The sequence below is a fragment of the Cupriavidus sp. FW306-01-F10A genome, assembly GCF_058782785.1.
Genome location: NZ_JBYSYA010000038.1, coordinates 1 through 41954, shown reverse-complemented (window position 1 = coordinate 41954; position 41954 = coordinate 1). Strand labels below are relative to the sequence as shown.

Here is a 41954-nt window from a genome sequence, read left to right as displayed (position 1 = left end):
TCACGCCCGGCAGCAGCTTGACCCCGCGCTGCACCGCGTGCGCGACGATCTTCATGGTCACGGCGACGCTGACATTGATCACGCCCGGCACTTGCCGCACCGCAGCAACCACCAGCTTGCGGATCGGATCGAACTGGCTCTTCGCGGGGTAGCCGAGTTCGACTTCCAGCGAGACATCGCCGCCGTCGACGCGGATATTCCTGGCCGAGCGGGTGGACACCAGGTCCTTGCCCGTATTGGGATCGATGACGGTGCGCAGGGCTTCGGTGACCTGCTCAGTGCTGACGCTCAAGACAAACTCCGCTTCGATGATTTGGGGGATTGGCGCATGATGGCCTGCGCCTAATGTATCAAAGTATGCAGCACCGGCCATGAACGCCGGAAATCCGCGCGCAATACCCTGCATTGGGTGTGGGATTACAGACATTTACAAATCTCACAAGCTTGCACTTGTGCGCGCGCCGCCATATCCATATTGTAGTGCGGTTGGACGGCCCGGTACGCCGGCATCGCAGGCGGTTGCCCGCACCGGCCGGGCCCGACGCGTACAAAGGGTTACCTGCCGCTAGCCTTGGCGTTACCATCGCGATGCGGTACCAAGAACATTTACGGGAACATCAGAAGGAGAAAGCATGAAGATCAAGCTCGTTACTGTCTCGCTCGCCGCTGCCACGCTGCTGGCCGCAGGTTGCGCCACTGAACAGCAGACCCATACGGCAGTCGGCACCGGCGTGGGCGCCGCGGTCGGCGCCGGGCTTGGCAACCTGATCGGCGGCAATACCACCGGCACGCTGGTGGGCGCGGCAGTGGGCGGTGCCATCGGCGGCGCAACCGGCTACAACTGGAACGCCATCCGCGGCAAGCTGAACAAGGACACCGCGGGCACGGGCACCCAGATCACCGAGCAGCCGGATGGCACGCTCAAGGTCAACATCCCCAGCCAGGTTACCTTCGATACCGACAGCGCCACCATCAAGCCGTCGTTCCGCTCGGTGCTCGACCAAGTCGCGCAGACCCTGGGCCAGCACCAGGACGTGAGCGCCAACGTGGTGGGCCATACCGACAGCACCGGCAACCCCAGCTACAACATGCAGCTGTCGCAGCGCCGCGCCCAGAGCGTGGCCGGCTACCTGGGTGATCGCGGCGTCGCACGCAACCGCCTGACGGCCGAAGGGCGCGGGCAATCCCAGCCAGTTGCGGACAACGGCTCGGAGGCCGGACGGGCACAAAATCGCCGCGTCGAAATTTTTTTGAAACCAATTCAAGGATGACCTAGTCATAGAAACAGGTGCCGCTTGCCACCGTTGCTGGCTCGCGATGGGTGGCTGACCTCCCGGGCGGTACCTGATTTCTCCTCCTTTTCCGTTGTGGAAAGCTGCGCCGGCTCTGACCGGCGCTTTTTTTTGGCCGAACGGATCCGCCGGCTTCGTCATTCCGCCATGCGGAACCGGCGCGCAGGCGCTGGCCAGTTGCTAAAATAGCCCCTTCCCGGCACGCGCCTCCCCTCCTGGCTGGCGCCGTCCCCTGATACTTCCCCGCTCCTGACCGGCTCCTGTTTATGACCGCACGTCGCATCCTCGTCACATCCGCCCTGCCTTATGCCAACGGCCAGATCCATATCGGCCACCTGGTGGAATACATCCAGACCGATATCTGGGTGCGTTTCCAGCGCATGATGGGCAACGAGGTCTACTACGTCGGCGCCGACGACACCCACGGCACGCCGGTCATGCTGCGCGCAGAGAAGGAAGGCATCACGCCCAAGGCACTGATCGACCGCGTCTGGACCGAGCACAAGCGCGACTTCGACAGCTTCCTGGTGTCGTTCGACAACTACTACAGCACCGACGCGGAAGAAAACCGCGAGCTGTGCGAAAAGATCTACCTGGCCCTGAAGGCCGAGGACCTGATCGCCGAGCGCGAGGTCGAGCAGTTCTTCGACCCGGTCAAGAACATGTTCCTGCCGGACCGCTTCATCAAGGGCGAGTGCCCCAAGTGCGGCGCCAAGGACCAGTACGGCGACTCCTGCGAGGTCTGCGGCACCACCTACGTGCCGACCGACCTGAAGAACCCGTATTCGGTGGTGTCCGGCGCCACGCCGGTGCGCAAGTCGTCGGCCCATTACTTCTTCAAGCTGTCCGATCCGCGCTGCGAGACCTTCCTGCGCGAATGGGTGGCCGACCTGGCCCAGCCCGAAGCCGCCAACAAGATGCAGGAATGGCTGGGCGCCGCGGGCGAGGCCTCGACCCTGTCCGACTGGGACATCTCGCGCGATGCGCCCTACTTCGGCTTCGAGATCCCCGGCGCGCCCGGCAAGTATTTCTACGTGTGGCTGGACGCCCCGATCGGCTACTACGCCAGCTTCCAGAACCTGGCCGCGAAGAAGGGCATCGACTTCGACGCCTGGGTCGGCCCGCATTCCACCGCCGAGCAGTACCACTTCATCGGCAAGGACATCCTGTACTTCCACACGCTGTTCTGGCCGGCGATGCTGCGCTTCTCGGGCTACCGCACCCCGACCAATGTGTTCGCCCACGGCTTCCTGACCGTGGACGGCGCCAAGATGAGCAAGTCGCGCGGCACCTTCATCACCGCGCAGAGCTATGTCGACACCGGCATGAACCCGGAATGGCTGCGCTACTACTTCGCCGCCAAACTCAACGCGAGCATGGAAGACCTCGACCTGAACCTCGATGACTTCATTGCGCGCGTGAACAGCGACCTGATCGGCAAGTACGTCAATATCGCCAGCCGCGCCGCGGGCTTCCTGGTCAAGCGCTTCGAAGGCAAGGTCGACGAAGCCGCGCTGGCCCACCCGCTGCTCGAGCAGCTGCGCCAGGCCGCACCGCAGGTCGCACACCTCTACGAAACCCGCGAGTACAGCAAGGCGTTGCGCCTGGTGATGGAGCTGACCGATGCGGTCAACGCCTTCGTCGACACCGAGAAGCCGTGGGAACTGGCCAAGGACGAAAACAAGCGCGCGGCGCTGCATGCGGCATGCTCGGTCTCGCTGGAAGCCTTCCGCCTGCTGACGGTCTACCTGAAGCCGGTGGTGCCGAACGTGGCTGCCGGCGTTGAGCGCTTCCTGAACGTCGAGCCGCTGGACTGGCGTGCCATCGACAAGCAGCTGTCGGCTGCCAGCCCGGTGCAGGCCTACCAGCACCTGATGACGCGCGTCGATGCCAAGCAGGTCGATGCGCTGCTGGCTGCCAACCGCGAATCGCTGCAGGCAACCGCGGCGCCGGCCGCCGCGGGCGCGGCGATCGAGCCGATCGCCGACACCATCACCATCGACGACTTCGCCAAGGTGGACCTGCGCGTCGCGAAGATTGTCGAATGCCAGAAGGTGGAAGGTTCGAACAAGCTGCTGCAGCTGACGCTGGATCTGGGCGAAGGCCGCACCCGCAACGTGTTCTCCGGCATCCAGTCGGCCTACACGCCGGAGCAGCTGGTCGGCAAGCTGACCGTGGTGGTGGCCAACCTGGCCCCGCGCAAGATGAAGTTCGGCGTGTCCGAAGGCATGGTGCTGGCTGCGTCTGCGGCGGATGAGAAGGCCGCGCCGGGCCTGTATATCCTGGAACCGCACGAGGGCGCGGTGCCGGGCATGCGCATCGGCTGAAGCAGGGCACTCATCGCCGTTCCCCTCTCCCGCTGTCGGGAGAGGGCGGCAAATCCGCGGTAACGCCATGTTCCGCGCGTTCCATCGGTTGCGATCCAAGGCCAGCCAGGCCTCTGGATCGACCCGCCACACCGCCCGAGATTCTGCAATGCAGAACAGAACGGGCAGCCCTTCCCCCTCCCCCTTGCTCCCGCGCTATGCACGCGCGGCATGTCATACATGGTTCCGGCGCATCGCGCTTGTGACCCCTGGACGAGCCGCGTAGATTCCACCTCGCAGAATCACAAACCAAAAAACAGAAGCCGGCCACGCAACGCTGCTTGCGCGATGCCGCTTCGCATGGAAGGGGACATTTGTGAAGAAGCTCCTGATCGCCAATCGTGGCGAGATCGCGTTGCGCGTGCAACGCGCCGCACGAGACCTTGGCATCGCCACCGTGGCGGTCTATGCCACCGACGACGATGCCAGCCGGCACCGCCTGCTGGCCGACGAAGCTGTTGCGCTGCAGGGCCAGGGGGCCGCTGCCTATCTCGACATTCCCGCCATCATCAGCGCAGCGCGCGCTACCGGCTGCGACGCCATCCACCCTGGCTATGGCTTTCTCAGCGAGCGCGCCGACTTTGCCAGCGCTTGCGCAGCCGCGGAGATCGTCTTTGTCGGCCCCGAGCCCGAGCAGCTGGCCCTGTTCGGCGACAAGGGCCGCGCGCTGGCGCTGGCCGCGCGCTGCGGCGTACCGGTGATGCCCGCCACCGCGGGCGGCGCCACGCTCGATGCGGTGACCGCATTCTTCGACGAACAGGACGGCGCCGGCGTGGTGCTCAAGGCGGTGGGCGGCGGCGGCGGGCGTGGCATGCGCGTGGTGCGCGAGCGCGACGCGCTGCCCGAAGCCTATGCGCGCTGCCGCTCCGAAGCACGCTCGGCCTTCGGCATCGATGCCATCTACGCCGAACGGCTGGTGGCCCGCGCGCGCCATATCGAAGTGCAGATCGCCGGCGACGGCCACCATGTGATCGCACTGGGCGAGCGTGACTGCACGCTGCAACGCCGTTTCCAGAAAGTGGTCGAGATCGCGCCCAGCCCGGCGCTCGATCCGGCGCTGCGCCAGCGCATTGTCGATGCCGCCTGCACGCTCGCGCGCGAAGCGCGCTACCGCAGCCTGGGCACGTTTGAATTCCTGGTCGAAGAGCCCGAGGACGGTGCGCGCCGCGATGGCGCGGCCCTGCCCTTTGTCTTTATCGAAGCCAACCCGCGCCTGCAGGTCGAGCACACCGTCACCGAGCAGGTCACCGGCATGGACCTGGTGGCCGTGCAGCTGGGGCTGGCCGAAGGCCGGCGCCTGGCGGAACTGGGGCTGGACCCGCAGCACCCGCCGCGCGTGCGCGGCTATGCCATCCAGGTGCGCGTGAATGCCGAGGCCACCGATGCGCAAGGGCTGGCACGCCCGGCACAGGGGCGGCTGGAGCGCTTCGATCCGCCCACCGGGCCGGACGTGCGCGTCGACACCCACGGCTATACCGGCTATGCACCGTCCGCGCATTACGACACGCTGCTGGCCAAGCTGATCGTCACCTCGGCCAGCGACAACTTCGCTGACGCAGTGCGGCGCCTGCAGCGCGCGCTCGGGGAATTCAATATCGGCGGCATCGCCACCAACCTCGACCTGCTGCGGGCGCTGGCCGAGCGCGACGACTTTGCCAGCCAGCACGTGCATACGCGCTATATGGAAGCCGCGCTGCCCGCCCTGCTGGAACGCGCCGCGCAGATTGCGGCGCACGACGCGGCGCGGCAGGCCCTCGCAGGAGGCAGCGCCCCCAGGGTGGCGGCACCTTCCAGCACGGCAAGCTTCGAGGAGCAACTGGGCGAGGGCCTGTGCGCGGTGCGCGCGCCTATGAACGGACGCGTGATCGAACTGGCGCGCGAGAACGACCTGGTCAAGGCTGGCCAGACCGTGGCCGTGCTCGATGCGATGAAGATGGAACATGCCATCGTGGCCGAGCACGCGGGCCGCGTGATCGACCTGCGCACCGCTTCCGGCGAGCAAGTCGCCGAGGGCCAGGTCATGCTGGTGCTGGAGCCTGCCGACGCTGGCGCCCATGCCGACGGCGAGGCCGAGCACACCGACCCGTCAGCGATCCGCGCCGACCTGCAGCGCGTGCTCGACCGCCATGCCTTCCTGTACGACGCGGCCCGCCCCGAGGCCGTGGCACGCCGCCATGCGCGCGGCCAGCGCACCGCGCGCGAGAACGTCGACGACCTGTGCGATGCCGGCAGCTTCCGCGAATACGGCGGCCTGGCGCTGGCGGCACAGGCCAGCCGGCGCAGCGAGGCCGACCTGATCGCCAACACCCCTGCCGACGGGCTGATCACCGGCACCGGCGCCGTCAACGGCAGCCTGTTCGCACCGGAGCGCGCGCGCTGCGCGGTGCTGGCCTACGACGCCACCGTGCTGGCCGGCACCCAGGGCAAGCGCAACCATATCAAGACCGACCGCATCCTGGAGGTGGCGCTGCGGAACCGGCTGCCGACGGTGATCTTTGCCGAAGGCGGCGGCGGCCGCCCGGGCGACATTGACTTCCCCACCGTGGCCGGCCTGTACCAGCCTTCGTTCGCCGCCTTCGCCGAGCTGAGCGGCGAAGTGCCGGTGGTGGGCATCGCCTCCGGGCGCTGCTTTGCCGGCAATGCCGCGCTGCTGGGCTGTTGCGACCTGATCATCGCCACGCGCAACGCCAACATCGGCATGGCCGGCCCGGCCATGATCGAAGGCGGCGGCCTGGGCGTGTTCCGCCCCGAGGATATCGGCCCGGCCACGGTGCAGTACCACAACGGCGTGGTCGACCTGCTGGTCGACGATGAGGCCGACGCGGTGGCCGCGGCCAGGCATTACCTGTCAATGTTCCAGGGCCGTGTCGACGACTGGCAGGCGCCTGACGCGCTGGCGCTGCGCCAGGTGGTGCCGGAAAACCGCCTGCGTGTCTACGACACGCGCGCCGCCATCGCCGGCCTGGCCGACGCGGGCAGCGTGCTGGAACTGCGCGCCGGCTTCGGCACCGGCATCCACACCGCGCTGGCGCGCATCGAAGGCCGGCCCGTGGGCATTCTCGCCAACAACCCGCGCCACCTCGGCGGCGCCATCGATGCCGACGCCGCCGACAAGGCCGCGCGCTTCATGCAGGTGTGCAATGCGCACGGGCTGCCGATCGTATCGCTGATCGACACTCCGGGCTTCATGGTGGGCCCGGAGGTCGAGGCCCGCGCCCAGGTGCGCCATGTGTCGCGCATGTTCGTCGCCGGCGCCAAGCTGCGCGTGCCGTTCCTGGCGGTGGTGCTGCGCAAGGGCTACGGCCTGGGCGCAATGGCGATGGCCGCGGGCGGCTTCCGCGCGCCGACCTTCACGGTCTCGTGGCCAACCGGCGAATTCGGCGGCATGGGCCTGGAGGGCGCGGTGCGGCTGGGCTTCCGCAAGGAGCTGGAAGCGCTGCCGGCCGGCCCGCAGCGCGATGCGCTGTACCAGCAGCTGGTGGCGCAGATGTACGAGCGCGGCCATGCCATCAACGCCGCTGCGGCATTGGAACTCGACGCCGTGATCGACCCTGCCGCCACCCGCCAGTGGGTGGTCAGCGGGCTCGAGGCCGGTGCCGCCAATCCGCAGCGCCCGATGCGCACCTTCGTCGACGCCTGGTAGGCGCGGCGGCAGACAGAACCAGAGCGAAAGCAAGAGGAGACAGCAGATGAACGAACAGGCGTTCTTCGAGGACCTGGAAGCCCGGCATCGCAAGATCTGGCCCGCAGGCCTGCCCGATGCACCGGTCTATCCCCATGGCGAGGCTCCGCTGGGCGACTACCTGCGCGCGTGGGCGCGCAAGCGCCCGGACCACGCCGCGCTGGTCTGGTACGGCACCACCGTGACCTATGCCGAGCTCGACGACCTGTCCGAGCGCTGCGCCGCGCTGCTCAAGGACCGCGGCGTGGGCGCGGGCGACCGGGTGGCGGTGATGATGGGCAACTGCCCGCAGTTCCACGTGGTCTTCTACGGCATCCTGAAGCTGGGCGCGGTCTATGTGCCGGTGAACCCGCTCTTCAAGGAACAGGAGCTGGTCTACGAACTGAACGATGCCGGCGCCACCACCGCCATCGTGCAGGACCAGCTTGCGCCGCTGCTGATGTCGGTGCGCGCACAGACGCGGCTGCACACCGTCTACACCACCAGTGCCGGCGCGATGCTGCCGGCGCAGCCGGACCTGCCGCTGCCAGCGGGCCTCGACGCGCCTCCGCTGGCAGTGGACGGCACCATCGACCTGCTGCAGGCGCTGCGCGACACCACGCCGGTCGCACTGCCCCCGGTCGACATGGACGCGCTGGCCGCGCTGAACTACACCGGCGGCACCACCGGCCTGCCCAAAGGCTGCATGCACACGCAGCGCGACATGGTCTACACCGCAGCGGCTTCCTACGCGCTCACCGGCGGTGTCGATGCGGAACGGCTGGCAGAGGGCTCGAACGACGTGATGCTGAACTTCCTGCCGATGTTCTGGATCGCGGGCGAGAACCTCGGGCTGATCTATCCGATCTTCAGCGGCGCGACCGTGGTGCTGCTGGCGCGCTGGGACCCGGTGGCGGTAATGGCCGCGATCGAGCGCTATCGCGTCAACCGCACCTTCGTGGTGGTGGACAACGCGGTCGAACTGATGAACCACCCCGAATCCGGCCGCTACGACCTGCGTTCGCTGCAGCACACGCGCGCCGCCTCGTTCATCCGCAAGATCACCCCCGACATCCGCCAGCGCTGGCACGCGCTGACCGGCAGCATCATTGCCGAAGGCGCCTGGGGCATGACCGAGACCCATACCAGCGACACCTTCACCACCGGCATGCAGGACGACGACATGGACCTGCGCGGCCGCCCGGTCTTTGTCGGCCTGCCGGTGCCGGGCACGCGCATCAAGATCTGCGACTTCGACACCGGCGCGGTGCTGCCGGTCGGCGAGGAAGGCGAGATCGTGGTCAGCACGCCGTCGCTGTTCAAGGGCTACTGGGGCCGCCCCGACGTCGATGCCGAGGTATTCCGCGACGGCTGGTTCCGCACCGGCGATATCGGCGCCTATGACGAGGCGGGCTACCTGCATTTCCTGGGACGGCGCAAGGAGATGCTCAAGGTGCGCGGCATGAGCGTGTTCCCGTCCGAGCTGGAGGTGCTGCTGTCGCGCCACCCGGCGGTGCTGGGGTCGGCCGTGGTGGGCCGCCCCGACCCGGACAAGGGCCAGGTGCCGGTGGCCTTTATCCGCCTGCGCGCCGAGCACGCCGACGGCATCACTGCCGACACGCTGCATGCATGGTGCCGCGAGCAGATGGCGGTCTACAAGGTGCCCGAGATCCGCATCCTGCCCGAGTTCCCGCTGACCGCCACCGGCAAGGTGCGCAAGGTCGAGCTGCAGGCCTTGCTGGATACCGAGGCCGGCGGCTGAACGGGACCGCTGTCGGGTAGTACCGCCGTACCGGACCAGGACGCCGCGCGCGCCTCCGGCACGCATGCGCGTCGAGCAAGCGCGGCTGGCGTGCAACGGCACAACGAGGGAGCCAACGGTTATGCAGGACCGATCCACCGGCAATGCCTTCAAGGAAGACCGCCACTTCGTCACCGCGCTGGCGCGCGGGCTGGAAGTGCTGGCCTGCTTCCGCACCAGCGACCGCGTGCTGGGCAACCAGGAAATCGCCCGGCGCTGCGGGCTGCCCAAGTCGACCGTATCGCGCCTGACCTCCACCCTGACCCGGCTGGGCTACCTGGCGCAGGCCGAAGGCAGCCACAAGTACAGCCTGGGCACGGCCTGCCTGCGGCTGGGCAGCGCCATGCTGTCGCGGCTGGACATCCGCAAGGTGGCGCGACCGCTGATGCAGGAGCTGGCGGACTTTTCCGGCGGCACGGTGTCGCTGGGCACGCGCGACCGCTTCTCGATGATCTATGTCGAGCACTGCCGCAGCTGCGCCGCGATTGCGCTGACGCTCGATACCGGCTCGCGCATTCCGGTCGCCACCTCGGCCATCGGCCGCGCCTGGCTGGCGGTGGTGCCGGACGAAGAGCGGCAGGCCTTCATGGAACAGGTGCGCGACGTCGACGACATGGCGTGGCCGCGCCTGCGCCAGGGCATCGAACAGGGCCTGGCGGACCACCTCACCCTGGGCGTGACCTGCTCGATGGGCGATTGGCAGCCAGACGTCAACGGCATCGCGCGCGGCTTCGAGCCCGGCCATGGCATGCCGCCCATGGCCCTCAACGTGGGCGGACCGTCGTTCCGCCTGTCCCCGTCATTCCTGCTCGACGAGGTGCGCCCGCGCCTGCTGGAGGTGGTACGCCAGCTGGAAGGCAGCTTCCCGCGCTGAGCGCATCAGTTATCCACACCAACAGCGCCGCCACGAGACGGCGCAACAGGAGGAGCACCATGCAAGTGAAGTTGACCGACGCCGCCCGGCGCCGCCTGCTGGCCGGCATGCTGGCCGCCGCCACCATCCCCGCGGCCCAGGCCGCCCCGCCCTCGCCGGCCACCGGCAGCCTCACCGTCGCCTTCGGCGCGGAGTCGACCACGCTCGACCCGGTCAAGATCTCGGCCGGCGTCGACCACTACTTTGTCGGCCAGATCTTCGAGATGCTGGTGCGCCGCAATGCTGCGCTCAAGGACGAGAACTGGCTGGCGGAGAACTGGAAGCTGGAAACCGGCAAGGACGGCAAGCCCGTTCTCGACGTGCAGCTGCGCAAGGGCGTGCGCTTCCACAACGGCGACCCGCTGACCTCCGAGGACCTCGAGTTCTCCTGGCAACGCCAGCGCGACCCCAAGAGCAGCTTCTTCTCGCACTATGTCTCGTCGGTCGAGCGTTTCGAGATCGTGGATGCGCACCGCTTCAGGCTGCATTTCAAGGAGCCGGATGCGCAGTTCATCGTCGGCAACATGCAGCTGTGGGCCATGCCCAAGAAGTACATCCAGAAGGTCGGCGAAGAAGAGTTCGCCCGCAAGCCGGTCGGCACCGGCCCATGGAAGTTTGTCTCGCGCACGGTCAAGGACGAGCTGAAGCTGGAAGCCTTTGACGGCTACTGGAACAAGGAAAAGCGGCCCGGCGTCAAGGACCTGACCATCAAGGTGATTCCCGAGGACCTGACCCGGGTGGCGGCCTTCAAGACCGGCAAGGTCGATTTCATCGACAACGTGCCGCCTTCGATGGTCGAAGAGTTCAAGAAGATGCCGGGCGTGAAGACCGTCACGCTGGTGAGCGGCAACAACCTCTTCCTCAATTTCAACACGCAGATGCCGAAGTCGCCGTTCAACGATGTGCGCGTGCGGCAGGCGGCCGCGCACGCCATCGATGTCGACGCCATCATCAAGCGCGTGCTGTTCGGCCAGGGCGAGCGCTATGCGCAGGTGGGCAAGGAGTCGAATGGCTACGACCCCGAACTCAAGCCCTACGCCTTCGACCAGAAGCGTGCGCGCGAGCTGCTCAGGCAGGCGGGCTACCCCAATGGCTTCGAGACCCCCTGCTACAACCTCACCACGCCGCGCGAACCGGGCGTGAAGGAAGTGGGCGAAGCCATGTATGCCTACCTGAGTTCCGTGGGCATCCGCTGCCAGGTGCGCAACCTGGAGTACGGGGCCTGGATCAGCCTGGGCAAGCGCGGCCGCTCGGGCCCGCCGGAGATGGACGGCGTGCTGAGCTGGATGTGGTCGCAGGGCCTGCCCGGCGACCCGGGACTGGCCTGGTCCGGCCATTTGCACAGCTACCAGAGCGGCGGCGGCTGGGGCACTTATTCCTACACCAGCGACCCCGAGGTCGACGCGCTGCTGGAGAAGCAGCGCCAGACCATGGACCCCGCGGCGCGCACCGCGCTGCTGCGCCAGATCGCGCGGCTCAAGCAGGAGCGCGTGCTGGGCGGCCTGCCGACCTACCGGCCGCTGGTGACCTTTGCCTGGCGCGACAACAAGATCAACTACGTGCCCTGGCCCATCCGCGACTACTGGCGCTCGTTCCAGGAAGTCAGCTGGAAGCAGCGCTGATCCGCCGCCGCGCCCGGCGCCCGTGCCGGACGCGGCATCCCCGCTGACGAATCTCCGACGGAGCCTGTCATGCCTATTGCAAAACGCCTGCTGCACGGCCTGATCAGCATCCTTGGCGCGAGCGTGATCATCTTCCTGATCTCGCGCCTGTCCGGCGACCCGCTTGCCTTGCTGCTGCCGGCCGACGCGCCGCCACAGGTGATCGAGGCAACGCGCCGCCATCTCGGCCTGGACCAGCCCCTGGTGGCGCAGTACCTGGTCTTCCTCGGCCATGCCGTCACCGGCGACTTCGGCAACTCTTACCGCTGGCAGGAACCGGCACTGGGGCTGATCCTGGAGCGGCTGCCGGCCACGGTGGAACTGGCGCTGGCCGCGCTGGGCTTCTCGATTGCGATGGCGGTGCCGTTCGGCGTGCTGTCGGCGGTCTACCGCGGCTCCTGGTTCGACCGCTTTGCCAAGGTCTTCGCCATGCTCGGCCAGGCCATGCCCAACTTCTGGGTCGGACTGCTGCTGATCCTGTTCTTCGCGGTGCAGCTGAACTGGCTGCCCGCGTTCGGGCGCGAATCGTGGAACAGCCTGGTGCTGCCCGCGATTGCGCTGGGCTGGTATCCGGTGGCCGCGCAGACCCGCGTGGTGCGCTCGGCCATGCTGGATGTGCTGGACAGCGACTACATCCGCATGGGCCGCGCCATGGGCCTGCCCGAGCACGTGCTGATCTGGAAGTACGCGCTGCGCAATGCGGCGATTCCGCTGGTGACCATCCTCGGTGTGTACTTCGCGGCGATGCTGGGCGGCGCCTTCGTGGTCGAAGTCATCTTCGCCTGGCCAGGCGTCGGCCGCACCGCGGTCGAGGCCGTGTTCGCGCGCGATTTTCCCGTGGTGCAGGCGGGCGTGATGCTCACCTCCGTGCTGTTCGTGCTGTCCAACCTGCTGGTCGACCTGAGCTACGGCCTGATCGACCCGAGGATCCGCCATGCCTGAGATCGCCGTTCCTCCTGCCAGCGCCACGGCGGCGCCGGCCCGCAAGCGCCAGCGGCGTGACCTGGGTGGCCTGCCCTGGTTTGCGCTGGCAATCTTCCCCGTGCTGCTGGTCTGCGCCGTCGGCGGCGAGGCGCTGCTGCCGCACGACCCCAACGGCCTCGACCTCGGCCTGGCCTTCCAGCCGCCGGCCTGGCTGGCGGGCGGCAGCTGGGCCTATCCGCTGGGCACCGACAACATGGGGCGCGACCTGCTCTCGCGCATCATGGCCGGCACGCGCATCTCGCTGGTGGTCGCGCTGTACGCGATCCTGATCTCGGGCGGCATCGGCACCGCCGCCGGCATGCTGGCCGGCTACTTCGGCGGACGCCTGGACGCGCTCATCATGCGGCTGGTCGATATCCAGATGTCGATCCCCGCGCTGGCGCTGGCGCTGGTGCTGGCCGCGGTGCTGGGCCCGGGCTTCAACACCGTGGTGCTGGTGATCGTGGTGACCTACTGGACCTGGTACGCGCGCATCGTGCGCGGCGAGGTGATGTCGCTCAAGCAGCGCGACTACGTGGCGCTGGCGCGCGTGGCCGGCTGCGGCACGCTCACCATCTTCCGCCGCCACCTGCTGCCCAACCTGCTCAACACCCTGCTGGTGCTGGCCACGCTGCAGGTGGGCCAGGTGATCATCTTCGAGGCCTCGCTCAGCTTTCTCGGGCTGGGCATCCAGCAACCCGATGTGTCGTGGGGGCTGATGCTGGCCGATGCGCGCAACTACATCACCAACGCATGGTGGGCCATCACCATGCCCGGACTGGCCATCATGGCCACCTGCCTGGCGTCCAACCTGCTGGGCGACTGGCTGCGCGACCACTTCGACCCGAAAAGGAGGCAGCTATGACCGGCCCCGATCCGCACGTGACGCAATGCCCGTCGCCCTCGCCCGCCGCCGGGGGCTCCCCCCGCGGCGCGCCCATGCTGTCGGTGCAGGGGCTGACCACGCACCTAGGACTGCGCCGCGGCACGGTGCGCGCCGTGGACGGGGTCGACCTGCACGTGCATGAGGGCGAGACCCTGGGCGTGGTGGGCGAATCCGGCTCCGGCAAGTCCATGACCATCCTGTCGATCCTGCGCCTGCTGCCGCGCCAGGGCGGCGTGCAACTGGGCGGCAAGGTGCTGCTCGATGGCGTTGACCTGCTGCAGCTGCCCGAGAAGACCATGAGCACGCAGTACCGCGGCCGCAAGATCGCGATGATCTCGCAGGATCCGCTGACCTCGCTGAACCCGGTCTTCACGGTGGGCGACCAGGTCGGCGCACCGCTGCGCTACCACGGCCGCGCCGACAGCCGCGAGGCGCGCCGGCGCCAGGTGGTGCAGGTGCTGGACAGCGTGCGCATCCCCTCGCCCGAGACGCGGCTGGACGATTATCCGCACCAGTTCAGCGGCGGCATGCGCCAGCGCGTGGTGACCGGCATGGCCATCGCCAGCGCGCCGCGCCTGCTGGTGGCGGACGAGCCCACCTCGGCACTGGACGTGACCATCCAGGTGCAGATCATGGCGCTGTTCCGCAAGATCCAGGCGCAGACCGGTGTCGGCATCATCCTGATCACGCACGACCTGGGCGTGGCAGCCAGCATCTGCCACCGGGTCGCGGTGATGTACGCCGGGCGCATTGTCGAGACCGGCGATGTGCGCACGCTGTACCAGCGCCCCGCCCATCCCTACACGCAGGCCCTGCTCCAGGCCATTCCCCACTTCGGCGAAAAGCGCGAGCGGCTCTACGCCATCCAGGGCAGCCCGCCCAGCCTGATCGACCCGCCGCACGGCTGTCGCTTCGCGGCGCGCTGCCCGCACCGCAAGCCGCTGTGCGATGACGCCTATCCCCCCGAGATCGAACTTGAATCGGGCCACAAGGTCAGTTGCTGGCTGGCGTCGGCCGGCTGAGAACCCAGGAGGCGGCCATGCTGCTCGAAGTCGAAAACCTGAAGAAGCATTTCCCCGCGCGCGGCGGCGGCACCGTGCGCGCCGTCGACGGCGTCAGCTTTGCCGTGGATGCCGGCCAGACCTATGCGCTGGTGGGCGAGTCCGGCTGCGGCAAGACCACCATCGCCAGGCAGCTGCTGCTGCTTGAGCGCCCCAGCGCCGGCACCATCCGCTTCGACGGCCAGGACGTGTTGGCGCTGGACCGCAAGGGCGTGCTGGGCTACCGGCGCCAGGTGCAGGCGGTGTTCCAGGATCCGTCCTCGTCGCTCAATCCGCGCCTGAAAGTGGGCATGCTGCTGGCCGAGCCGCTGCTTGCGCACGGCCAGGGCGGCGACCGCGCCGCGCTGCGCCGGCGGCTGCTGGAGCTGCTGGAGATCGTCGGCCTGCCGCCCGGCGCGCTCGACCTGTACCCGCACGAGTTCAGCGGCGGCCAGCGCCAGCGCATTGCCGTGGCGCGCGCGCTGGCGCTGCAGCCGCGGCTGATCGTGCTGGACGAGCCCACCTCGGCGCTGGATGTCTCGATCCGGGCGCAGATCGTCAACCTGCTGTCCGATATCCAGCGCAGCTTCGGCCTGGCCTATGTGGTGATCGCCCATGACCTGGCGCTGGTGGAGCACTTCAGCTCGGCGGTGGGCGTGATGTACCTGGGCAATATGGCCGAAAGCGGGCCCAGCGCGGCGGTGTTCAGCACCCCGCGCCACCCCTACACGCAGGCATTGCTGGGCTCGGCGCCGCGGCCCGACCCCGACCACCAGCCGGCCGAGGGGCTGATCCTGGGCGATATCGGCTCGGCGCTGAACCCGCCAGCGGGCTGCAAGTTCCATCCGCGCTGCCCGCGCGCGGTGCCGGCCTGCGCCACCGAGATCCCCCGCATGCTGCGGCTGGACCCGGCCGCCGGCTCAGCCGCGCCGGCGCACGTGGCCGCCTGCCACCTGCTCCACTGACGACCGGGGCGCGCGTCAGCCGCCCTGCATCTTCGACGGATCGTCGCTGCGCGAGGTCGTGGTGACGGTGCCGTCGCTGTTGAAATGCACGTTGAAGAAGGCCTTGTCGGTGGAGGTTTCCATCCAGCGGTAGCCCCATACCTCTTCCTTCTTCAGCGCAAACGCCTCCACCTTGGTGGGCTTGCCCAGCAAGCGGCGGATGTCGTCCTTGCTCATGCCGGCGCGCACGCGGGCGAAGTTCTCGGCTGACAGCACCTGCTCGATCTTCGCGACCTTGCCATCGGCGCTGATGGTGACCATCCAGGTGGTAGTGCCCTCCGGGCCGCGCGGATATTCAAGCCGGCGCCCGCCGTCCGCTTCTTCCCAGACGATCTCCGGCTTGCCGGCCTGGCGCCGCAGGTCTTCCTCGATGGACTGGCCGGGAACGATGCCCTTGAACAGCTCGCTGTCGGGCTTGATCGCGTTCCAGGTGTTGCGGGCGGTGTCGCCCGCCTTCTTCATGGCTTCATCGACCTTCTGCTGGTCGCAGCCGAACAACGCAAGCAAAGAGGCAAAGAGTCCCATGGCGGCAAGGCGTCGCGGCGACGCGAAAGTTGCGGGGCGTCCGTCAGCGGCGCACGGGCTCGGCGATGGCTGCCGAGGCTGCCTGTGCCGCGCTGTCGGGACTGGTTGGCTGGCTCTCATCCTGCTGGCTCCTTCTGGTGTCGCTGCGACCCGAGGTCCCGCTGAACAGGTTCGCCCAGCTGTCGAAGCGGCGGTTGAACAAGACCGACAAACCGTTGATGGACCCGCCCTTGGCAATCAGCGACCAGCGCCGTGAAAACTGCCAGGTCAGCTTCACCACGTTCGAGGCCGATGTCAGGCTCTGCTCATAGCCTACCGACATACGCTCGGTAATGGCCTTGCCCATGCTGACCACCTGCTGGTCATTGAGACCCGCGGTGCTGGGCCCGATCGAGAATTCGTCGATGCCGAAATGCTGCACGATGCCCTTGCCGGCCTTGCCGCCGATCATGCCCAGCGCCGCGCCGCCCAGCGCGGCACCACCCAGCTGGCGCTGCTGGCCGGCACCGGCGCTTTCGGCGCCGTAGCCGAACATCAGCCACGAGAGCTTATCCTCATCCGGCACATTGGGTTCCGACACCAGCCGCACGCGCGGCAGCCGCACCGTGCCGGTCACCTCCACGCCCGCCTCCACTTCCTGGTTGCGGCGCATGGCGCGGATGTTCATGTTCGGGTTGTCGATCGGGCCGTTGAAGTTGATGATGCCGCGCTCGATGTCGAGCTTGCGCCCGAAGGCTTCATAAGTGCCGTCGGTCACGCGCACCGTGCCGGTGGCCTTCATCGGTGCCAGGGGTTCGCTCTTGACACCCATCTGGCCGGCCAGCAACAGGTCCGCGCCCGCGCCCCGGAAGCGGAAGTTGTTGCCCAGGTCCACGGTCAGGTCGATCACCGGGCTGAACTTGCTTGCCGGCTTGGTCTCCGGCGCCTGCGTGGCGGCAGTCTTCACGGCACGCTGGTCCTTGCGCCGGATCACCACCACATCGTCGCCCAGCACCGGCGCGCCGGCCTTGGGCAGGTCGAACAGGCCGCGGTCGACATGGATCTTGCCGCGGATCACGACCTGCTTGTTCTCGTTGGCGATGGTGGCATCGCCCGAGACCACCAGCGTGCGCTCGGGGCTGGCGAACAGCTGCAGCTTGTCGGCGACGATCTTGCCGGTCAGGTTGGGATCGGCCTCGCCCAGCTTGACGTTGCCGGTGGCGGTGATCTTGCCGTCTCCGCCGTGGAATTCCACGTGCTTGAGCTCGACCGTGTTCTGGTCCAGCACCACGCGCACGGTGCCGTCGGTCAGGCGCAGGCCCAGGTCGTACAGCGTGACGGCGAGGTTGTCGCCGTCGACGGTGCCGGTCAGCAGCGGCGCGCCGATCGTGCCGGCCAGGCGCATCGCCGCGGCCAGTTTGCCGTCGAAGGCGTACTGCGGGCCGGTCAGCGCTTCCAGCGATTTCAGCCGCGGCACGTCGACGGTGACCGTGCCGCCCAGGGTCGAGGCCGGGCCCACGGTCTGTAGCCCCTGCTCCTGCACCAGTCCGGCGGAGGCGTCCACCACCACCTTGCCGATGCGGCCCGACACCATGCCGCCGCGCAGCGCGATGCGGTTGCCGCCGGCGTCGGCGCGCAGGCTGGTCTCGCCCAGGCCGAGCGTGGTGAAGCCCCGGCCGGCGTTGACCGAGAGGTCGCCGCTGCGCCGGCGCAGTTCGGCAAAGCCGGTCGCGGTCTCGGCCAGCGCCAGGTTCCAGCGGCCGTCGATGACCAGGTCGGAGCGCACCGGCGGCTTCTCGCCGGTGATGGTTTCCATCAGCTCCAGCACATGGCCCACCTGCAGGCCGTCCAGGCTGCCCGCGCTGCGGATGCGGCCGTGGTCCCAGTCCAGGCTGTCGATGGTCAGGGTGGCGCGGTCCAGCAGCAGGCGCGCTGCGCCCAGGCGCACGCGCTGGTCGGCCACCAGCAGCTGCGTCGGCGCGGCCAGGCGCAGGTTGACGGTGCCGCGCTCTTCCAGCGTGCGGATGGTGCCGTTCCAGCCGTCCTTGCCCTTCCACGCGCCCTGCCCCGCCAGCGCCAGCTGCAATGGCCGCTTGTTCAGGCTGCCGGCCGCCTTGACGTCGAAGGTATGGTTGGCCTGGGTGCCGTTGAGCGTGGCGTCGAGCGTGCTCAGGCTGGCCTGCGGGCCACGGTAGTCGCGCGCGGCCAGCTGCACCGAGAGCGGGCCGTCCAGGCCGCCACGCACCTCGGCGCGGCCGCTGGCGCTGGCCACCTTGTGCGGGCCCACTTCCAGCGCCTGCGCGTTGTAGTCGGCCACCACTTCGGGTTTCTTCAGCGTGCCGGTGATGGTGGCGTCGAGCTTGAGCTTGCCGGCCACGCCAAACTTGAGCCGCTCCAGCTGCGGCGCATCGACCGCCAGCTTGAGCGCATCGCCGCGCGCGCCGAAGCTGCCGCGCAGGTTGGCCTGGTTGCCGGCCATGCTGAGCGAAGCCTCGCTCGGCAAGAGCCGCTCGCCCGCCAGGCGCACCTTGCCGCCGCCGGTCATCGGCAGGCCCGCGTATTCGCTCTCATGCACGGCGAAATCCAGCGCCACGCCAAGCTCGGGCGCGATCTCGCCGGTCGTGGTGAAGTCCGCATTGATGCGGCCGGCGGCAACCTTGGCCAGGCGCGAGGGATCGAACGAGGCCAGCTTGCCCTTGAAGCTGAACGGCTGCTTGTCCTTCAGGCCGAGCTTGCCTTCCGCGGTCAGCAGACCCGGGCCCACCGCGGCGCGCAGCGTGGCCAGCGTGAGCGCCTCGGCATCGATGCTGGCATCGGCGAAAAGCTTGAGCGGCCCGCCCGACAGGTCCAGCGCCACGCTTTGCCGGCCCGGCTCCATCCGCACCACCACCGGGCCGGACAGGCTGGCGCTGGTCAGCGAGCCATGCAGCGCGGCCGGGTCCAGCCTGCGCACGTCCAGGTCGAAACCGCCCCGGCCGCCGCGCAGCGAACCGCCGCCGGAGATCTCGGCCTTGCCGGCCAGCGCCACGCGCAGGTCCGAGACGGCCTGTGCCATCTCGCTCAGCTCGACATGGGCGCGCACCGACTGCACCGGCAGTCGCTCCTTGTCCAGCGGACCGGCTTCCAGGTTGCGGATCTCGATGTCGCCGGCGACAGCCAGCGGTGCGGGCGCAGGCGCAGCGGCAGGGGCGGATGCGGAGACCCCCGATGCCGCCGGCGGCGCCGATGCCGCCACGCCGCCCACCGGCCGCAGTTCGGCATGCACGGTCAGGTTGGCCTGGGGCGCCGACGGGCTGAACAGGCGCGGGTTGATGCGATCGCCATCGACCAGCAGGTGCGTGAACGGCACCTTGCCGAACGGCATCAGGTCGACGCCGGCGCGCAGGTGGATGCGGTCGCCGCTGGCCTGCAGTTCGGCGCGCAGCGCGTCCAGGTTGCCCTTGGCGGTGGCGTTGACGGCAAAGGACTCATCCTGCCAGCTGCTCTCCAGCAAGGCTTCGGCGCTGAGCGCAAACGGCGCGCGTGCGCCCACCTGGGCGTTGGCCGCCAGCTTGCCGTACGGTGTTTCCAGCTTGTCCACGCTGACGCGGTGGCGCTGGCCGTCGCTGTGCAGCGCGCCGGCCAGGTTGCTGAACACCATCGGCTCGGCCGCGGGCGCCGTGCCCTGCAGCAGCGACAGCCGCTCAAGCGTCAGCGAATCGACATCGATGGCCAGCGGCAGTTCGAGCGAGGTGGGCTTCTGCATCGGCTCGGTGCTCGGCTCGGACGGGCCGAGCCTCACTTCGGCCTTGCCGATGCGCAGCCACTGCACGTGCAGGTGCCGTGCCTGCCAGCCGAGCACCCAGTTGCCATCCACGCGGTCCACCGCCACGCGCGTCTGGCCGCTGGCGAACACCACGTCGCGCAGGCGCAGGCCGTGCGCCACGGTGCCGCCTTCCAGGCGGCCGCTGAGCATGCCGGCCGACAGCCGCGTGGCCAGCGTCCACAGGTGGCGGGTGCCGGTCTCGGTGCGCAGCGCCGCCACGCCCGCCGCCGCCAGCGCCACCATCAGCAGCAGGATGCCGGCCAGCCAGGCCAGCACGCGCCACAACCGCCGCCGCCTGCGCGGCGCGGGCGGGGTCGGAGTCCGGGCCGAATCGCTGCCGGGCACCGAAGGCAGATCGTGGGCGCTCATGCCGGCGTCCGGGTCAGGCGTGAAAGACGAGGGTGCCGCATCAGAACGCCACCCCCAGCGAGATATGCGGGCGGAACTGCTGCTCCTGGATGCCGTAGCCCACGTCCAGCTGCAGCGGGCCCACCGGCGTGCGCCAGCGCACGCCGACGCCCACGCCGTTGTAGATGGTCACGCCGCGCAGGTTGTCGGCGGCGGTGCCGAGATCCCAGAACACCGCCACGCCCCAGTCCGGCTTGAACCAGTACTGGTACTCCAGGCTGCCGGTGCCCAGGTACTTGGCCGGCAAGATGCTGGAGCCGCTGGGCGTGCCGATCGACTGGTAGGTGTAGCCGCGTATCGAATCGGTGCCGCCGGCGCGGAAGCGCAGCGTGGCCGGGATCTGGCTGGAACTGTCGCCGGTCAGGTCGGCACCGAGTTCCAGCCGTGCCACCACCAGGTCGCGCTTGCCCACCGGTATGTACTGGCGGATACGGCCGTACAGCCGCAGGAAGGTGGCATCGCTGAGGAAACCCCTGGCGGCCACCCCGATCTGGGTGCTGATGACGTTGCCGCGGCGCGGGAACACCGGATTGTCGACGTCGCGCCGCGTCCAGGCAAAGGCCGGCACCAGTGCCTTGCTGATCTGGCTGGCCTGGCCATCCGGCAGCAGCTTGTCGTAGTAGAAATCCAGCGACGTCGTCACATCGTACTTCTCGCGCGAGCGCGAGCGCTTCAGGCCCGCGCGCAGGCTGGTAGTGTCGGTGTTCTCGATGTCGATGGTGCGCTCGTAGCTGCTGTACACGCTGTTGCGGTAGTTGCCCCGGTCCGGCGGCATCGCGGCCTCGGCGAACAGATAGGAGCGCTTCTGCTCCAGCCGCGCCTGCGAGTCGAAGGTCCAGGCGCGGTTGAACAGGTTGTAGTACGAATAGCGGCCTTCGACCTGCGCGCCGGTGTCGGTGGTAAAGCCCACGCCGCTGTTGAGCCGGTGCGCCGGATATTCGCGCACGCGCACCGAGACCGGCGCGGTCACCACGCCGTCTGCCGCCTTGTCGGCGTCCGGGGGCGGTTCCAGGTCGACCTGCACGTTGGAGAAGTACGGCTGGTTCTGGATCGCGCGCTGCAGCTCGAGCAGCCGCTCCACGCGGTACGGCTCGCCCTCGTTCAGCGGGTTGACGTTGTAGATGATCTGTTCCGGATAGCGGCGCGTGCCGGTCACCTTCAGCGGCCCCAGCAGGTAGGCCGGGCCGCTGGCGTAATGCGCGGACAGGTCCGCGCGCTGGTCGTCCGGCTCCACGCGCGCCTGCGACGCGGCCAGGCGCGCGCCGTAGTAGTTGTGGCTCTGCAGCGTGACCAGCGCGTCCTCCTTGGCCTTGTCCCAGTCACCCTGCCGGAACGGCTCGCCCACCGGCAGTCCCCACTTGGCCTGCAGCTCGGCCACCTGTTCGGGCGAGCGCGTGGCCGCCGGGCCCGTCACCTGGACGTCGACATTGCGGATCAGCGTGCGCGCGCCGGGGTCGACCATCACGTGGACCACGCGCTTGTCGCCCTCGCCTTCCACGCGGGTGGTGGTGGTCGGGTCGAAGTAGCCCTCGGTTGAGGTGAACGCCCGCACCTGCTCGCCGACGGTCTCGATCATATAGTCGAGCTGGTCCGGCGAAAGGTCGGCGCGGTCCTGGTAGCGTGCCAGGTCCAGATGCTCTTCCAGCATCTCGCGGATCGGCTTGGGCGCCTCGACTTCGACCTTGTAGGCGGCGCGCGCCGGGGCGGCCGCCAGCGCCAGCACCGCGCCCAGCGCGGCCAGTAAGCGAACGGCCACGCGCGCGCGGCCAGCAGAGTCAGCGGTAATAGCGGTGTCTTGCGGCATCGCCGATTGTCCACACATACAAAGTCGGTATTTGACCACACCCGGCCTTGTGCCCGGAACTTTCCGGCGCCTTGCACCCGGCCTGGATGCATCCCGGGGGGCCGATACTGTAAAATCGTGGCCCACTGTACCTATCTGGCGCCCGCGCGGGCGCATCACGGTTGAACATGGCCATCTACGAATCCGATATCACCCAGTTCCTGAAGCAGCTCAAGCAAGAGCGCCCGACGCTGGAGGCCGAACAGCGCGACGGCCGTGCCCTGCTGTGGGACAAGTCGCCGATCGACCTGGAAGAGCGCGCCCGCGCCGAAGCTTCGCGCGTGGCGCAGAAGCCATACGTCTACGCGCAGGACAACTGATTCCCGCCGCCCCCGCGAGCGCACGCCGCCCATGAGCGCAGGCGACCAGGACAAGCTGCCACTGCCCGTCGAGCTGCCTGCCGTGGCCCCGGCCGTTGCAGCCGGCCCCGCCGACATGGTCGACGGGATGGCCTTCGCGCGCCTGTACGGCGAGCCGCTGTTCAAGCTGCCGCAGGACCTGTACATCCCGCCGGATGCGCTCGAGATCTTCCTGGAAGCCTTCGAGGGCCCGCTGGACCTGCTGCTGTACCTGATCCGCAAGCAGAACTTCAATGTCCTCGACATCCCGATGTCGCAGGTCACCCGGCAGTACCTGTCCTACATCGAGCAGATCCGCAAGACCAACCTCGAGCTGGCCGCCGAATACCTGCTGATGGCGGCCATGCTGATCGAGATCAAGTCGCGCATGCTGCTGCCGGTCAAGAAGGCCGACAGCGACGATGAGGCCGAGGACCCGCGCGCCGAGCTGGTGCGCCGCCTGCTGGAATACGAGCAGATGAAGCTGGCCGCGCAGCGCCTGGACACGGTGCCGCAGCTGGGCCGCGACTTCCTGCGCTCGCAGGTGTATATCGAGCAGAGCCTGGCGCCGCGCTTCCCGGAAGTGGAGACGATCGACCTGCAGGCCGCCTGGGCCGATGTGCTCAAGCGCGCCAAGCTCAACCAGCACCACAAGATCTCGCGCGAGGAACTGTCGGTGCGCGAGCACATGAGCCAGATCCTGCGCCGCTTGCAGCACGCGCGCTTCATGGAATTCTCCGAGCTGTTCGAGGACGCGGTGCGCTCCGGCAAGGGCGTGCCGGTGGTGGTGGTGAACTTTATCGCCATGCTGGAGCTGTCGCGCGAAGCGCTGGTGGAGATCACCCAGGCCGAACCGTTCGCACCAATTTATGTGCGATTGGCGTACAGCCCGACCTGACCCACCCGCGCTGCGGGGTCCGGCCCCGTCCCAACATGTTCTACAATCCGCCGACAGCCGGCCAAATGGCCCACGGTGCAGGCCCCGCAGGCAAGTGCCAGAAGGCCCCGCGCCCGACAGAAGGCCGAGACCGGTAGTCCATGTGCCGCCCCTCGACGGACCGGCGCCCGGGTCACACCTACCACGACCAGCACACCAAGGCAGATGAAAGTCATTTCCTCCATCCAAGAGCTGCGCGACCAACTGCGCGGCCAGAACCGCGCTGCCTTCGTCCCCACCATGGGCAACCTGCACGAAGGCCACCTGTCGCTGATGCGCCTGGCGCGCCAGCACGGCGACCCGGTGGTGGCATCGATCTTTGTGAACCGCCTGCAGTTCGGCCCGAACGAGGATTTCGACAAGTACCCGCGCACGCTGCAGGACGATATCGAAAAACTGCAGAAGGAAGGCGTCTACGTGCTGTTCGCGCCGTCCGAGCGCGATATGTACCCCGAACCGCAGGAATACCGCGTCGAGCCGCCGCATGACCTGGGTGACATCCTGGAAGGCGAGTTCCGCCCCGGCTTCTTCAAGGGCGTGTGCACGGTGGTGATGAAGCTGTTCTCGTGCGCGCAGCCGCGCGTGGCGGTGTTCGGCAAGAAGGACTACCAGCAGTTGATGATCGTGCGCCGCATGGTGCAGCAGTTTGCCCTGCCGATCGACATCATCCCCGCCGAGACCATCCGAGCCGAAGACGGCCTGGCGCTGTCGTCGCGCAACCGCTACCTGACCCCCGACGAACGCGCCGAGGCGCCGGTGCTGTACCGCACGCTGCATGACGTGCGCGACACCGTGCTGGGCAGCGACCGCGCTTCGGCCGACCTGCTTGCGGTCGAGGCGAATGCGAAGGAATCGCTGGCCAGGCGCGGCTGGAAGCCGGACTACGTGTCGATCCGCAAGCGCGTCGACCTGCAGGCGCCGACGCGCGAGGAATTTCTCGCCGGCGAGCCGCTGGTGATCCTGACCGCCGCCAAGCTGGGCGCGACCCGGCTGATCGACAACCTGGAAATCTGAGCGGCGGCGCCGCGCCGGGCATGAAAAAAGCAGGCCGGCGGCCTGCTTTTTTCATGCCCGGCGCATGCCGGATCGCTGTGCGGCCTTCACCACATGCCGCTGGTGTCCCCGCCGCCGCTTCCACCAGATCAGCACGCCGGTCACGGCAAACGCCAGCGGCGCCAGCCCGAACAGCGTGATGAAGATCCGCCCCGGCAGCCCGAAGGCCTCGCCAGTATGCAGCGGGAACAGCCAGTTCAGCAACGTGTCCCCCGCCGGCGCCTGCTGCGGATCACGCACGCCCAGCGGCTTGCCGCTCCAGGCATCGAGCCACAGCCGCGTCGCACCGGTATCCTTGCGCACCTCGCCGGGCTGGCGCAGCCGGATCTCGAACGCGTCGCCCGGCTTGCGCGGGAAGCTGATGCGGGTCACCTGCGCTTGCGGGTACTGGGCCTGCGCCGCCGCCATGATCTCGCCCGCGCCCAGCGGCCGGGCCCCGGCCGGCGCCGGTGCCGAGACGTGCTTCACCGGCGGCGTCACGGTCATCACGCCGGCCACCATCGGTGTCACCCACTTCGGCAGGTTCAGGTACCAGCCCGAAAAGGCGATGGTGGCCAGCACCGGCGCGGCCAGGATGCCGCCGGCGCGATGCAGCGAATAGTTGAAGCGCGACCATGATCCGCCATGGGTGATGCGGAACGCCTGCACCACCGAGCGCAGCTTCATCTTGGGCCACCACACCGCCACGCCCACCAGCGTGGTCAGCAACAGCAGCATGCCGGCGATGCCGGTGATGGTCTTGCCGGTGTCGCCCGAAAGCAGGTAGCGATGCAGGTGGAACAGCGTCGGCAGCAACAGCCGGCGCGACAGGCCCGCCTCGCCCCAGACGCGCTCGCCCTTCACCGCAAGCGTGACCGGATCGACCATCACCTGGCGCGAGCGGCCCGGCACCACGCCGTCGGGCCCCTTGACCGGATACCAGGCGATAAAGACGCCGTCGGCATGGACCGGCAGCATCAGCAGGTTGGGCTTGCCGTAGGGGGGCGCGGCCAGCCGCTCGGTCACTGCCTGGACCGTGGCCGGCGACACCGGCTGCGTCATCGGCGCGGACGCCACCAGCAGGTCAGGGTTGAGCCAGGCATCCAGTTCTTCGCGCCAGGCGATGGTCATGCCGGTCAGCCCAAACAGGACGAACAGCAGGCCAAGGCTCAGGCCGATATACAGGTGCAGTTTGACGAGGACGACGCGCAGGCGGCCGGTGACCATGTGGGGGCTGAAGTACGTTGAGCGGACGCTGCCTGCGTGGAATATGGCGCACAAGCCACCTCCACGCAGAATGCAAATGCGAAAGATTCGCGATTCTAGCAGGGCCCTGCCAGGCGGCCGTGCCGCGTGCGTCAGCGCCGCAGCGGCGCCAGCATCGCTTCCAGGTCCAGGTGCGCGGTCATGGTGTCGGCAAGCCGCTCGATCGATGCTTCGCGCAATGCATCGAGGTCCACCGCCTGGGCGCCGTCGAGCCCGGCCCAGCGCAGCAGCGCCTGGCAACCGGCAGGCTCGTCGAACAGGCCGTGGACATAGGTGGCCAGCACCTGGCCGTCGGCCGAGCGCGCGCCGTCGGGCCGCACCGTGCCGTCGCCGCGCTCGAGCCACAGGGCCGGCTGCTCCAGCCCCGCGCCCGTGGTGACGCCAAGGTGGATCTCGTAGCCGCGCACCGGCGCATCGGCCTGATCCAGCGCCAGCCGGCCGCCGACCTGGCGCAGTTGCTTCTCTGCCGCCAGCGTGGTCTCGAAGTCCAGCCAGCCCAGCCCGGCGCTGCTGCCGGCCGGGCCTTCGCGGCCATCGGGATCGTGCACCTGCCGCCCCAGCATCTGCATGCCGCCGCAGATCCCGATCAGCTTGCCGCCGTAGCGCAGGTGCCGGGCCAGCGCCGCGTCCCAGCCATTGACGCGGATGAAGTCCAGGTCGCCGCGCACGTTCTTGCTGCCGGGCAGCACCACCAGGTCCGCGGGCGGGATCGGCATGCCGGGCCCGACGAACTGCAGGTCCACCTGCGGGTGCGCGCGCAGCGCGTCGAAGTCGGTATGGTTGGCGATGCGCGGCAGCACCGGCACGATCACGCGCAGGCGCTGCGCCGGCGTGCCGGCCTTGTCCGCTTGCGCGCCGATGATGGCGTCCTCGGCATCGAGATGCAGGCCGTGCAGGTAGGGCAGCACGCCGAATACCGGCTTGCCGGTGCGCGCCACCAGCCAGTCCAGTCCCGGCTCCAGCAGGCCGATATCGCCGCGGAAGCGGTTGATGATGAAGCCGGTCACGCGCGCGCGTTCGCTGTCGGACAGGCAGTCGAGCGTGCCGACCAGGTGCGCAAATACGCCGCCGCGGTCGATGTCCGCCACCAGCACCACCGGGCAGTCGACGCGCTCGGCAAAGCCCATGTTGGCGATGTCGCGCTCGCGCAGGTTGACCTCGGCCGGGCTGCCGGCGCCCTCCACCAGCACCACCTCATAGGCCTGCGCCAGGCGCGTGTGCGAAGCCAGCACGGCCTTCATCGCCTCGGGCTTGTAGGCATGGTAGGCGCGCGCATCCAGGTCCAGCCGCGCGCGGCCGTGGATGATCACCTGCGCGCCGGTGTCGCTGCTGGGCTTGAGCAGCACCGGGTTCATGTCGGTATGCGGTGCCAGCCGCGCGGCCTGTGCCTGCAGCGCCTGCGCGCGGCCGATCTCGCCGCCGTCGGCGGTGACCGCGCTGTTCAGCGCCATGTTCTGCGGCTTGAATGGCACCACGTGCGTGCCGGCACGCGCCAGCACCCGGCACAGGCCGGCCACGATGGTGCTCTTGCCGGCATCGGAAGTCGTGCCCTGGACCATCAGCGTGCCGCGCAGGGCACCCGGCGGCAGGGATTGCGAGGAGTCGGTCTGCATTGGCGGATTATCGCACCGGTGCCTGCAACACCTCCCCGTGCGATGCCCGGATGCGGCGGCTACAATACGCGGATGGAAACCCCGGCCATCGCACCCGCCTCCGCCCCCGACACCGCCACCCAGCCGCGTGCCGCCGGCGGACACGGTAACCGCCAGCTCACCCTGGTGCTGGGCGGCGCGCGTTCCGGCAAGAGCCATTACGCCGAACAGCTCGCCACCGACCATGCCACCATCACCGGCGGCCCGGTCACCTACATCGCCACCGCGCACCAGGACCCGGCGCACGCCGACCAGGAGCTGGAGGTCCGCATCGCCCTGCACCGCGCCCGCCGCCCCGCCGACTGGCGCCTGGTGGAAGAACCGGTGCACCTGGCCGATGCGCTCTACGCCAACGCGCGCCACGACGGCTGCATCCTGGTGGATTGCATGACGCTGTGGATGAACAATCTGATCTTCCCCGACGGCCGCGCGTACCCTGAGCATGGCGTGATCACGCCGCCGGATGCCTTCACCGAGGAAATCGAAGCGCTGCTCACCGCGCTGCCGACGCTGCCGGGCCATGTGATCCTGGTCTCGAACGAGATCGGCTTCGGCGTGATCCCGATGGGCGCCATCACCCGCTTCTATGTCGATGAACTGGGCCGCCTGAACCAGAAGCTGGCCGCCGCCGCCGACTGCGTGCGGCTGATGGTGGCAGGCATTCCGGTTGCGGTGAAAGGCGCCGATCCCACATGCTGATGCTGGCCTGGCCGGCATGCGTGGCAGCGGCACTGACGGGCGTTGTGCTGGACCGCTGGCTGGGCGAGCCGCGCCGCTGGCATCCGCTGGTGGGCTTCGGCCGCATCGCTGCCGCACTTGAGCGGCGGCTCAACCCTGCGCCGCACCGCGGCGCGCCCTGGCGCCAGCGCCTTGCCGGTCTCGCCGGCTGGTGTGTGCTGGTGCTGGTGCCGGCAGCGCTCGCATGGTGGCTGGTCGACGCTGCGGCCAGCCTGCATCCTGTTGCCGCCCTGGCGCTGCATGCGGTGGCGCTGTACGCGGCACTCGGCGCGCGCAGCCTGCACCAGCATATCGCCCCGATCGCCACCGCCCTCGCCGCCGCAGACCTGCCCGCCGCGCGCACGCTGACCGCGCGCATCGTCTCGCGCGACACCGCCGATGCCGATGCTGAAGCACTGGCCCGTGCCGCCTGCGAGTCGGCGCTGGAGAACGGCAACGACGCGGTCTTCGGGGCGCTGTTCTGGTTCCTGGTCGGCGGCGCGCCCGCCGTGATCGTGTTCCGGCTGGCCAATACGCTCGATGCGATGTGGGGCTACCGTACGCCGCGGCTGCTGTATTTTGGCTGGGCCGCGGCGCGCATCGACGACGGGCTCAACCTCGTGCCCGCGCGCCTGACCGCGCTGTCCTATGCGCTGCTCGGCGCCACCGCGCAGGCGCTGCATTGCTGGCGCACGCAGGCGCCGGCATGGTCGAGTCCCAATGCCGGCCCCGTGATGGCCGCGGGCGCCGGTGCGGTGGGCGTGCGGCTCGGCGGCCCGGCGCGCTATCACGGCGAGATCGAGCAACGCCCGCCGCTGGGTGCTGGCCCTGCGCCGCAAGCCGCGCACGTGATGGCCTGCCTGCGGCTGGTCGAGCGCACCTTGTGGCTGTGGCTGGCGCTGGCAGGCGCCAGCGCGCTGGCCGTCCTTGCGCTTGCCACGCCGGCATGAACACCGCCCTGCCCCCGATCCGCCACGGCGGCGACCTGCTTGCCGCGGTGCGCCGCTACGGCCGCCCCGCCGGCGACTGGCTCGACCTGTCCACCGGCATCAATCCCGACGGCTATCCGGTGCCGACTCTGCCTGCGCAAGCGTGGCAACGGCTGCCGCAGGATGACGACGGACTGGCCGAGCTGGCCGCCCAGGCCTGCGGCGCGCCGCGGGCCTTGCCCGTCGCCGGCTCGCAGGCCGCCATCCGCACGCTGCCGGGTCTGCTGCGCCCGGGCCGCGTTGGCATCGCCGCACTCGGCTACAGCGAATACGCGCCGGCCTTCGCTGCCGCGGGCCATGCGGTGGTGCCGCTGGATGAAGCGGCTTTCACGCAGGCGGCGCTGGCCGACGAACTCGACCATCTCGTCGTCGTGAACCCGAACAACCCGACCGGCCGCATGCTGCCCGCCGCAACGCTGCTGCGCTGGCACGCGAAGCTGGCGGCGCGCGGCGGCACGCTGCTGGTCGATGAAGCCTTTATCGACTGCCTGCCCGATGGCTCGGTGGCCGCGCACAGCGGCAAGGCCGGCCTGGTGGTGCTGCGCTCGATCGGCAAGTTCTATGGCCTGGCCGGCATCCGCTGCGGCTTCGTGCTGGCGCAGCCGGCACTGCTCGACGCGCTGCGCGAGCGCCTGGGCCACTGGACCGTATCGGGCCCGGCACGCGAGGTCGCGCGGCATGCGCTGGCCGACCACGCCTGGCAGGATGCCACCCGCGCGCGGCTGCAAGCATGCGGGGCGAAGCTGGCCGCGCTACTGGACCGCGATGGCCTGGCGCCGGTGATGCATCCGCTGTTCTGCTGGGTGCCGCATGGCGACGCCGCACGGCTGCAGCACGGGCTCGCGCAGCATGGCGTCTGGACCCGCTGCTTCGACGCCGCCGGCGGCTGTCCGCCGAGCCTGCGCCTGGGCCTGCCGCCGGACCAGCCGCACGCCTGGCAGCGGCTGGAAGCGGCACTGGCCGCGGTCACTGCCTGAACCACTTTCCCCGATTCCATGCTGAACCGCCTGACGCCCGTTATCGCTTCCACGCTGCTGCTGGCAGCCCTGCCTGCCGCCGCCGCGGTGTCTGCCGTCGACGACGCTGGCCAGACGGTGACACTGCCGCAGCCCGCGCGCCGCGTGATCTCGCTGGCGCCGCACGTCACCGAGATGATCTTCGCGGCCGGCGGCGGCGACCGCATCGTCGGCACGGTCAGCTACAGCGACTACCCGCCGCAGGCGCGCGAGATCGCGCGCGTGGGCGACAACAAGGCGCTGGACCTGGAGCGCATCGCCGCGCTCAAGCCGGACCTGATCGTGGTCTGGCGCCACGGCAATGCGCAGAAGCAGACCGACCGCCTGCGCGCGCTCGGCATCCCGCTGTTCTACAGCGAGCCGCGCAGGCTGGCCGCGATCCCCGAGAACATGGAGAAGCTCGGCACGCTGCTGGGCACCGAAGCCACCGCGCGGCGCGCTGCCGACGGCTTCCGCCAGCAGGTGGAGACGCTGCGCAAGACTTACGCGGCCCGCCCGCCGGTGACGGTGTTCTACCAGGTCTGGCAGCAGCCGCTGATGACGCTCAACGGCCAGCACCTGGTCAGCGACATGCTGGCGCTGTGCGGCGGGCGCAACCTGTTCGCGGCCGAGACGCCGCTGGTGCCGACCGTGTCGGTCGAAGCGGTGATCGCGGGCAACCCGGAGGCGATGCTGACGGCGGGCATGGGCGCCACGCGCTCGGATCAGCCGCTGCCGGATTTCGAGATGTGGCGGCGCTGGAAGCAGGTCACGGCGGTGGCGCGCAACAACCTGTTCGTGATCGACGGCGACCTGGTCAACCGCGCCGGTCCGCGCGTGGCGCAAGGCGCCGAGCTGATCTGCAAGGACCTCGACACGGCGCGCAAGCGCCGGCCCGCACGCTGATCAGGCGGCGCGGTTCCACCAGCCGAGCCGGACCCCGCCCGGCCCCAGCGTGAAGCCACAACTAGCCCCGAAGCCCAACGCCCAGTTGACCGTCGTCGCCAGCGGCACGCCCAGCCAGTGCGCGGCCAGCATGCGCATCGGGCCGGCATGGCCGACCACCCAGAGACACTCGGCGCGATCCGTGGCAAGCGTTCCCGCCCAGCCGGCAACCCGCGCCATGGCCTGCGCCGGCGCTTCGCCGCCATGCGGGCGCGCGTGCAGCAGGTCGGCCGCCCACTGGTCGAGCGCGGCGCGGTCGATCGCATCCCAGGCGACGCCCTCCCAGCTGCCGAAATCGATTTCGCGCAGCCGGGGTTCGGTGTCGATGGCCGGTGCGCCGCCCGGCAGCGCCTGCACCAGCGCCTGCGCGGTGCCGAGCGCGCGCGCCAGCGGGCTGGCGACAATGCGATCCGGCGTGGGCAGGCCCGCGGCGATCCGCGCCGCCGCGGGCGCCAGCGGCGCCACCAGCGGCAGGTCGAGGCAGCCATAGCAGGTGCCCGCCGGCACCTGCGGCTGCGCATGGCGGATCAGGACCACATCCATGCCGCAGCCACCAGGTAGAGCAGGATCTCGGCGCACTGCTGGGCCATGCCGAGGCAGTCGCCGGTATAGCCGCCGATGCGGCGCACGAAGTAGCGGCCGAGCAGCAGGCGCAGCCCCAGCAGCGCGACCACTGCCGCCGCGCAGAACCACGGCGACACCAGCCACAGCGGCACCAGCCCGCACAGCAGCGCGAACGCCAGCCCGGCGCCGGCCAGCTTCTGCGCCACCGGCTTGGCCTTGCCTTGCGCGCGCACGTAGGTCAGCGTGGCCAGATAGCTGACCGCCATCGCGCGGCTGGCGGCGTGCGCGGCGACGATCACCGCCAGCAGCACCATCAACCCGCCGCGCCCCGCGATCGCCACCAGCAACTGCCACTTGAGCAGCAACGCCACCACCAGCGCGATCGCACCGAACGCGCCGATGCGCGAGTCATGCATGATGCGCAGCACGTCCTCGCGCTGCCACGCGCCGCCGAAGGCATCGACGCAATCGGCCAGGCCGTCTTCATGGAAGGCGCCGGTCAGCAGCAGCGTGGCGGCCATGCCCAGCAGCACGGCCACGCCGGGCGGCCACCACAGCATCGCGCCCCAGGTGACCAGCGCGCCCACGCCGCCCACCAGCAGCCCGACCAGCGGGAAGTAGCGCGCGGCGGCGTGCAGGTAGTGCGGTTCGAATCCGGCCCAGCGCGCCAGCCAGCCCGGCAGCGGCACGCGCGTGAAGTAGCCCAGCGCCGTCAGGAAATAGCGCAACTCGCCGGCCACGCCGGCGGCGCTGCCTTGTGCAGGCACCGGGTCGGACGGCACGCTCATGGCGAGGCGGTGCTGACGCCGGCGCCGCTGAAGGTCGCCATTTCGTTCAGGAACGCCGCCGCCGAGGCCAGCAACGGCCACGCCAGCGCGGCGCCCGTGCCCTCGCCCAGGCGCAGGTCCAGCGCCAGCAGCGGCGCGGCGCCGAACTGGTCCAGCAGCGCACGGTGGCCGCGCTCATGTGAGCAGTGCGTGAACACGCAGTACTGCAGCACATTGGGGTCCAGGCGCTGCGCCACCAGCAGCGCGGCCGTGGCGATAAAGCCATCGACCAGGATCACCATGCGGCTCGCGGCGGCGGCCAGGAAGGCGCCTGCCATCATCGCGATCTCGAAGCCGCCGAAGGTGGCCAGCACATCCAGCGGCGCCTGCGCATCGGCATGCAGCGCCAGCGCGCGCTCCAGCACCTCGCGCTTGCGCGCGAGGCCGGCATCGTCCAGCCCGGTGCCGCGCCCGATGCAGTCTGCCAGCGGCAGGCCGGTCAGCCGCTGCATCAGGCAGGCGGCCGCCGAGGTATTGGCGATGCCCATCTCGCCGAAGCCGATCACGTTGCAGCCCTGCTGCGCATGGCGCAGCACGCGCGCCATGCCGGCAGTCATCGCCGCGGCGGCCTGCTCCGGCGTCATCGCGGGTTCGACGGCGAAGTTGCGGGTGCCGTCGGCAATGCGGCAGTTGACCAGGCCCGGTGCCGCCGGCAGCGGCACGCGCACGCCCGCGTCGACGATCTCCAGCGCAATGCCGTGCTGGCGCGAGAACACATTGATCGCCGCGCCGCCAGACAGGAAGTTCTGCACCATCTGCGCGGTGACCTCGGCCGGATAGGCGCTGACGCCGGCGTCGGCCACGCCGTGGTCGGCCGCAAACACGATCACCGTCGGGCGCTGCAACACCGGCCGCGCCGTGCCGAGGATCAGGCCCAGCTGCAAGGCCAGCGATTCCAGCCGGCCCAGTGCGCCGAGCGGCTTGGTCTTGTCGTCGATGGCGGCCTGCAGCTCGGGGCGCAGGGCATCGTCGAGGGGAGTGATTTCCGGAAACTGCATGATGCGTTGACCTTGTATTCAAAAACGATGCGGCTACATCTCGACGCCGCGCTGCGCCTTGATGCCCTGCTGGAAGGCATGCTTGACCGGCGTCATGTCGGTGACGGTGTCGGCCGCCTCCACCAGGGCCGGCGGCGCGCCACGGCCGGTGATGACCACGTGCTGCATCGGCGGGCGCGCGCGCAGGTCGGCAATGACCTGCTCCACATCAAGATAGTGCAGCTTGAGCGCGATGTTCAGTTCGTCGAACAGCACCAGGCCGATGCCGGGGTCGCGCAGCATGCCGCGCGCCACTTCCCAGGCCGCCTCGGCCTTGGCCACGTCGCGGGCGCGGTCCTGCGTTTCCCAGGTATAGCCCTCGCCCATCACGTGGAAGGCGCACTCGTCCGGGAAGCGGCGCAGGAACATCTCTTCGCCGGTGGGCTGCGCGCCCTTGATGAACTGGACCACGCCGGTGCGCATGCCGTGGCCAAGCGCGCGCACCACCATGCCAAAGCCCGAGCTGGACTTGCCCTTGCCGTTGCCGGTGGTGATGACGATCACGCCGCGCTCATCCTGCGCGGCGGCAATCTTGGCGTCGACGATTTCTTTCTTGCGCTCCATGCGCGCCTTGTGGCGGGCATCGCGGTCCGGGTCTTCTGCAGGGGGGTTCTGGGTATCAGTCATGACGTGTGTCGGGTATGGGTGGGGCGGCGCCGTCGGGGATCAGCGCAGTATGCGCGCCGTCGGTGACGCTGACGATGGCGGTGCGCAGCGCGCGCGAGCAGTGTTCAGGGGTCAGCACCTGGGCGGCAGTGCCATGCAGCGTAGTGCCGTCTTCGGCCATCAGCAGGGCGTGGGTGGCGTAGCGCAGCGCCAGCGTCAGGTCGTGCAGGATCACCACGATGGCATGGCGCCCGGCCCGGGCCAGCGCGGCCAGCTGTTCCAGCACCAGGATCTGGTGGCGCAGGTCCAGGTGCGAGACCGGTTCGTCCAGCAGCAGCAGCGGCGCCTGCTGCGCCAGCGCCGCGGCCAGCGAGGCGCGCTGGCGCTCGCCGCCGGACAGGGTCAGCACATCGCGCGCGGCCAGCGCCTCAATATCCATCGCGCGGATCACTTCGTGCACGATGCGGTCATCCTCGCGCCCGGTCCAGCCCCAGCCGGACAGGTGCGGATGCCGCCCCACGCGCACGGCATCCTGCACCGACATCGAGAAGGTGTCATGCACGGCCTGCGGCAGGTAGGCGCGCTGGCGCGCCAGCACCGCCGGCGCGATCTGCGCCGCCGCGGTGCCGTCGATCTCCGCGCTGCCGCCGTCGGCGTGGCGCAGCCCGGCCAGCACCGTCATCAGCGTGGACTTGCCGGCACCGTTGGGTCCGGCAATGCACCACAGCTGCCCCGCGCCGATGGTCATCGTCAGGCGCTCCACCAGCACGCGCTGGCCGGTGCGCAGCTTCACATCGCGCAGCACGAGCTGCGGACAGGCAGTGAGCGGATGGGACCAGTGCGGGGCCTGGCTCATCGCGGCCTCCGCAGCAGCAGGTAGAGGAAGGTCGGCACGCCCAGCAGCCCGGTGATCACGCCCACCGGCAGCTGCGCGGGCGCGACCACGGTGCGTGCGATCAGGTCGGCGGCCATCAGCAGCGCGCCGCCCAGCAGCGTGGCGGCCGGCAGCAGCAGGCGCTGGTCGTTGCCCCAGGCGAGGCGCACCAGGTGCGGCACCACCAGCCCGACAAAGCCGATCGAGCCGGCCGTGGTGATGGCAGCGGCAATGCACAGCGACGCCAGCAGGAAGGTCGCCAGCCGCACGCGGCCCACGCGCACGCCCAGCGACTGCGCCACGGTCTCGCCCAGCAGCATCACGTTGAGCGCGCGCGCCATCGGCATGGCCAGCAGCAGCGCCACCACCAGCATGGCCAGCGCGCCGCCGTAGGCGGCGGTGCCGCCCAGGTCGCCGGTCAGCCAGAACAGCATGCCGCGCAGGCGCGACTCCGGCGCAATGGAAAGGATCAGGGTAATGACCGCGCCCCAGCCCGCGGCCAGGATCACGCCGGTCAGCAGCAGCCGGGCGCCCGCCTCGCGGTGGCCGCCCTGCACCTGCGGATGCAGCAGGTCGCGCCGCGCCAGCGACGCCACCAGCACCATCGCCCCCAGTGCACCGGCGGCGGCGGCGGCCTGCACGCCCCACCACGGCGCCAGCAGCAGCATGGCCAGCAGCGCGGCAGTGGAGGCGCCGCCCGACACGCCCAGCACATAGGGCTCGGCCAGCGGGTTGCGCAGCAGCACCTGCATCAGCGCGCCGGACAGGGCCAGCAGCCCGCCGCAGGCAAACGCCGCTGCCGCGCGCGGCAGCCGCAGTTCGCGCACGATCGCTGCGGCGGTGCCGGTGTCGGCACCGCTGAGCGCAAGCCAGAGCTCGCGCGCATCGAGCGGCACGCTGCCCAGCGCCAGCGACAACGCGAACGCCAGCAGCGCCGCGAGCGCCAGCACCAGCCAGATCGCCAGGGCGCGCCGGAACTCAGACATGGCGCGCCCGTGCGCTCATCGCTGGCGCCAGCCCAGCGTGATGAAGCCCGCGCGCCCCTGCGTGTTGTAGGGGTAGGCGAGCTGGTAATCCTTGTCGAACAGGTTTTCGACGCGGGCGGCGATGAACCATTGCTTGTCGATGTTGTAGCGGGCGTTCAGGTTGACGATACCGTATCCGCCCAGCCGGCGCGAGCCGGAATCCATGCGCGACGACGACACCAGCCATTCGCCGCCGAAGCGCCAGTTGCCGAAGTCGCGGCCCACGTCGAGCGCGGCATGGCGGCGCGCGCGGCGCAGCAGCTGGGTGTTGGTCTGCTCGTCGACCGGGTTCTGGAAGGTCACGCTGGCGCCGAAGTCGGTGCCATACACGGTGGCGCGCCACGAAGCCTCGATGCCCTGCACCTTGGCCTTGTTGACGTTCTGCGCCAGGAACATGCCGCTGGGCTGCTGTGCCGACACGATCAGGTCGTCGTAGCGCGTCTCGAAGGCGGTCACGCGCAGCAGGCCGGCGCTGGCGGTGGCGTACTGCACGCCGGCCTCGACCGACTTGGCACGTTCGGGCTGCAGGTTCGGCTGGCCGAAGTTGGGGAAGTAAAGCTCGTTGAAGGTCGGCGCGCGGAAGGCATTGCTGACGCTGGCGATCAGCTTGAGCGCATCGGTCACGTAGTAGCCGTAGCCGGCGCGGAAGCTGCCCTGGTTGCCGAAGTCGGAATAATGGTCGTTGCGCGCGTTGAGCTGCAGCTGGTGCTTGCCGATGCGCCCGTCATAGCCGCCGAACACCGAGAACACATTGCGCGTGGGCGCGCCGTAGGCGCTGGAGTCGAGCTCCTGCTGCAGGTAGTCGGTGCCGAACAGCAGCGTGTGGTTGGCGGCCAGCGCATACTCGTTCTGCCAATTGAACTGGCGGTTGCGGGTATTGAAGGTGCCGTTGGGCCTGCCGTTGAGGAAGGTGTCGCTGCGGTCCTCGCTCTGCGACAGCTTGAAATGGGTGGACCAGTCCGTCCCCACCTTGCCGTTGACGAAGGCCGACAGCGTGTACAGCTCGCTGTTGGTGCGGTTGTCGTCGGTCGGGCGGCCGAAGGCGCTGTCGAACGACAGCTTGCTCTTCGAGTAATAGCCGGTGAAGCCCGCGTCCCAGTTCGGCGCGAAGCGGTGCTTGACCTGGCCCGACACGCTCTGGTTCTCGTACGGGTTGTCGTTGGGATTGGCGCGCGGCGCCTGCTTCGTGTTGATCGACGAGAAGCCGTCGGTCTTGAACGCCGAGCCGGTCAGGTTGAACGAGGTATCGCCGACCTGGCCGCCATAGCCGACCGTGCCCTGGCGCGTGTTGTTGCTGCCGTATTCCACCTGCGCATTGGCCGCCGGCGCCTGGCCCGCGCCGCTCTTGGTGAAGATCTGCACCACGCCGCCGATGGCGTCCGAGCCGTACAGCGCCGACACATTGCCGCGCACCACCTCGATGCGCTCGATCTGGTCGGGCAGGATATTGGCCAGCTGCGCGGTGCCGCTGCTCGCTGACGATACCCGCACGCCGTCGATCAGGATCAGGGTCTGGTTGGAGTTGGCGCCGCGCATGAACAGCGTGGTGTTGGTGCCCATGCCGCCGTTGGCCGAGAACTCCACGCCGGCCTGGTTGCGCAGCAGCGTGCGCAGGTCGGGCGCCTGCGAATTGACGATGTCCTGCTGCGTCACCACCGTGGTGTGAGGCAGCGCCTCGGTAATGGCTTGCGCGGTACGGGTGGAGGTGACCACCACCGGCGCGAGCTGCGTGGTGCGGCTGTCGGCGCCGCTGACGGCCGCCTGCGCGAACGAAGTGGCCGGAGCCAGGGTGAGCGAGGCAATGGCCGCCAGGATGGCGGGCACGGACGGACGCACCGCCGGGGTTGCCGGGCGGGTCGACCTGTGGAGCGATGAACGCATGATGCAGGACTGGATAGGAACGGCCGGGCCCGTTCCCCCGCGGACCATATGGCGATGAGGCGTGCCGCGCACGGGCGGCAGCCCGCGTTCAGGCCGGTATCCGGGCTGGCGACACTGGGCCGGCGCCTTCCCGAACCTGCGGTTCAGTGGCGTGTGGCCGGTCCTGCGGTGCGTGTGGCCGGGAATGGGATCCGGCCTTGCCAGCGGCGTTGCCGGCAGGCTGGCTGTCGGCTATGTCGGGGTCTGGCAGATGCGCACCGCGGTCGCTTACCGTTGCGGGGGCAGCACAGGTTGGCCTGTCCGGCGCGCAGCCGGCCCGGCTCCCTGTTTCCCGTTGAACTGCCCTTTCGCCAGGGACGAAAAGGGCGAGCACCTGGAACGTGCGCGAGTCTAGGGCGTTTCGCCCCCCGCGTCAACGCGGCTGCCAGTAGTGTTTTGTCACAACTCTGGTGGCGTTTTAGGTGCAGAAGCCTGCAACTTCCACGCGGGTCGCCAGTCACAAACCCTTTCCTCCGCATTGTGCAAGCCGGCGCATCGGCTAGAATCGCGATACCTGACACTTCTCCCATCATGACAGGCCCTATGCTCACCGAACTCGAACAACTGGCCGCCAAGATCGGGCGCGTGCTGCACCATGCGGACACCCTGGCGGCGGAAAACCAGCGGCTGCGCGACGAGATCGCCCGGCTGGAGGGCGAAGCCGCGCAGTTGCGCGGCGAGCGCGAGGCCATGGCAGCCGACCGCGAACTGCTCAATATCAAGATCGAGGAAGCGCAGCTGCGCATCCAGTCCATCCTTGACAAGCTGCCGACTGCCAGCGACACGCGCCAGCTCGACCTGCTCGGCGAAGAGGCTGCGGCGCAGGACGCCGAGCCGCACAAGGCTCCCGGAGAACACGCATGAGCAACAAGCAAGTCGAAGTCAATATCGCCGGCCAGCCCTACCGCTTTGCCATCGCGCCCGAGAACGAGGCCGCGCTGCTCGAAGCCGTGGCCCTGGTCGACACGCAAATGAACAAGCTGCGCAACGGCACCGCGGCCAAGGGCGTGGAGCGCGTAGCGGTCATGGCCGCCATCAGCATCGCCTCGGACCTGCTGTCGATGCAGCGCAAGCAGCAGGCCGAGGGCGCGATCCCGGTCGATGCCATCCGCGCGCGCATCCGCGAACTCAACGACCGCGCCGACGAAGCCCTGCGCCAGTATGCGCACGTGGGCACCGGTACGCGCGGCTGAGCAATGAAAGGGGGATGTGCTGCGGATGCCGCGCTGCCGCGCAAAATGTAACGATACGCGCGAGTGGACTTGGTATGCCCTGCAACGCGGTGTATAGTGTAGCCAGACTGCACGAGGCACCATAGATGTGCAGCTACAGGCCAGGTTATCGCGCCCGGCCGCCGTTCTCATCCCATCCTAGTCAGAAACGGCAAACGTCTGACATCCCGCACGCGGATCCGGTTTTCCGGGCACGATGATGCGCCTGGAAAGTCAGACGTTTGACAGTTTCCCTGCCTGGTTCGTGAGGGTCATAAACTCCTTGAACCGATATGCATTGCATGGTGCGGGATCATGTCGCGTGGGCGAGCGCGTCGTCGCATTCATAGTCTGGGCCTGGCCTGGACTCCCTGAGTGGATGATGTACCCGAAATGCGACTTCCGCAGCCACTCTGAACCTCACTTGGGTTCAGGATGCCGACCCAGCGGCCAAGGCGGGGACCCCTTAAAAAGGCGGTGGTTTTCTGAACCATCGCCTTTTTTCTTGCCTGCGCGTCCGCGTGCACACGCTGTGCACGCGGCGCCCTGATCTGCTTCCATTCCTGAGCTGCGCCGTGAGCCCGAACCAGAACCAACGCGCCCGCCAGTACTGGCTGATGAAATCAGAACCGGATGAAGCCAGCATCGACGACCTGGCCCGGGAAGGCACGCTGCCCTGGACCGGCGTGCGCAACTACCAGGCGCGCAACTTCATGCGCGACACCATGCGGATCGGCGACGGCGTGCTGTTCTACCACTCGTCGTGCCCGGAGCCCGGCATTGCCGGCCTGGCCGAGGTCTGCTCCGTGCCCTACCCCGACCCCACCCAGTTCGACCGCAAGAGCCCGTACTATGACGCCGCCTCCAAGGCCGACGCGCCGCGCTGGCTGTTGGTCGACGTGCGCTTCGAACGCAAGAGCGCGCTGATCCCGCTGGCCGCGTTGCGCGAGCATGAGGAACTGGCCGACATGGTGGTGCTGCGTCGCGGCAACCGGCTGTCGATCACGCCGGTGACACCGGCCGAATGGCGCTTCATCACCGGCAAGCTGATGCGCTGAACCCTGCCCGGCCGGCCCAGGCAAGGCTGATCACAACAACCCTGAAGACACGATGCAGTTCGACAACCTGCCGGTGCTGGTTCCTGCCCTGCTTGCCCTGGGCGCTTTCACCGGCTTCTGCGCCGGGCTGCTCGGCGTCGGCGGCGGCATGATGATGGTGCCCTTCCTGACGCTGCTGTTCACCAGCCTGGGCGTTGCCGACGAGGCCATCGTCCATATGGCGATCGCCACCTCGATGGGCACCATCCTGTTCACCTCGTTGTCGTCCGTGCGCGCGCACCACCAGCGCGGCGCGGTGCGCTGGCCGATCGTGCTGGCGCTGGCGCCGGGCATCGTGCTCGGCGGCATGATCGGCGGCGGCAAGGTGTTCGCGGCGCTCAAGACCAGCTGGCTGTCGCTGGCGTTTGCCGGCTTCGTCGGGTTTTCCGCGCTGCAGATGCTGCGCAACCGTCGTCCCAGGCCCGGCCGGCAGCTGCCCGGCCTTGCCGGCATGGCGGGCGCGGGCGGCGTGATCGGCTTCCTGTCCAGCCTGGTTGGCGCGGGCGGCGCCTTTGTCTCGGTGCCGTTCATGACGTGGTGCAACGTGCCGATCCACAACGCGGTGGCGACCTCGGCCGCGCTCGGCTTTCCGATTGCAGCGGCCAGCGTGGCCGGCTATGTCTGGAGCGGCTGGCAGACGCCGGGGCTGCCGGCGGGATCGCTCGGCTATCTCTACCTGCCGGCCCTGCTGGTGATCGCAGCGGCCAGCGTAATGACCGCGCCGCTGGGCGCGCGCACCGCGCACCGCATGGATGTGAGCCAGTTGCGCAAGGTCTTTGCCGCGCTGCTGCTGTGCCTGGCGAGCTATATGTTGTGGAAGGCCTGGCAGGCATTCTGACCCGGACGGGGGAGGCGCGCCCGCGCCGGCTTCGCAACAATCGTTTGCAATGTCGCGGAACGATCGCGCACCCGGTCACGTCTGATACCCATCACGTTTGAACGGGAGAACAACATGAAACAATGGCTTGCCGCCACCCTGCTGGGCACCACCGCCATCGTTGCCTCGGCGCACGGTGGCCCCACTGAAACGCCGTCGGGCGTGCTCTCGCTGAGCGCGCAGGCGGTCACCGAAGTGCCGACCGATATCGTGCACCTGACGCTTGCCGCCGAGCAGGAAGGCGCTGAACCGGCCGCGATTTCCTCGGGCCTGTCGACCCGGACGCAGGCCGTCATCACGCAGGCGCGCCGCGTCCAGGGCGTGACCGCCGAGTCGGGCGGCTTCACCATCCACCCCAACACCGACCGCAACGGCCGCATCAGCACCTGGCGCGGGCGTTCCGAAGTCATCCTGAAGTCGCGCGATTTCTCGGCCGTGTCCAAGCTCGCTGGCGAGCTGGCCAGCCAGATGCAGGTGCAGAACATCGCCTTCTCGCTGTCGCGCGAAGCGCGCGAGGCGGCCGAAGCCAAGCTGGCCGAGCAGGCCATCGCCTCGTTCCGCAGCAAGGCGCAGTCGACCACCAAGCTGTTCGGCTACAACAGCTACACGATCCGCGAAGTCAGCCTGAATGAAACCGGCGTGGTGCCGCCGATGCCGCGCATGTACGGTGCTGCCAAGGCCATGATGGCCGACGCCGCGGTGGCGGTGCCGGTTGAGGGCGGCAAGACGCAGGTGACGGTGTCGGTCAACGGGTCGGTGCAGATGCTGAAGTAACGAAGAAGGGCACGCTGCCGCCCCTCTGTTTGCTCCCTCTCCCGCCTGTGAACTGACCCCGTAAAGTTGGAGAGTCAAAGCTAGGTGGAACCGAACTGAGCCCTGTACTGTACGGGGCTCAGTC

General features: G+C 69.1%; 35 protein-coding genes and 1 other RNA gene. 23 read left to right on the top strand and 13 right to left on the bottom strand.

The window, feature by feature from the left end:
- Positions 1–292: iron-sulfur cluster assembly protein (locus tag AC3WLF_RS30125; RefSeq protein WP_492319735.1), on the bottom strand; the 292-nt coding region annotated here is incomplete at its 3' end.
- A 340-nt stretch (positions 293–632) separates the two neighbouring features.
- On the opposite strand from AC3WLF_RS30125, the gene AC3WLF_RS30120 reads away from it, so the two are divergent.
- The 10 genes from AC3WLF_RS30120 to AC3WLF_RS30075 all read left to right on the top strand — a co-directional run bounded on the left by AC3WLF_RS30120 (position 633) and on the right by AC3WLF_RS30075 (position 15548).
- A complete protein-coding gene (locus AC3WLF_RS30120; protein WP_492319734.1) occupies positions 633–1271 on the top strand; it encodes a YiaD family glycine zipper/OmpA-like lipoprotein in 639 nt (212 codons plus the stop codon).
- 287 nt (positions 1272–1558) lie between these two features.
- On the top strand, positions 1559–3619 hold the full coding sequence (metG, locus tag AC3WLF_RS30115) for a methionine--tRNA ligase (RefSeq protein ID WP_492359237.1): 2061 nt from the start codon (positions 1559–1561) through the stop codon (positions 3617–3619).
- A gap of 355 nt (positions 3620–3974) precedes the next feature.
- Positions 3975–7301, top strand: coding sequence for an acetyl-CoA carboxylase family protein (locus AC3WLF_RS30110; RefSeq protein WP_492319732.1), 3327 nt, complete (start codon positions 3975–3977; stop codon positions 7299–7301).
- Between the two features lie 46 nt (positions 7302–7347).
- Complete coding sequence (locus AC3WLF_RS30105; RefSeq protein ID WP_492359236.1) at positions 7348–9081, top strand: AMP-binding protein; 1734 nt, start codon at positions 7348–7350, stop codon at positions 9079–9081.
- A gap of 121 nt (positions 9082–9202) precedes the next feature.
- A complete protein-coding gene (locus AC3WLF_RS30100; protein WP_492319730.1) occupies positions 9203–9994 on the top strand; it encodes an IclR family transcriptional regulator in 792 nt (263 codons plus the stop codon).
- 59 nt (positions 9995–10053) lie between these two features.
- Positions 10054–11655, top strand: a complete 1602-nt coding sequence (locus tag AC3WLF_RS30095) for an ABC transporter substrate-binding protein (RefSeq protein WP_492351162.1) — start codon at positions 10054–10056, stop codon at positions 11653–11655.
- A gap of 69 nt (positions 11656–11724) precedes the next feature.
- Positions 11725–12636: an ABC transporter permease gene (locus tag AC3WLF_RS30090; protein WP_492359235.1), complete on the top strand. Its 912-nt coding sequence runs from the start codon at positions 11725–11727 to the stop codon at positions 12634–12636.
- A complete protein-coding gene (locus AC3WLF_RS30085) occupies positions 12629–13522 on the top strand; it encodes an ABC transporter permease (RefSeq protein WP_492319727.1) in 894 nt (297 codons plus the stop codon). Before AC3WLF_RS30090 ends, AC3WLF_RS30085 begins: the two co-directional genes overlap by 8 nt.
- The gene (locus tag AC3WLF_RS30080) at positions 13519–14565 is read left to right on the top strand and encodes an ABC transporter ATP-binding protein (protein ID WP_492319726.1); all 1047 of its coding nucleotides are present in this window, start codon (positions 13519–13521) and stop codon (positions 14563–14565) included. The genes AC3WLF_RS30085 and AC3WLF_RS30080 overlap by 4 nt, the downstream gene beginning before the upstream one ends.
- 17 nt (positions 14566–14582) lie before the next feature.
- Complete coding sequence (locus AC3WLF_RS30075) at positions 14583–15548, top strand: ABC transporter ATP-binding protein (RefSeq protein ID WP_011615927.1); 966 nt, start codon at positions 14583–14585, stop codon at positions 15546–15548.
- A gap of 15 nt (positions 15549–15563) precedes the next feature.
- Here the strand turns inward: AC3WLF_RS30075 and bamE are convergent, their stop codons facing one another.
- The 3 genes from bamE to AC3WLF_RS30060 are packed head-to-tail and all read right to left on the bottom strand — an operon-like array spanning position 15564 to position 22108.
- Entirely contained in the window at positions 15564–16112 is a 549-nt protein-coding gene (bamE, locus tag AC3WLF_RS30070; RefSeq protein WP_492359234.1) for an outer membrane protein assembly factor BamE domain-containing protein, read from the bottom strand.
- A gap of 43 nt (positions 16113–16155) precedes the next feature.
- The gene (locus AC3WLF_RS30065; protein ID WP_492359233.1) at positions 16156–20265 is read right to left on the bottom strand and encodes a translocation/assembly module TamB domain-containing protein; all 4110 of its coding nucleotides are present in this window, start codon (positions 20263–20265) and stop codon (positions 16156–16158) included.
- A 40-nt stretch (positions 20266–20305) separates the two neighbouring features.
- Positions 20306–22108 carry an autotransporter assembly complex protein TamA gene (locus tag AC3WLF_RS30060; protein ID WP_492319722.1) on the bottom strand — a complete coding sequence of 601 codons (1803 nt, stop codon included), beginning with the start codon at positions 22106–22108 and terminating at the stop codon, positions 20306–20308.
- Positions 22109–22275: 167 nt separating this feature from the next.
- On the opposite strand from AC3WLF_RS30060, the gene AC3WLF_RS30055 reads away from it, so the two are divergent.
- From AC3WLF_RS30055 to panC, 3 genes are all read left to right on the top strand, one after another.
- Positions 22276–22467, top strand: a complete 192-nt coding sequence (locus tag AC3WLF_RS30055; protein WP_010814904.1) for a DUF3460 family protein — start codon at positions 22276–22278, stop codon at positions 22465–22467.
- A 31-nt stretch (positions 22468–22498) separates the two neighbouring features.
- A complete protein-coding gene (locus tag AC3WLF_RS30050; protein ID WP_492319721.1) occupies positions 22499–23383 on the top strand; it encodes a segregation and condensation protein A in 885 nt (294 codons plus the stop codon).
- 204 nt (positions 23384–23587) lie between these two features.
- Positions 23588–24436 (top strand): pantoate--beta-alanine ligase, encoded by an 849-nt coding sequence (panC, locus tag AC3WLF_RS30045; protein WP_492319720.1) that lies wholly within the window; start codon positions 23588–23590, stop codon positions 24434–24436.
- Positions 24437–24487: 51 nt separating this feature from the next.
- Here panC and AC3WLF_RS30040 read toward each other — a convergent pair whose 3' ends face one another.
- Both AC3WLF_RS30040 and AC3WLF_RS30035 read right to left on the bottom strand, forming a co-directional pair.
- Positions 24488–25681, bottom strand: coding sequence for a PepSY-associated TM helix domain-containing protein (locus AC3WLF_RS30040; RefSeq protein WP_492319719.1), 1194 nt, complete (start codon positions 25679–25681; stop codon positions 24488–24490).
- Positions 25682–25812: 131 nt separating this feature from the next.
- On the bottom strand, positions 25813–27333 hold the full coding sequence (locus tag AC3WLF_RS30035) for a cobyric acid synthase (protein WP_492319718.1): 1521 nt from the start codon (positions 27331–27333) through the stop codon (positions 25813–25815).
- 42 nt (positions 27334–27375) lie between these two features.
- Here AC3WLF_RS30035 and cobU point away from each other — a divergent pair, with 42 nt between their 5' ends.
- Genes cobU through AC3WLF_RS30015 form a run of 4 tightly spaced genes read left to right on the top strand, consistent with a single transcriptional unit; the run spans position 27376 to position 30979 of the window.
- Complete coding sequence (cobU, locus tag AC3WLF_RS30030) at positions 27376–28071, top strand: bifunctional adenosylcobinamide kinase/adenosylcobinamide-phosphate guanylyltransferase (RefSeq protein ID WP_340525719.1); 696 nt, start codon at positions 27376–27378, stop codon at positions 28069–28071.
- Complete coding sequence (gene cbiB / locus AC3WLF_RS30025; RefSeq protein WP_492319717.1) at positions 28065–29039, top strand: adenosylcobinamide-phosphate synthase CbiB; 975 nt, start codon at positions 28065–28067, stop codon at positions 29037–29039. The genes cobU and cbiB overlap by 7 nt, the downstream gene beginning before the upstream one ends.
- The gene (gene cobD, locus AC3WLF_RS30020) at positions 29036–30055 is read left to right on the top strand and encodes a threonine-phosphate decarboxylase CobD (protein WP_492359232.1); all 1020 of its coding nucleotides are present in this window, start codon (positions 29036–29038) and stop codon (positions 30053–30055) included. Before cbiB ends, cobD begins: the two co-directional genes overlap by 4 nt.
- Positions 30056–30073: 18 nt before the next feature.
- Positions 30074–30979 (top strand): cobalamin-binding protein, encoded by a 906-nt coding sequence (locus AC3WLF_RS30015; RefSeq protein WP_492319715.1) that lies wholly within the window; start codon positions 30074–30076, stop codon positions 30977–30979.
- On the opposite strand, the gene AC3WLF_RS30010 is transcribed toward AC3WLF_RS30015, so the two are convergent.
- From AC3WLF_RS30010 to AC3WLF_RS29980, 7 genes are read right to left on the bottom strand one after another with little or no spacing between them, the layout of a single operon-like run.
- On the bottom strand, positions 30980–31561 hold the full coding sequence (locus AC3WLF_RS30010) for a histidine phosphatase family protein (protein ID WP_492351169.1): 582 nt from the start codon (positions 31559–31561) through the stop codon (positions 30980–30982).
- Entirely contained in the window at positions 31546–32370 is an 825-nt protein-coding gene (locus AC3WLF_RS30005) for an adenosylcobinamide-GDP ribazoletransferase (RefSeq protein ID WP_051591649.1), read from the bottom strand. The genes AC3WLF_RS30010 and AC3WLF_RS30005 overlap by 16 nt, the downstream gene beginning before the upstream one ends.
- Positions 32367–33407: a nicotinate-nucleotide--dimethylbenzimidazole phosphoribosyltransferase gene (cobT, locus tag AC3WLF_RS30000; protein WP_492319713.1), complete on the bottom strand. Its 1041-nt coding sequence runs from the start codon at positions 33405–33407 to the stop codon at positions 32367–32369. The genes AC3WLF_RS30005 and cobT overlap by 4 nt, the downstream gene beginning before the upstream one ends.
- A gap of 33 nt (positions 33408–33440) precedes the next feature.
- The gene (gene cobO, locus AC3WLF_RS29995) at positions 33441–34073 is read right to left on the bottom strand and encodes a cob(I)yrinic acid a,c-diamide adenosyltransferase (protein ID WP_035823511.1); all 633 of its coding nucleotides are present in this window, start codon (positions 34071–34073) and stop codon (positions 33441–33443) included.
- The gene (locus AC3WLF_RS29990; protein ID WP_492319711.1) at positions 34066–34908 is read right to left on the bottom strand and encodes an ABC transporter ATP-binding protein; all 843 of its coding nucleotides are present in this window, start codon (positions 34906–34908) and stop codon (positions 34066–34068) included. The genes cobO and AC3WLF_RS29990 overlap by 8 nt, the downstream gene beginning before the upstream one ends.
- Positions 34905–35912, bottom strand: coding sequence for a FecCD family ABC transporter permease (locus AC3WLF_RS29985; protein WP_492319710.1), 1008 nt, complete (start codon positions 35910–35912; stop codon positions 34905–34907). The genes AC3WLF_RS29990 and AC3WLF_RS29985 overlap by 4 nt, the downstream gene beginning before the upstream one ends.
- A 15-nt stretch (positions 35913–35927) precedes the next feature.
- The gene (locus tag AC3WLF_RS29980) at positions 35928–37832 is read right to left on the bottom strand and encodes a TonB-dependent receptor domain-containing protein (RefSeq protein WP_492359231.1); all 1905 of its coding nucleotides are present in this window, start codon (positions 37830–37832) and stop codon (positions 35928–35930) included.
- 582 nt (positions 37833–38414) lie between these two features.
- Here AC3WLF_RS29980 and AC3WLF_RS29975 point away from each other — a divergent pair.
- The 6 genes from AC3WLF_RS29975 to AC3WLF_RS29950 all read left to right on the top strand — a co-directional run bounded on the left by AC3WLF_RS29975 (position 38415) and on the right by AC3WLF_RS29950 (position 41830).
- On the top strand, positions 38415–38735 hold the full coding sequence (locus AC3WLF_RS29975) for a hypothetical protein (RefSeq protein ID WP_010814920.1): 321 nt from the start codon (positions 38415–38417) through the stop codon (positions 38733–38735).
- Positions 38732–39064: a cell division protein ZapA gene (locus AC3WLF_RS29970; protein ID WP_035823521.1), complete on the top strand. Its 333-nt coding sequence runs from the start codon at positions 38732–38734 to the stop codon at positions 39062–39064. Before AC3WLF_RS29975 ends, AC3WLF_RS29970 begins: the two co-directional genes overlap by 4 nt.
- Positions 39065–39330: 266 nt before the next feature.
- Positions 39331–39548: non-coding RNA, 6S RNA (ssrS, locus tag AC3WLF_RS29965), on the top strand.
- A gap of 109 nt (positions 39549–39657) precedes the next feature.
- Positions 39658–40140, top strand: a complete 483-nt coding sequence (locus AC3WLF_RS29960; protein WP_010814922.1) for an EVE domain-containing protein — start codon at positions 39658–39660, stop codon at positions 40138–40140.
- A gap of 52 nt (positions 40141–40192) precedes the next feature.
- Positions 40193–41017: a sulfite exporter TauE/SafE family protein gene (locus AC3WLF_RS29955; RefSeq protein WP_492319708.1), complete on the top strand. Its 825-nt coding sequence runs from the start codon at positions 40193–40195 to the stop codon at positions 41015–41017.
- A 114-nt stretch (positions 41018–41131) separates the two neighbouring features.
- Positions 41132–41830, top strand: a complete 699-nt coding sequence (locus tag AC3WLF_RS29950; protein ID WP_492319707.1) for an SIMPL domain-containing protein — start codon at positions 41132–41134, stop codon at positions 41828–41830.
- Positions 41831–41954: the final 124 nt, after the last annotated feature.

What these genes read in the sequence shown, in the direction of transcription:
- AC3WLF_RS30120 (WP_492319734.1), top strand. Translation starts at nt 633, where the DNA reads ATGAAGATCAAGCTCGTTACTGTCTCGCTCGCCGCTGCCACGCTGCTG.
- metG (WP_492359237.1), top strand. Translation starts at nt 1,559, where the DNA reads ATGACCGCACGTCGCATCCTCGTCACATCCGCCCTGCCTTATGCCAAC.
- AC3WLF_RS30105 (WP_492359236.1), top strand. Translation starts at nt 7,348, where the DNA reads ATGAACGAACAGGCGTTCTTCGAGGACCTGGAAGCCCGGCATCGCAAG.
- AC3WLF_RS30100 (WP_492319730.1), top strand. Translation starts at nt 9,203, where the DNA reads ATGCAGGACCGATCCACCGGCAATGCCTTCAAGGAAGACCGCCACTTC.
- AC3WLF_RS30095 (WP_492351162.1), top strand. Translation starts at nt 10,054, where the DNA reads ATGCAAGTGAAGTTGACCGACGCCGCCCGGCGCCGCCTGCTGGCCGGC.
- AC3WLF_RS30090 (WP_492359235.1), top strand. Translation starts at nt 11,725, where the DNA reads ATGCCTATTGCAAAACGCCTGCTGCACGGCCTGATCAGCATCCTTGGC.
- AC3WLF_RS30085 (WP_492319727.1), top strand. Translation starts at nt 12,629, where the DNA reads ATGCCTGAGATCGCCGTTCCTCCTGCCAGCGCCACGGCGGCGCCGGCC.
- AC3WLF_RS30080 (WP_492319726.1), top strand. Translation starts at nt 13,519, where the DNA reads ATGACCGGCCCCGATCCGCACGTGACGCAATGCCCGTCGCCCTCGCCC.
- AC3WLF_RS30075 (WP_011615927.1), top strand. Translation starts at nt 14,583, where the DNA reads ATGCTGCTCGAAGTCGAAAACCTGAAGAAGCATTTCCCCGCGCGCGGC.
- bamE (WP_492359234.1), bottom strand. Translation starts at nt 16,112, where the DNA reads ATGGGACTCTTTGCCTCTTTGCTTGCGTTGTTCGGCTGCGACCAGCAG.
- AC3WLF_RS30065 (WP_492359233.1), bottom strand. Translation starts at nt 20,265, where the DNA reads ATGAGCGCCCACGATCTGCCTTCGGTGCCCGGCAGCGATTCGGCCCGG.
- AC3WLF_RS30060 (WP_492319722.1), bottom strand. Translation starts at nt 22,108, where the DNA reads ATGCCGCAAGACACCGCTATTACCGCTGACTCTGCTGGCCGCGCGCGC.
- AC3WLF_RS30055 (WP_010814904.1), top strand. Translation starts at nt 22,276, where the DNA reads ATGGCCATCTACGAATCCGATATCACCCAGTTCCTGAAGCAGCTCAAG.
- AC3WLF_RS30050 (WP_492319721.1), top strand. Translation starts at nt 22,499, where the DNA reads ATGAGCGCAGGCGACCAGGACAAGCTGCCACTGCCCGTCGAGCTGCCT.
- panC (WP_492319720.1), top strand. Translation starts at nt 23,588, where the DNA reads ATGAAAGTCATTTCCTCCATCCAAGAGCTGCGCGACCAACTGCGCGGC.
- AC3WLF_RS30040 (WP_492319719.1), bottom strand. Translation starts at nt 25,681, where the DNA reads ATGGTCACCGGCCGCCTGCGCGTCGTCCTCGTCAAACTGCACCTGTAT.
- AC3WLF_RS30035 (WP_492319718.1), bottom strand. Translation starts at nt 27,333, where the DNA reads ATGCAGACCGACTCCTCGCAATCCCTGCCGCCGGGTGCCCTGCGCGGC.
- cobU (WP_340525719.1), top strand. Translation starts at nt 27,376, where the DNA reads ATGCCCGGATGCGGCGGCTACAATACGCGGATGGAAACCCCGGCCATC.
- cbiB (WP_492319717.1), top strand. Translation starts at nt 28,065, where the DNA reads ATGCTGATGCTGGCCTGGCCGGCATGCGTGGCAGCGGCACTGACGGGC.
- cobD (WP_492359232.1), top strand. Translation starts at nt 29,036, where the DNA reads ATGAACACCGCCCTGCCCCCGATCCGCCACGGCGGCGACCTGCTTGCC.
- AC3WLF_RS30015 (WP_492319715.1), top strand. Translation starts at nt 30,074, where the DNA reads ATGCTGAACCGCCTGACGCCCGTTATCGCTTCCACGCTGCTGCTGGCA.
- AC3WLF_RS30010 (WP_492351169.1), bottom strand. Translation starts at nt 31,561, where the DNA reads ATGGATGTGGTCCTGATCCGCCATGCGCAGCCGCAGGTGCCGGCGGGC.
- AC3WLF_RS30005 (WP_051591649.1), bottom strand. Translation starts at nt 32,370, where the DNA reads ATGAGCGTGCCGTCCGACCCGGTGCCTGCACAAGGCAGCGCCGCCGGC.
- cobT (WP_492319713.1), bottom strand. Translation starts at nt 33,407, where the DNA reads ATGCAGTTTCCGGAAATCACTCCCCTCGACGATGCCCTGCGCCCCGAG.
- cobO (WP_035823511.1), bottom strand. Translation starts at nt 34,073, where the DNA reads ATGACTGATACCCAGAACCCCCCTGCAGAAGACCCGGACCGCGATGCC.
- AC3WLF_RS29990 (WP_492319711.1), bottom strand. Translation starts at nt 34,908, where the DNA reads ATGAGCCAGGCCCCGCACTGGTCCCATCCGCTCACTGCCTGTCCGCAG.
- AC3WLF_RS29985 (WP_492319710.1), bottom strand. Translation starts at nt 35,912, where the DNA reads ATGTCTGAGTTCCGGCGCGCCCTGGCGATCTGGCTGGTGCTGGCGCTC.
- AC3WLF_RS29980 (WP_492359231.1), bottom strand. Translation starts at nt 37,832, where the DNA reads ATGCGTTCATCGCTCCACAGGTCGACCCGCCCGGCAACCCCGGCGGTG.
- AC3WLF_RS29975 (WP_010814920.1), top strand. Translation starts at nt 38,415, where the DNA reads ATGCTCACCGAACTCGAACAACTGGCCGCCAAGATCGGGCGCGTGCTG.
- AC3WLF_RS29970 (WP_035823521.1), top strand. Translation starts at nt 38,732, where the DNA reads ATGAGCAACAAGCAAGTCGAAGTCAATATCGCCGGCCAGCCCTACCGC.
- AC3WLF_RS29955 (WP_492319708.1), top strand. Translation starts at nt 40,193, where the DNA reads ATGCAGTTCGACAACCTGCCGGTGCTGGTTCCTGCCCTGCTTGCCCTG.
- AC3WLF_RS29950 (WP_492319707.1), top strand. Translation starts at nt 41,132, where the DNA reads ATGAAACAATGGCTTGCCGCCACCCTGCTGGGCACCACCGCCATCGTT.